Origin of the sequence: Brucella sp. TWI559, assembly GCF_039674265.1 — a bacterium.
Classification (GTDB): domain Bacteria; phylum Pseudomonadota; class Alphaproteobacteria; order Rhizobiales; family Rhizobiaceae; genus Brucella; species Brucella chromiisoli.
The window spans coordinates 1-44,466 of the sequence record NZ_JBDJNE010000019.1; the positions used below are offsets into that span (position 1 = coordinate 1).

The following is a 44,466-nucleotide window of genomic DNA, read 5'->3' on the forward strand; positions in this document are numbered from 1 at the left end:
ATAATCCGCAAAAAGGATAACTTTTCTTTCCACAGGCAAATCAACCCATTTTTACCAAACAGAAACAATTTAAAACATCCCAACTCTATACCAAATCAAAACAGCACTTAATGCAGCCCATCCCTTCGCACATATATAGAGAGAGGGAGATAAGTCGTGTTCTTCCACGTTTGATGGAAGCATGGAAACATCCCAGATTAGAAATCTATGGTCCGGCCTTTGATTTCCCAGTCGCCAAAGCGGGCGGGATCCTTGCCGCCGCGACCGCCAATTTCTCGTGGCAGCTTTTCGGCTTTTTCAGCGGCCCGGCGTTCTTCGGCTTCTTTCAGCGCACGCTGGGCTGCTGGCGGCAAATCGTCAAACTTGCGCGGTTCGGCATTATCGTTGCTGGCGGGTTCGTTGAATGTATCGGTCATCCGTTTGAAATCCGTTATTAGAGCCCATTATTGAAGATCGGGCGTTTGATACCCATCATATAGTTAAACCTGACGGGGAAGCAAAACCCCGATTGTGTAAACTGTTACTGAACCGGAGACCTACACGCATGAATATGACGAAAACTGCCATGCTGATTGCTCTCATGACAGTCATGTTCATGAGCATCGGCTATTTGCTGGGCGGCGGCGGCGGCATGATGATCGCACTGGTGATTGCTGTTGCCATGAACCTGTTTGGCTACTGGAATTCCGACAAGATGGTCCTGCGTATGTATAATGCGCAGGAAGTCGATGCGCGCTCAGCCCCAGACTATTACCGCATGGTCAGCGGCCTTGCAGCCAATGCGGGCCTGCCAATGCCAAAGGTGTATATCATCCATGAAGACCAGCCCAATGCCTTTGCGACGGGCCGAAATCCCGAAAATGCAGCTGTTGCAGCCACAACCGGCCTTCTCAATCGCCTGACACCGGAAGAAGTTGCAGGCGTGATGGCGCATGAGCTGGCGCATGTCCAGAACCGCGATACGCTGACCATGACAATCGTCGCCACGCTCGCGGGTGCAATCTCCATGCTCGGCAATTTTGCATTCTTCCTCGGCGGCAACCGCGAAAACGGCAATGGCATCATTGGCGTAGTCGGTACAATTCTTGCAATGATCGTGGCTCCTTTTGCGGCGATGATCGTGCAGATGGCGGTAAGCCGTACCCGCGAATATGCTGCCGACCGCAGAGGCGCCGAAATCTGCGGCAACCCGCTCTGGCTCTCATCCGCCCTTGGCAAGATCGCCCGTGGCGCTAAGTCAGTTGTTAATGAAGAAGCCGAACATAACCCGGCAACCGCCCATATGTTCATTATCAATCCGCTGAGCGGACGCGGTGCTGACAACCTTTTTTCGACACATCCAGACACGGATAACCGTATTCAGGCGCTGGAACAGATGGCGGCTGAAATGGGGATTCGCTCGACGGCAATGGCGCAGCGCAGCTCCCCCCCTTCCCAAAACAGTGGTCCATGGGGTAATGCAGGCGGAAACAACAGTGGCGGCTCCGGCTATCGGGGTCCTTGGTCATAAAAGCGCAACCCAAAAACCAGTTGCGCGTCAGATAAAGTAGAACAGCGTGAACGATAAAAAAGCTGCGCCAAAGCGTGGAAATAAAAAGCCGCAATCCCATAAGCATGCCGCAGACCGCGCTGAACAGTTGCGCCCCGGTCTTGCTGCACGTCTGACTGCGGCTCGCCTGCTTGGTGCGGTGATTGAAAAGAACACATCGCTCGACGGTCTGACCGACAACAGCCACGGTCATCCGCAATATCTGGCGCTTGAACCACGCGACCGCGCACTGGTTCGCGCTATTCTGGGCTCCGCGCTGCGCAATCGCGGCAGCATTGAACGTGCCATCAACAAGCGCCTCGACCGGCCTTTGCCGGAAAATGCGCATGCGCTCAAACACCTTCTGCATGTGGCCGTCGCACAGATTTTCTACCTCAACCTTCCGGATCATTCGGCCGTTGATCTGGCCGTTGAAGCGGCCAATGCCGATCCGCGCAATCGCAAATATGCAGGTCTTGTGAACGCACTTCTGCGCCGTCTGTCGCGCAACAAGGAACGCGCTCTCGCCCATACATTGCAGCCGGAAACCAACGTGCCGGAATGGTTTGCAAACAGTATTAAAGACGCTTATGGCGCGGAAAAAGCAGCAGCCATTCTCGCCATGCACGCTTATGAACCACCGATCGATTTCACCGTAAAAGGCGATCCGAAGGAATGGGCGGAAAAGCTCGGCGGCACAGCCCTGCCGAACGGCTCGGTACGCCTTGAGACTGTTGAGGGCAATCTCACCGAACTGCCCGGCTTTGCAGAGGGCGACTGGTGGGTACAGGATGCGGCGGCAAGCTTGCCAGCACGGCTGATGGGCGACATCAAGGGCAAACGCGTTGCCGATCTTTGCGCAGCGCCCGGCGGCAAGACCGCGCAGCTTGTGTTGCAGGGGGCGGATGTGACAGCGCTTGATATGTCAGAAAACCGGCTCAAGCGTCTTCAAGGCAATCTGGAGCGTCTTGGCTACAAGGCACGCACTGTCGCCACCAACCTGATGGATTACACGCCCGACGAATTGTTTGACGCAGTTCTTCTTGATGCACCCTGCTCATCCACCGGCACGGTGCGCCGCCACCCGGACGTGCCATGGACCAAAACACCGCAGGATATTGCAAAGCTTGCCACGCTTCAGGCAAAGCTGCTCGCCCATGCAGTAAATTTGGTGAAACCCGGCGGCACCATTGTCTTCTCCAATTGCTCGCTGCATCCAATAGAAGGCGAAGAGCTGGCCCGCAAGGCGCTCGAAAATCCAGCACTTGAAGCTTATCCGATCACGCTCGACGATTGTCCGGGTCTTGAAGGTCTGATCACGGATGAAGGCTTCCTGCGTTCGACCCCTGCCGATTTGGCCGCTGACACGTTTAATGGCAATTCAAATATGGCGGGCATGGATGGCTTTTTCGCTGCCCGCTTCAGACGCAAGGCCTGATCCGTTAGCTAAGGCTGATTAAAATCGGTGAATTTTCCATAACGGGCGCATTGCACCCGTTATGGTTAACACTCGATTCACCATTATCAACGATTCTAAGAATGCATGATTCCGAAATCGAGAAACCGGCATTTCGATTCATCATGCCATGAAAGGATGGACCTGCCTTATCGGGTCCGATGCGAATGAATTATAATACGGAGAACGAGAGGGTGGCAGTCGCGTTGAGCGAAACCCCGCATCTTTGGGGACTGGCCGTTGCACAGGCTTGGCGCAAGTTCAGCCGCCGTCTGCGCATGGGTCCGCTTTTTCGCTGGCGGTTCAGCGGCTTCACGCCGGACCGCATCCTCATTGCGCCACCGGATCTCCGCGTCGCTGACCCGCAACTGGCGCAAGAATTCTACCACGGTCGTTTTGCTCTGGCTGGTCGCCTCGTCGAAACCGGTGGCATGTCGCCTTTTGCCGTTGAGCCACCGACGCCGGAATGGGAAGCGGCCCTTCAGGGCTTTGGCTGGCTGCGCCATCTGAAAAGCGCCAACAGCGAGCTTGCGACCGCCAATGCGCGCGCACTCGTTGACGATTGGATGCGCCTTTATGGCAAGCGCATCGGTGGTCTTGCCTGGTCACCAGAAGTTACAGCACAGCGCATCATCGCATGGTTGCAACATTCCAACCTCATTCTTTCTGGCGCAGAATTGCCTGCCTATCGCAAATTCATGCGCTCGCTTGCCATGCAGGTGCGCTACCTGCGCACTGTCGCTTCCGCTATGGATGACGGCGAAGAACGCCTGCGTGCGCGTATTGCGCTGGCTTTTGCGGCACTCGCTTTGCCGGTTTCGCCGCCGACCGCGCGTGCAGCACGACGCAATCTCGAATATGAGCTGAAGCGCCAGATCCTGCCCGATGGTGGGCATATTTCGCGCAATCCGGTTACGATCCTTGAACTGCTGGCCGATCTTCTGCCACTGCGCCAGACCTATGCCAATGGCACCGAATCACCGCCAAAAGCATTGATCGAAGCTGTCGAGCGCATGCTGCCTGCGCTGCGTTTTTTCCGGCATCAGGATGGCAGTCTCGCGCTGTTCAACGGTGTTGGTCCAACTCTTTCCGAGCGGATTATTTCGGTGCTGCGTCACGACGAAACCGCAGGCGCGCCACTAACCCACGCACCCTATTCCGGCTATGAACGCCTGTCGATGGGGGCGACAACCATCATCGCCGATACGGGCCTTCCTCCGCCTGTAACGGCGTCGCGCGATGCCCATGCGGGTTGTCTTGCCTTTGAAATGTCCTCAGGCCGCCAGCGCTATATCGTCAATTCCGGTGTTGACCGCTACGGCCCGCCGGAATTTCGTCCATTGGGACGCTCAACGGCTGCGCATTCAACCGCAACCATCAACGATACATCGTCGTGCCGTTTCAGCCGCAATGCAGGCCTTTCCAACATGATTGGCACGCCGATCATCGCCGGTCCCACACGCGTGCAGCGCGACCGGATCGAAGACACGGGACGGCAAGGTTTTGTTGCAAATCATGATGGTTATGTCCGCCTTTTTGGCATCTTTCATGAGCGTCGCGTCGTGCTGTCGCATCAGGGCAGTGTCATACAAGGTGCGGACCGCTTTTATCGCGGCGATGCCAAGGCGTTGAAAGCCAACGGGCGTGATAATATTGCCGTGCGTTTTCACATCCACCCATCGGTGGACATCTCGCTTGATGAAAATGGCCTGATCAATTTGAGCGCTCCTCATGACGATACATGGGCGTTCTCCTGTTTCGAAGTGGCCCCGCAGCTTGAAGACAGCATCTTCTTTGCCGGGTTCCGTGGTCCTGTGACATCAAAGCAGATCGTGCTGTCTTTTCCGGCTTCTGATCTGCCGGAAGTAAACTGGCAATTCAGCCGCGTTGCCATTGGAAGCTACGCTTAACCTCAAAAGCTTGACCAGGACGCTTTTAAGGTATGATTCGCGTCTCGTCTGTGCTAACCCGCAAACCGTCCCACCCTTCCTGAACGCAAAACGCTTCAGCAACGAAGAGACCATTTCCTATGGCTGTCAGCTCCAAGCATATTCCCGCTCCCGATCTTCATCGGGTGCGCCGCGCCCTTCTTTCCGTTTCCGACAAGACCGGCCTCATCGATTTTGCCAAGGCACTTCATGCCCATGGCGTTGAAATCCTTTCGACCGGCGGCACCGCAAAGTCGATTGCCGCAGAAGGCATTCCTGTAAAAGACGTTTCGGAAGTCACCGGCTTCCCGGAAATCATGGATGGGCGCGTGAAGACGTTGCATCCATCGGTCCACGGCGGGCTGCTTGCTGTACGCAACGATCCTGAACATGTTGCAGCCATGGAAGCCCATGGCATTGGCGGCATTGATCTGGCCGTCATCAATCTCTACCCGTTTGAAGAAGTTCGCTTCAAGGGTGGCGATTATGACACCACGGTTGAAAATATCGACATTGGCGGCCCGGCCATGATCCGCGCTTCGGCAAAGAACCATGCTTATGTCGCAACCGTTGTCGATCCCGCTGACTATGAAGAGGTTGTCTCTGAGCTCGAAAAGAACAAAGGCTCGCTGCCGATTTCCTTCCGCAAAAAGCTTGCAGCCAAGGCGTTCTCGCGCACGGCCGCTTATGATGCAGCCATTTCCAACTGGTTTGCCGAAGCAATCAATGAGGAAACACCGACCTATCGTTCGATCGCAGGCAAGCTGCATTCTGTCATGCGTTATGGTGAAAACCCGCATCAGACGGCTGGCTTCTACCTGACCGGCGAACAGCGTCCGGGCGTTGCCACAGCAACGCAGCTTCAGGGCAAGCAACTTTCCTATAACAACATCAACGACACCGATGCAGCTTTCGAACTCGTAGCCGAGTTTGACCCGGCGCGCACCGCAGCCGTTGCCATCATCAAGCACGCCAATCCTTGCGGCGTTGCAGAAGCTGCCACCATCAAGGAAGCCTATCTCAAGGCCCTCGCCTGCGATCCGGTTTCGGCTTTTGGTGGCATTGTTGCGCTCAACAAGACACTTGATGAAGCCGCCGCTGAGGAAATCGTCAAAATCTTTACCGAAGTCATCATCGCACCGGACGCCACCGAAGGTGCACAGGCCATCGTTGCGGCCAAGAAGAACCTGCGTCTCTTGGTAACGGGCGGCCTGCCTGATCCACGTGCCAAAGGCATTGCAGCAAAAACCGTTGCAGGCGGCCTTCTGGTTCAGTCACGCGACAACGGCGTTGTTGATGATCTTGATCTGAAAGTGGTCACCAAACGTTCGCCAACGGAAGCCGAGCTCAACGATATGAAGTTCGCTTTCCGCGTCGGCAAACACGTGAAGTCGAATGCGATTGTTTACGTCAAGGACGGCGCAACGGTTGGCATCGGCGCAGGTCAGATGAGTCGTGTTGATTCGGCCCGCATCGCTGCCCGCAAGGCAGAAGACGCAGCTGAAGCAGCCGGTCTTGCCGAGCCGCTGACCAAGGGCTGTGTTGTTGCATCCGATGCGTTCTTCCCATTTGCTGATGGCCTGCTTTCGGCTGTTCAGGCAGGTGCAACGGCGGTTATCCAGCCGGGCGGCTCAATGCGTGATGATGAAGTCATTGCCGCAGCTGACGAGCACGGCATTGCAATGGTGATGACCGGTATGCGTCACTTCCGTCACTAGTGTGGCTTTGATCCCGAAATTCGTTCAGATGACTGCATTAGAGTGATACGAATTTCGGGTCCGACATATTAGAATAGTCCCATATCAAGGACAAAGCCGAGGAAGCGATCTTCCTCGGCTTTTTTACTGGCAATAATTTCAATTGCTTTCGTTTGACTTTCATATTAATTCGTTTTTTGTTGATGTCGAAATTTTGTGAAAGTCACGCTTGTTTCAGAATTATTGGGAATGCCTGAAACGCGTGACTGTATTAAGTTGATTTGTCATGCGGTGAGGCATGCGATTTTCGTCTCACAACATGACGCCCACATGGGAGGAGCATAAGCAATGACTCAGTTCATCGGTTCCATCGATCAGGGAACCACCAGTTCACGCTTCATTATTTTTGACCGCCACGGCGACATTATCGCCATGGATCAACGCGAACACGAACAAATTTATCCAAAGGCCGGCTGGGTTGAGCACAATGCCAATGAAATCTGGCGCAACACGCAGCATGTCATCGCTGAAACACTGAAAAAGGCCAAGCTCAAGGCTTCCGATATTGCGTCTGTTGGCATTACCAACCAGCGCGAAACAACGCTGCTGTGGGACAGGAAGACCGGCGCACCGCTTTACAACGCCATTGTCTGGATGGACACACGCACCGACCAACTGGTAGATCAGTTTGTAAAGGACGGTGGTGCGGACCGCCTGCGCGATAAAACCGGGCTGCCGATCTCAACCTATTTCTCTGGTCTCAAACTACGCTGGATCCTCGATAATGTACCCGGTGCACGCGAAAAAGCCGAAACGGGTGAGGCCCTGTTCGGCACGATGGACAGCTGGCTTGTCTGGAACCTTACCGGCGGCACACAGGGTGGAATTCACATCACCGATGTGACCAATGCTTCGCGCACCCAGCTCATGGACCTTGCAACGCTGAAATGGGACGAGGAGATTCTGAGCCTTTTCGATATTCCTGCGGCTTGCCTGCCAGAGATTCGCTCCTCCAGTGAAGTCTATGGCGAGATTACCCTACCCGCGCTTGGTGGCGCCAAGCTTGCAGGCATTCTGGGGGATCAGCAGGCAGCTCTTTTCGGTCAGGCTTGCCTTGAACCGGGTGAAGCCAAGAACACCTATGGCACCGGCTGCTTCATGCTCATGAATACCGGCGAAAAGCTGGTTCCATCCACCTATGGCCTGCTGACAACCGTTGCTTATCAGCTTGGTGATAAAAAGCCCGTCTATGCACTGGAAGGCTCCATCGCGATCACCGGCGCACTGGTGCAATGGCTGCGCGACAATCTTGGCATCATCAAAAACAGCGGTGATATCGAAACACTGGCACGCACGGTCGAAGATAATGGAGACGTCTATTTCGTCCCCGCCTTCTCAGGTCTTTACGCCCCGCATTGGGAAGATTCCGCGCGTGGTATTATCGCCGGGCTAACCCGCTTCGCAAACAAAGGCCACATCGCGCGTGCAGCACTCGAAGCAAGTGCCTATCAGGTGCGCGAAGTGCTTGAAGCCATGGTCAAGGATTCAGGCGTAGAAATTACAGAACTGCGTGCCGATGGCGGTATGACCGTCAATGAACTGCTGATGCAATTCCAGTCTGACATTCTTGATGTGCCGGTTGTGCGTCCGAAGATCATCGAAACCACAGCGCTTGGTGCGGCCTATGCAGCCGGTCTTGCTGTGGGATACTGGAAATCAACGAATGACATTATCGAGAACTGGCAGGTCGGCCAGCGCTGGCATCCGAAGATGACAACGAAGGAAAGAACACGCCTGTTCAATTCGTGGGAAAAGGCTGTCCAACGGTCCCTTAACTGGATTGATTAAGGCTCTGTTTCGGCCTGACTAAACAGTCCAGAACTTGAAAATACACAATCAATACAAACGGCCGATGAGCGCATCTGCGCATCGGATGGTTTCTTTTAACCTAAATTATTTTCTCGGAGCAGATAATGACTAGCGGTTTTATCGGGGAATTTCTTGGCACGATGATGCTCGTTCTGTTGGGTGATGGTGTGGTAGCCAACGTGCTTCTGGCCAATTCCAAAGGTCAGAATTCCGGTTGGATCGTCATCACCGCGGGCTGGGGCTTTGCCGTCTTGTGTGGTGTGATGGTTGCGGTTGCAGCAGGCAGTGCAGGCCATCTCAATCCGGCTGTGACCCTTGCTTTTTACGCAGCAGGCACATTTCCGGCTGCCGATGTTGCCCCATACATTGCAGCGCAAATGCTCGGCGCCTTTACCGGTGCCGTTCTCGTTTATCTTGCCTATCTGGCTCACTGGCGCCCAACAACCGATAAGGGATTAAAGCTCGGTGTTTTCTGCACAGGCCCGGCGATCCGCAACATTCCGGCCAACTTCATAACAGAAGTGATTGGCACATTTGTTCTGGTCTTTGTGGTCATTGCAATTGGCGCAAAGGCCGTTGGTGCAACGGGCGTTCTTGGACCTCTGATGGTCGGGCTGCTTGTCTGGGCGCTTGGTGTTTCACTGGGTGGACCTACCGGCTATGCAATCAATCCGGCACGCGATCTCGGACCACGTATCGCCCATGCATTGCTGCCTATTCCCGGCAAGGGCGGTTCAGACTGGGCTTATGCCTGGGTGCCGGTGGTAGCGCCAATTGTTGGCGGTTTGATTGCGATTGCCTGCGCCAAAGCAGCAGGCATGATGTAGAAAAAAGACTGGCGCAGCAAGAGCACTGCGCCAGTCACCTATATATAGCTTCCGCCGGATAAGGCGTTGCCTTCGTAAGCAAAAGACCGGCGGCGAACAAAACAACAAGCACCGACATGCCAAGCGCTGCCGACCCGCTGAGTGCCGTAACAGTCGCAACCAGAAACGGACCGATAAAGCTTGTTGCTCGACCAGCCAAAGCATAAATGCCAAAATAACGGCCTGATTCCTCCGGCTTAATGCTACGCGCGAACCATGATCGCGAAGACGCCTGAACGGGGCCAAAGGCTGCTCCGATCATCAGCCCGTAAATCAGATAAGCGTGTTCGGCAGGCGTGGCGAATAACCCTTTTGCATCCGTTGGTGCAAACATCAGGAAGCCAAACAAAGTGGATTGATGATCTGTCGATACGATTCCAAGCGAAGCAATCAGCAACAGCACAATAGATCCCAGCACCACGACCTTTGAGCCGAATCGCGTATCAAATTTACTGGCCAGCAGACAGCTGAAAATTGCCATCACATTGAGAATCATGCCGAACAAACCGATTTCAGTGATCGACCAGCCAAACAATACGGCCGCATAACCGGCGCCCAGTGCGAGCAAAGCATTGACGCCATCCTGGTAAATCATCCGTGCAATCAGGAAGCGGACAATTCCCGGACGCTTACGAACCTCCCTCAACGTCGCTTTAAGCTCGGACAGGCCTGAACGCAAAGCACGCCCGAGCGGCTCTCCTTTGGCAACGTCCGGTGTGAAGAAAAACATCGGGAGAATGAAAACCAGATACCAAAGCGCCGCAATCGGCCCGGCGATTCGCCCATCCTCCCCTTTAGCCGGATCAAGCCCGAACAGAGGATCAATACCGATGATCGTTTTTCCGGTCTCAGGCGATGCTGCAAGGCAAAACACAATGAAAATCAAAACAATCATGCCGCCCATATAGCCTAGCCCCCAGGCAATATTGGACACCCGGCCAATATCGTTGCGTGGAACCAGTCGAGGCATCATCGAATCATTGAAAACAATGGAAAACTCGGCCGCAATCATGGCCAGCGCAAAGGCCAGCAAAACCCAGTAGATATTGGCGCCTGGCACTGCAAACCAGAGCAGCGACAGACAAACAATCTGAATGATGGCAAAGAAGGCGATCCACGGCTTGCGTGCACCGGTCCTGTCGGAAACAGCGCCAAGAAAGGGAGACAGGATTGCAACGGCAAGCCCCGCTGCCGCAAAACCATAGCCCCATGCAATCTGACCAGCCTCCGGACTTTCGGCCATTCGCGAGATGAAATAAGGCCCAAAAATGAAAGTGGTAACGACTGTGAAAAATGGCTGAGCCGCCCAGTCGAAAAATATCCAGCCCCACACACCGCGGCGTGAAGAATAGCCGTCTGCTACCATTGCCTGTTCCGTCATATGTTACGCCTGCCACGCCCGTAAAGCATTGCGAAGGTACACTGCTAATAGACTCACCACAACAAAGCAAAAAAGGCGACCGAAGCCGCCCTTTTTAATTCTATTCGTAGTTTCACAATTATTGCGTCAGATCCGACATAAGCCCCGCAGCAACAGCCAGACGTGACACGGTCAGATCACCGCCTTCTGTCAGCGCAACCATGCGGCTTCTGATCTGGTCGATGCGTGCTGCATCTTCCGCAAACCATGCTGCCGCCGGATCTTTTTCCTTGCCGTGCTTTTTCAGTGCAGCAATCGTAATGCCACGCGCTGCCTGGGTGATCGTATCGCTTGCACGCGACAGTGCCAGACCGTCATAATAATCCGTAACCGGAATTGTGCGCGCGGCTTCTTCGATACGGCCAATGCGGAAGGCTTCCGATACGCCGAAATAGGTCTTGGCGGTTGCAACCAGATCGGCAGAAGCCAGATGTGCGATCAACGCGATGTCCGGCATGATGCCTGCAAGTTGCAGATTGGCCAGACGCTGAGCAAGCTTTTCAGGCGCACCCTTTTCAACAAAGGCTGCCTTGTCTGCCTGCACCGCATCGATCAGGTAATCCGGCATCAGACCATCAAAGCGTGGCTCAAGCGCCGCACGTGCTGTGGTGATGGTGTTCACCAGCTCTGTCAGGTTTGCACGCGTGGTGTCGTTGCGCAGAACCCAGGCGGTCGTTGCAAGCAACATCTCGCCAACCAGGTGATAGAACTGGTTCTGCACATCACCCGTCACCTTGTTATCGAGCGCATCGATCGCGTCATAGATCGCATTGATCTCAAAGCCATCGCGCACCGCCACATAAGCGCGGACAATATCGGCAGGCGACTTGCCCGTCGTATCGGCCAGACGGCTGATGAAGGTGATGCCGCCACGATTGATAATATCGTTCGCCAGCAAAGTAGCGACGATTTCGCGCTTCAGACGGTGATTGGAAATTTCCTCGGCATAGGTTTTCACCATACGCTTCGGGAAATAGCTAAACAGCAACTCTTCGAAGTACGGCTCATCAGGCAGTTTGCTTGCGACCAGATCATCCGACAGTGACAGCTTGGCATAAGCAAGCAGAACTGCAAGTTCCGGACGCGTCAGCGGCTGTCCCGACTTCTGGCGATCATTCAGCACCGCATCCGATGGCAGATACTCGACCTTGCGATCCAGCAGCTTGCGCGCTTCAAGCTCGGCCATGAAGCGAGCCTGATAAGGCAGCTCCGTGAGACCCTGACGTTCGCTCAATGAAAGTGCGAGTGGCTGCAGATAATTGTTGCGCAGCACCAGTTCAGACACGTCATCGGTCATGCTCACCAGCAGCTTGTTGCGTGCCGGACGCTTAAGCTTGCCCGAACGCATGGCAGCAGCCAGCGCAATCTTGATATTGACCTCAACGTCGGAGCAGTTGACGCCGGCCGAGTTGTCGATGGCATCGGTATTGCCGCGACCGCCGTTGAGCGCATATTCAATGCGTCCGCGTTGCGTGACACCAAGATTGGCACCCTCGCCGATCACCTTCGCCCGAACATCCGAACCCGTGATACGAATGGCATCATTGGCTCGATCACCAACCTGCGCATCCGTTTCGTTGCCTGCTCGAATATAGGTGCCGATACCCCCGAACCACAGAAGATCGACCTCCGCTTTCAGGATCGCCGTCATGATTTCCTGCGGCGAAGCGGTAGTTTTGCCAAGGCCAATGACCTTTGCAGCTTCAGCCGACAGCGTGATCGTCTTCTGGCTGCGGCTATAGACACCGCCACCTGACGAAATCTTCGAGCGATCATAATCCTGCCAGCTTGAACGCGGCAGTTCGAACAGACGCTTGCGCTCTGCAAAGCCGTCTGCCGGAACCGGGTTCGGATCGATGAAGATGTCACGATGATCGAAGGCTGCAACCAACCTGATCTGCTCCGACAAAAGCATACCGTTGCCGAATACATCGCCCGACATATCGCCCACACCGGCAACCGTGAACGGTTCGGTCTGGATATCCTTGTTGAACTCACGGAAATGCCGCTTCACGGCTTCCCATGCACCGCGCGCGGTGATGCCCATGCCCTTGTGGTCGTAACCGGCAGAGCCACCCGATGCGAAAGCATCATCGAGCCAGAAGTCATGTGCCTGGCTGATCGCATTGGCCGTATCGGAAAAAGTTGCAGTGCCCTTGTCGGCAGCGACAACGAAATAAGGATCGTCATTGTCGTGACGCACCACGTCCGCAGGCGGCACAACATCATTGTCATGAATATTGTCAGTGACCGACAGAAGCGTGGAGATGAAAACCTTGTAGGCATCACGACCGGCTTCAAACACAGCATTGCGATCGCCACCGACAGGCAAACGCTTCGGATAGAAGCCGCCTTTGGCACCAACCGGCACAATCACCGCATTCTTGACCTGCTGTGCCTTGACGAGGCCCAAAACTTCCGTGCGGTAATCCTGTGCGCGGTCCGACCAGCGCAGACCACCACGCGCAACAGCGCCGAAGCGCAAATGCACACCTTCCACTTCGGGGCCATAGACGAAAATTTCGCGATATGGGCGCGGATCGGGCAGACCTTCGACAAGCCGTGGATTGAGCTTGAACGCAAAGGTCACACGCGGCTTGCCTTCATCATTTGGCTGGTAAGCATTGGTGCGCAAGGTTGCTTCGATCAGATTGCGGAAGCGGCGCAAAATCTGATCATCATCCGCACTCGGCACACCGAGAAGCGCCGTTTCGATAGCATCAACCAGCTTCTTTTCAGCGGCGTCACGACGCTTGGCCGACGGGTTGAAGCGCAGATCGAACAGCGAATAAAGATCGCTGGCAATTTCCGGATAGCGGTTGAGTGCGGCTGCAATGAAACCTTGCGAATAGGCAATACCTGCCTGCTGCAGATAACGGCCATAAGAGCGCAGGATCATGATCTGACGTGCCGTGAGACGTGCAGTCTGCACCAGCGCGTTATAGCCATCATTGTCGGCAAGACCATCCCAGACCGTGCGGAACACATCTTCCAGCATCTCGCCATCATCAGACAGATCAACCGGAGCGCCATAGGCGTTTACGAGCTGCATGTCATGCACGTAAACTGCGGCACCGTCCTCACCCGCTTGCGGAAGGTCAAGGGTCTGCTCGCTGACCACGCGGAAACCCATATTTTCGAGAAGCGGCACACGCTGCGACAGCGCAACCGGCGCGCCATGATGATAAAGCTTGAGCGAAACCGCATCCGGACCATCGGTACGATAGCGATAGAAGTCCACAAAGAGCGGAGCTTCTGCATTAAGGCCTGCGATGCGCTCTGCATCGACAAGCGCTTCCGGAGCGGTGAAGATTTCGCGATAGGATTGCGGGAAGCTCGAAGCCAGAGCAATGGTCTTTGCATCCACGCTGTCCGCGCTTTCACGCACCGCGTCTTCCCAAGTACGAACGATCGAACGCACTTCTTCTTCCAGCGCATCACGATCCACATGCGGCGTGGAACGTTCATGACGGCGGATGACGAACTGAACGCGCGTCAGACCATTTTGCAAAAAGACCGGATGGAATTCAAAACTGTCGCCGCCATAAATCTCGACAAGATAATGGCCGATCTTCTCACGCACGACAGAATCGTAACGGTCACGCGGAATATAGACCAGCACGGTGGCAAAACGGCCAAAACGGTCCAGACGCGGGATCGCACGAACGCGTGGGCGCTCACCAAGTGCCAGAATCAGTTCGGCATTGGCCGTCAGGCTTTCCACATCGATCTGGAACAGCTCATCACGCGGATATTCTTCCAGCACATTGACAAGCGCCTTGCCGGAATGGTCTTCGCGGTTAAAGCCAAGATGCCGGATAACTGCATCTGCCTTTGATCGAATAAATGGAATGCTGGCAACGGAGCTGACATAAGCAACAGAGGTGAACAAACCAACGAGGCGAAGCTCGCCAATAGCCTCGCCCTTGTCACCAAAGATCTTTACACCGACATAATCAAGATACGATCTGCGATGCACCAGCGACAGCGAATTTGCTTTCGTGACGATCAATGGTTCACTGCTATCAAGGAAGTCGGTGATCTCGCGCGGCGTGGCCTTGTCGTCGTCGTCCTTACGCAGAACGCGGACTTCACTGTCATTGAGAATGCCAAGCGTCTCCTTGACCGGCACGAGCTCACGCTTGTCGCCCTTGCCCTTGAAGGTCAGTTCGCGCATTCCAAGGAAAATAAAACGATCATCACGCAGCCATTCAAGAAACGCGATTGCCTCCGGCATAGCCGGATCAAGGGTCAGTTCCTGAACGCGCTTATAATCGGCGATAGCGTCATCAAGACGCTTGAGCATTGGCTTCCAATCGCTGACAGCAGAACGAACCTGTCCGAGCACACGCTTGATAGCAGCGGTGAGATCAGTCTTGGCCTGCTTGTCGAGGGCTGGAAGATGAATCTGCACAAGGCTGACGCGCTCAACACCCTTGGCAGGTGCAAGCTGCGAAGCTTCGCCTAAAATTGTAAGGCTGTCCTTTTCCCGCTCAATGTCGAGAACCGGGTGAACAACCATGAAAATCTGGCTGACATGATCGTTCAGCTCACCCATAATCGAGTCGAGCAGGAACGGCATATTGTCGTTGACGATGGTAATAACGCTGACGGCGCGACCTTGGCGTTCGATGCTGTTATCGACGCTGATGATGCTTTTACCCTTGCGATAGGATTCGAGCGCTTCGTAGCCATACTGGGCAGACTTATCGAGCGCGGCGGCATCATAGGCCGCAAGATCTTCGGGCGGCGCCCATTCAAAGAGAAGCTGCGAAAAGGCATCAAGCGCCTTCGACTTTCCTCCCTTCTTCTCCTCCTTGCCTGCCTTGGAACCCTTAATTTTGCTCGACCGATCCTGCTTTGCAGTCACGTCGGATACTCCTGTCATGATGGCAATGCGCGCCAAACTAGCAGATTGAACATGCGTTTCGATGACAAATCGCTGAAAACAACCAAAAAAATCAGTGAACGCCAGAAAATTCGTATCTAATCCATTTAATTTGGAACAAAGCTTCGAAAACGCTTTAAGAAATTTCGAAATATGCCGCCCAGCTTTTCCATGGATGGACATGCCAGGTTTACGTAAACGTCATAAAAGCGCAATTCTGCCACAAATGAGCGGCGAATCCGAATCTGTCAGACAGACTTAAAGTTCGATCAAGTGATCATCCAACTCGTTGATCGTGTGCTCGCCCGCAGGGAAATGTTTTTCCAGCAACACCCCCGCCTGCCCAATCGCCAGTACAAAACCGTCTGCAACTTCCAAACGCGAGGCATGATGTATCAGTGTTGCAACGATGCCATTCCACTCTTCCTGCTCAACACGTGCATCAATACCGGCATCGGCAATCACTTCTGCATAATGTTCGGCCATGGAAACGAACAGCAAAATGCCGGTCCGGTGTTCCGTGATATGGACATTGCGCGCCAGAAATTGCTGTAACGCGTTCAAATGTGCGCGCTTATAGCGAATACGGCGCGGCACCAGTAAAATACGGATTGAGGGCACCAGCCAAAGCAAAAACATAGCCGTTGCAAAGGCCGCAAGCACCGCGAGGCCGAACATGGGAAGGCTGATGTCAAACCAGTACCAATGCGCAAGGAACGCCGCGACCACCGAAGCGATCAGAATGCCACAGGTCGCAACAAAACCGGCCGCGAAGAAATAATCATCACTGGTGCGGGCAAGAACTGCGTAGATTTCACCACTTGTATTGGTTTCAGCAGCACGGATCGCCTCGGCAATACGTTTGTGATCCTGATCACTGATAAGGTTTTTAGCGCGCACAAAATTCTCCCTTACCAGCTACCCGAAGCGCCACCGCCCCCGGACGATCCGCCACCGCCGGAAAACCCACCGCCACCACTGCCACCCGATGACCAGCCGCCACCGCCGCCAGAAAAGCCACCGCCGCCGGAACCGCCACGGGAATTAAAATCCACCACCATACCAAGCCAGCGATATTTTCCGGGGCCAATCTTGCGTCCAAAAACCGGTGTCAAGATCGCCATGCCGAAGCCGCCAAAGAAGATCAATACCCAGAATGTGATGAAAATAACGAACACCCAATCGACATCACCGGAGCCCGAACTCGTCTGAGCATTCCGTTTGGCGCGCGCTTCAAGCTCGGCAGCATCGCCAGACAAAACCGACAGAATACCATCCACCCCCTGCACGATGCCTTCTGAGTAATTACCGCTGCGGAATTCTGGGATGATTGTACCATTGATGATAACGCTCGAAAGCGCATCCGTCATCGTGCCTTCAAGCCCGTAACCAACCTCAATACGCACCTTGCGATCATTGGGGGCAACGACCAGCAGAATACCGTTATTTTCCTGTTTCTGCCCCAGCGCCCAGGCGCGGAACAAGCGATTGGAATAGCTCTCAATATCCTCGCCATTCAGGCTCGGAACAGTCACCACAACCACCTGATCGGAGGACTTTGCTTCAAAGTCTGCAAGCTTCTGCGTGAGTTGCTGCAACTGAGCGGGATCGATAATCCCCGCTGCATCCACCACGCGCCCCGTCAATGCCTGTGCCGGCTTTGTCGCATCCTGCGCATTCGCGCCAACGGCCACAAAACTCGCAAACAGGAAAAGCAGAACAGCCGCAAGCAACCGTGGCCCATTCAGGCCACGTAAGGCCGCCGCGCGAAAGGGAAGCAAAGCTGCCACGGGTTTCCCGATCAGTTGTTAAAGTTAACCTGAGGTGCGCTCTGGCTTGCAGCATCCGCGCTGAATGTCTGCATTGGCTTAGCATCACGATACCATATCCATGTCCAGATCATCGTCGGCATGGTGCGGATCGACGTATTATAAACGCGCACAGCCTCGATATAATCGCGGCGTGCCACAGCAATACGGTTTTCCGTACCCTCAAGCTGGGATTGAAGCGCCAGGAAGTTCTGGTTGGCCTTAAGGTCCGGATAGCGCTCCACGACGACCATCAGACGCGAAAGCGCACTGGTAAGGTTGGCCTGATTATCCTGAAATTGCTTGAACAATTCTGGATTGTTAAGTGTCTCCGGCGTGATCTGCACTTGCGTCGCCTTGGCACGTGCATCGATTACCGCCTGAAGCGTGTCCTTTTCATGGGCAGCATAGCCCTTCACAGTCTCAACCAGATTAGGCACCAGATCAGCCCGGCGCTGGTACTGGTTCTGCACTTCACTCCATGCAGCTTTCGCCTTTTCATCATTGGTTGGAATGGTGTTGAAACCACAGGCCGACAGCAGCGGCACAAGAGCGGCTAGCCCAAGGACAATAAACAAACGACGGAAAGACAAAGAACGGATAGCCATCACAGCCGACATGGTGTTCTCCTGAACAGGGCGCACAAACAGTGCCTGAAGACTTATTTTATATCGCATATGCAGCAGGTCGCAAATACAAACACTATATCAACAGGATAGAGAAAAATCGCTTTTCGTCCAGTTGTTTAATCCAATGTAAGAAGACAAACAAAAAAGCGACGGATTGCTCCGCCGCTTTTTATGTTCGCAAATAGCGAAAAATTATTCGCTTGCAGCTTCTTCAGCAGGAGCAGCAGCGGCGGCTGCAGCTTCAGCAGCTTTTGCAGCAGCTTCTTCTTCAGCCTGCTTGGCAAGAGCGAGACGTTCCTGAGCCTTCTTGCCTGGCAGACCCTTGGTCAGGTTGCTGCGTGCTTCACGCTTTGCAAGACCGGCCTGGTCGAGGAAGCGAAGAACGCGATCGGTTGGCTGTGCGCCCTGTGCAATCCAATGCTGGATACGGTCAGCGTCGAGCTTTACGCGTTCAGCGTCTTTTGCAAGCATTGGGTTCCATGCACCAACGGCTTCGATGAAGCGGCCATCACGCGGGCTGCGAGCATCCGCAACAACAACGTGGTAGTAAGGACGCTTCTTGGAGCCAGCGCGGGCGAGACGGATCTTAAGAGCCATTTTTTCTTTCCTTTAGACAATAATTCTGCCCTTGATGGGCGATAGGTTAAACCGTTTTAGGGTATTTAGTTTCCGCTGTGATTGGCAGCGGCATGCTCATGGTGCCGAATGACTTCCTTCACGATGAAGTTCAGGAATTTTTCGGCAAAATCTGGATCGAGATGGGCATCAACTGCGAGGCCGCGAAGGCGCTCGACCTGACGCTTCTCACGGGCCGGGTCAGCAGCAGCGAGGCCGCGCTCGGCTTTCAGGACACCCACAGCCTTGGTGCAGCGAAAGCGCTCCGCAAGCATGTGGATGAGCGCCGCATCGATATTATCGATGGATGCGCGTAATGCGAGAAGTTCAGCAGGTACAGTGTTCTGTTCGTCAGCCATCTTACTCACTTCTTCTTCGGCAAACCGGGCAGACCACCGCCAAGACCCGGAAGCTTAGGCCCACCTAAACCCGGCAGACCACCACCGGGAAGCCCCGGCAAACCGCCACCCTTGGTAAGACCGGCTGCTTCTGCCTGCTTGGCAAGCGCTTCAAGCTGCTTTGGGTCCATCTTGGAGAGATCAGGCATGCCGCCCATGCCGCCGCCCAGACCACCAAGGCCCATCTTGTTGGCAAGGCCGCCCATCATCTGCTTCATCATTCCGCCCTTGCCCTTACCCATAACTTTCATCATGTCGGCCATCTGGCGGTGCATCTTGAGAAGCTTGTTGATGTCGGCAGCACTGGTTCCGGAACCTTTGGCAATGCGCTGCTTGCGGCTGTGCTTGAGAAGGTCGGGATTGGCGCGCTCAGCCTTGGTCATCGAGCCGATAATGGCGAGCTGACGATCAAAGACCTTGTCGTCAAGACCGGCTGCCGCAGCCTTGTCCTTCATTCCGCCCATGCCGGGCATCATGCCCATAATGCTGCCCATACCACCGAGCTTTTTCATCTGGCCCAGCTGATCGGCAAGATCGTTGAGATCGAACTTGCCCGACTGCATCTTCTTGGCCATCGCAGCGGCTTTTTCCGCGTCGACGTTTTCAGCAGCTTTTTCAACGAGTGAAACGATGTCGCCCATGCCAAGAATACGGTCGGCAATACGCTTGGGATAGAACTCCTCAAGCGCATCCATCTTTTCACCGGTGGCGATCAGCTTGATCGGCTTGCCGGTGATGGCGCGCATCGAAAGGGCTGCACCGCCACGGCCATCGCCATCCATACGGGTGAGAACGATACCGGTAATGCCGACGCGCTCATCGAAGTTGCGTGCCAGATTAACGGCGTCCTGACCGGTGAGGCTGTCTGCCACAAGCAAAATTTCATGCGGATTGGCGGCTTTGCGGATATCCGCCATTTCCACCATCAGCGGCTCGTCAATATGCGTGCGACCAGCGGTATCAAGAATAACCACATCATGACCGCCGAGCTTTGCAGCCTGAACAGCGCGCTTAGCGATCTCAACCGGCGACTGGCCAGCGATGATTGGCAATGTATCGACAGAGGTCTGGATGCCAAGCTGACGAAGCTGTTCCTGTGCTGCCGGACGACGCGTATCAAGCGACGCCATCAACACCTTTTTGCGTTGACGCTCTGTCAGACGCTTGGAGAGCTTACCCGTGGTGGTCGTCTTACCCGAACCCTGAAGGCCGACCATCATAATGACGACAGGTGCCGGTGCATTCAGATCAACCGTGACACCTTCTGTGCCCAGCATTTCGATAAGCTCGTCATGAACGATCTTAACGACCATCTGGCCGGGCTTGATGCTTTTGAGAATTTCAGCACCAACCGCCTTCTCACGAACACGGTCGGTGAATGAACGAACCACTTCCAGCGAAACGTCGGCTTCAATCAGCGCACGCCGCACTTCGCGCAGCGCAGCCGTCACGTCGCTTTCAGAAAGAGCGCCGCGTCCAGTCAGGCCGTTCAAAATGGAGCCAAGACGCTCCTGAAGTGATTCAAACATTGTGTTTCCTTGTCCTTTGATCCAGGCAGTTCAAGAACCGACCAAAGCGATACAGCACCCGAGGGCGCATCGCGCTGTCGGATGTGGACCTCCGGGATCTCTTTATACCAAATGGGTCCCGGTCGGTGGCTCGCGTTCTGAAGATCGCGGATAGATTGGGTGAGGCTTTAGGGGCTTCAGCCCGTAATGTCAAGCAAAAGGCGGAAAACGGCAATGTGTAACCAACAAATTGCACCTCAAAGCAAGTGATTTGGTTCCAATTTACCAAAATTTGAAGAATACGTGAAAAAAGGACTATAAGCGCGCCGCCGTGCCATAAGCCTTACGCGTCATTGCGGCATGACATTCGGTGTAAAGAATGGCAAATTCGCGCCGAGGTAGAATCAACTCCAAAGGAGAAACGAATGGCATTGTTTGCCAAGGGCCGGATTTGGACGACAGCAGCAGTTTTTGCAGTGGGTATGATGGCTGGAACCAGCATCGTTGAAGCAGCCCAGTGCGGCAACAATGGTGCCGGCTACAATGCCTGGCTTCAGCAGACGATCAAGGAAGCGCAGTCACGCGGCCTTGGCAAGCGTTCGCTTGATGCTCTGGCCAAGACGAAATATGCGCAGGCAACCATCAATGCCGATCGCAATCAGAAGAGCTTCAAGCTTTCTTTTGATCAGTTTATGCAGAAGCGCGGTGCAAACACCATCATCCAGCGCGGCAGATCGATCAAAAAGCAGAATGCAGCTCTCTTCGCAGCCATTGAAAAGCGTTATGGCGTTCCTGCTGGCCCGTTGATCGCGATCTGGGGCATGGAAACCGGGTTCGGCGCCTATCTCGGCAAGCAGCACACGCTTTCCGCAGTTGCAACGCTTGCTTATGATTGCCGCCGCAGCGACTACTTCACCAACCAGCTTTATGCAGCGCTCAAGCTCATCGACAATCAGGATCTTGATCCGAATGCGGTCGGTGCCATGCATGGCGAAATCGGCCAGACCCAGTTCCTGCCGGTCAACGTGCTGAAATACGGCGTAGACGGTGATGGCAGCGGTCATATCGACATGGCGCGCTCGAAAGCTGACGCCCTTTATTCGACCGCCAACTTCCTCGTCGGTCATGGCTGGAAGCGCGGTGCCGGTTATCAGCCGGGCGAACCAAACTATGGTGCAATTCAAGGCTGGAATGCTGCACAGGTCTACCAGCGTGCCATTGCTGAAATGGGTAAGGCAATCGATAAATAATCATACCTATGGTGAAACAACGCGCTGTTTCGCCATAGTCTGAATAGAGAAAAGCCCCGATTTTCGGGGCTTTTTTTATGCTGCCGTTTCCGGTGCCTTTTCGAGCGAAACTTCTGGTCTTTTGAAGTCACCGGACTGCTGATCCATCACCCACAGCTCGCCGGTCGAAATATCGAACCATACGCCATAAAGGGTGAGCTTGCCCTTCTTCTCAAGAATATCGACACATGGAAATGTGCGCAGATTATTGAGCGAATAGCGGATCGAAATACGCTCAAGCGCTGTCTGACGCTCGCTCTGCGTCATCAGATCATTGCCATTGACCGTTTCCGCCGCAGGCGCAATCAAGCTCATCCATTTTCCGATAAAATCACTCGGTGAAAGTGGTGCGCTTTGCGTATCAAGGGCCGCCTTGATGCCGCCGCATCGGCCATGCCCCATGACAACGATGTTCTTCACCTTAAGGCTCTGGACTGCAAATTCGAGTGCAGCAGACGCCGCATGAAATTCACCATCCGGCTCGTAAGGCGGAATAAGATTGGCAACATTCCGAAGAACGAAAATTTCGCCCGGTGCCGTATTGAAAATTGTTTCTGGAGCGGCACGGGAATCGCAGCAGGCAATGACAAGGGTCTGTGGTGCCTGACCTTTTTCAGCGAGTTCTTTATAACGTGCCGTTTCAGACGCGAAATGCTCGCTCATAAAGGTCTGGTAACCGGCGAGGAGTGAATCTGGAATATCAGCCATGGCTTTCCATTATCCCTATCGAAAACACAGAGCAATCAAAATTTGAACCGTTCTATGCACGCAATCCCTTGGTCGGATGGACGAGCCGCCTCATCTGTACCATTGCCATAGGCGTTGCGAGACTGGAGGCATCCGCTTCAAGCATCAATTCATCAGCGCCGCGTTTTGCTGAACGGGCCATGATCTCAAACACCGCCGCCGTTGTGCTTTGCAGAGTTTTTTCTTCTGAAAAGCCCGCAAGCCTGCGCGCGAGAAACACCGCTGATGTCAGATCGCCCAGACCATTGGTCGGCCCATCGACGCATCGATGCTCCGCCATCAGCGCAAGGGTTGGCGTGAGCAGAATATTGCCGATACTGCCACTCATCAATGGAAAAGCCGATGTCACCAGCATGGTTGCTGGCCCCGTATCAAGGGCCGCTTCCATCAATGCTTTGTTGTCTTCAAGTTCAACACCCGTCAGCCATGACAACTCGAAGCGATTGGGCGTTGCAATATCGGCAAGGGGTATCAAGTGATCGCGAATACCGACGGCTGTCGCTTCCGGAACATAAAGCCCCTTCTGATCGCCAATGACCGGATCGCAAAGATAAAGCGCGTTGGGATTGCGCTCTTTGACCTTTTTTACCAGCCCCGCCACGGCTGCCGCCTGTTCGGGGTGGCCCAGATAGCCTGTGAGGATAGCCCCAACTTCGCCGAGCCACGGTGCGCGTTCAAGATCCTGCATCAGTGTTGCAAACTCTTGGGCAGGCGGCACGATACGCCCGGCAGGACCATGGCCGGGATGCCACGGCAACACGACTGTGGGCACGGCCCAGACGGGAAATCCGAGCGTTTCCAAAGCGAAAACGGCAGCGCGGTTTCCAACAGAACCGCGCACGACATGGCTTGAGATGACAAGAACGGTTGTCGCGTCCGAAGGCGCAGAAAGCGTCATGTTAAACCTGGCTTTGCATGAGGTAAGAAATGAGCCAGACGATAATCGCCAGCGTGATGATAAGGCCCAGCCCGCGCCCGACGCGGGTAGCCCAGAGTTCGATTTTGTCATCCTCCGGGGCATCATTGGCAGCAAGATGGCTTGCGGTACGGGCAAACCCGCGCCGAACAATACCTCCAGCGCCGGTTTGCTCGCGCTCCAGACGTTCAAGAATGCGCTGGGCCTCGTCCTGACGCTCGCGTCCCGGACTGCCACCCTCACCTATGCCCGCCTGCTGGCGCTCACCCATAATCTGCCTGCCCTCAAGAAAAGACTCGTATCGTGGACACACTATGCAACATCACGTCCTGATTGCCGTTCTGCAAGCAGAATATTGTCTGATCAATTCAGTTTTACGATCAGCTTACCAAAATTGCCGCCTTCCAGCATGGAAATGAAAGCTTTGGGCGCATTTTCAAGCCCGACCACGATGTCCTCACGGTAGCGCACCTGACCATCTGCAACCCACTTTGCCATGTCGCGCTGGAATGCTGGCCCTTGGTCGGCAAAATCCCGCACGATAAAGCCGCGAATTGTCATGCTTTTGGTGAGAATGTCACGCATGAGCAATGGCAGCCGGTCCGGCCCGTCAAAAGCGCCGTTCTGATTATATTGTGCAATCAGTCCACACACCGGAACACGTGCAAAGGGATTAAGTAGCGGCAGCACAGCATCAAAAACCTTACCGCCGACATTCTCGAAGTAAACATCAATGCCTTTCGGGCAAGCCAACGCCAGCTCCTGCGCAAAATTATCGGAACGATGATCAAGCGCTGCATCAAAGCCGAAATCATCAATCAGTGCTTTGCACTTGTCCGGCCCACCGGCGATACCGACTGCGCGCGCACCTTTGAGCTTGGCAATCTGGCCCACGGCAGAACCGACGGGTCCGGTCGCAGCTGCAACCACAACTGTTTCACCCTCTTTCGGCTGCCCGATCGTCAACAGGCCGGAATAAGCGGTGAAGCCTGGCATGCCCATAACACCGAGCGCCGTGGTGACAGGCACTTGCTTTGGATCGAGTTTACGCAATGTGGATGCCTCGGCAACCGCATAGCTCTGCCAACCGGAATAAGAGAGAACGAAATCGCCCGGAACAAAGCCTGCGCTTTTACTTTCCACCACTTCGCCAACGGTTCCACCTTCCATGACAGCACCGATCTCAACGGGCGCTGCATAGGATTTTGCCGCACTCATGCGCCCACGCATATAAGGATCAAGCGACAGATAGCGGATTTTGAGCAACACCTGACCTTCGCCCAACGCAGGAATCTCTGCCGTTTCAAGTCGAAAGTGTTCCGCAGTCGGCCGTCCTTCGGGACGCGATGCAAGGACAATACGATGGTTGGTTTTTGCACTCATAAATCTCACTCCTGATAATCGCTACAACTCTATGCCTTTAATTAGCGCGTAAAAGCGAAAAGTGGATGTCATGACACAAAGATTGCGCAACAAAAGAAAGCCCCGCCCATGAAGAAGTCATGGGCGGGGCTTTCTCACTTGAAAACAGAATGAGTTATTTCATCGTCGGGATGACAAACTCTGCACCATCCTTCACGCCGGAAGGCCAGCGAGAGGTAACTGTCTTGGTCTTGGTGTAGAAGCGGAATGCATCCGGGCCGTGCTGGTTGAGATCGCCGAAGCCCGAAGCCTTCCAGCCACCAAAGGTGTAGTAGGCAATCGGAACCGGAATCGGCACGTTGATGCCGACCATGCCGACCTGAACACGGCTGGCAAAATCACGCGCTGCATCACCGTCGCGGGTGAAGATGGCAACGCCATTGCCATATTCATGTTCATTTGGCAGAGCGAGCGCTTCTTCGTAGTTCTTGGCGCGAACAACCGAAAGAACCGGGCCAAAAATTTCTTCCTTATAAATGCGCATATCCGGCGTTACATGATCAAACAGACAGCCGCCCATATAGAAGCCATTCTCATAACCCTGCATCTTGAAGCCACGGCCATCAACGACGAGCTTTGCGCCTTCCTCAACGCCGAGATCGACATAGCCACGAATGCGCTCAAGTGCTGCCTTGGTAACAACCGGACCAAAATCGGCGGAATTGTCCGTTGATGGGCCAATTTTCAGCGCTTCAACGCGTGGAATCAGCTTTTCCATAAGACGGTTTGCAGTGTCTTCACCAACCGGAACCGCAACAGAGATCGCCATGCAGCGTTCGCCTGCTGAACCGTAACCGGCGCCAATCAGCGCATCGACCGTCTGATCGATATCGGCATCCGGCATGATCAGCATGTGGTTCTTGGCACCGCCAAAGCACTGAACGCGCTTGCCGTTTGAGCAGCCACGACCATAGATATATTGCGCAATCGGTGTCGAACCAACGAAACCGATGGCCTGAACATCCTTATCGTCGAGCAGCGCATCGACCGCATCCTTGTCGCCATTGACGACGTTGAAAATACCAGCCGGAAGGCCAGCTTCCATGAACAGTTCAGCCAGACGCATCGGCACACCCGGATCACGTTCCGATGGCTTGAGCACGAAAGCATTGCCGCAGGCAATCGCCGGGCCAGCTTTCCAGAGCGGGATCATGGCCGGGAAGTTGAACGGCGTGATACCGGCTACAACACCGAGCGGCTGTCGCATCGAATAGGTGTCGATGCCCGTGCCTGCATTGTCAGTGAATTCGCCTTTGAGCATGTGCGCGGAACCGAGGCAGACTTCCACCACTTCGAGACCGCGCTGAATGTCGCCCTTCGCGTCAGCAATCGTCTTGCCATGTTCGCGTGCCAGCAATTCAGCAAGGCTGTCATATTCTGCTTCAACAAGTTCGAGGAACTTGCGCAGAATGCGCACGCGGCGCTGCGGGTTGGTTGCAGCCCATGCTGGTTGCGCTGCCTTGGCATTTTCGACCGCCGCACGCACTTCATCTTTGGTGGCCAGCGCCACAGTACCCTGAACCGTGCCATCCAGCGGCTGATAAATATCAGCCGTGCGACCGCTTTTGCCAGCAACATGCTTGCCGCCGATGAAATGTCCTACAGTGCGCATGAAAACGCCTCCCTTGTGTTTATCCCTTGAGGCAGCAAAAGACCGCCTTCTTAAGGCCTATCCTGACTCTGCAAATTCATGATTGCAAGGCACTGAAAAGCGTATCCGTTGTGCATTTTTTATAGTACAAAATCATAGGGAGGCAAAATGCCATGAACTGGGATGATATTCGTATTTTTCTCGCCGTTGCACGCTCGGGGCAGATTCTGGGTGCGGCCAAAAGATTGGGCCTTAACCACACCACGGTTGCACGCCGTCTGACCGCTCTTGAAACCGCACTTTCAACGACCCTTCTGACACGCCGCACCAACGGCTCCACACTCACACAGGCAGGCGAAGAATTTCTCTTAGCAGCCGAACGCATGGAAGCAGAGATGCTTTCCGCCCGCGCGCAGGTTGGCAATGCCGATGTTGCCGTCTCCGGCACGGTGCGGATCGGCGCGCCGGATGGCTTTGGGGTCAATTTTCTTGCGCCCCGGCTTGCGCGCCTGACGCAGCAATATCCCGATCTCACCATTCAGCTGGTTCCAGTGCCGCGTTCGTTCTCGCTGTCGCGGCGTGAAGCCGATATCGCGATTACCGTTGAACGACCTGAGCAAGGCAGGCTGATTGCCCGCAGGCTGGTGGATTATACGCTTGGTCTTTATGCCCATCGCAGCTATCTCGAAGAGCATGGGACACCGCAAAGCACGGATGAATTGAGCGGTCACAGACTGATCGGTTATGTTGAAGACCTTGTGGTTAATCCATCACTTGCCTATGCATCGGAGATTTGCCGCGACTGGAAACCAGATTTTGAAGTGTCGAGCGCACTGGGTCAGGTGGAAGCCGTGCGGGCCGGTGCAGGTATCGGCATTCTTCATGCGTTCATCGCACGCGCCGATCCTGATCTCGTGCCGCTGTTTCCCGATCGCACCATCCGCCGCGCCTATTGGCTAACCTATCACGAATCCGCACGCACGCTTCGCCGCGTGACGGCAGTTTCCGCGTTGATTTCAGAACTGGTCGAAAACGAAAAATCGCTTTTTAGCTAACCTTCATATAGACAACCATGGCCCCGACAATCATCGCGGCGGGTACGAACAAGGCATCAAGACCAATAAAATAATGGCCGAGGCCACCGCCGACAGCACCAAGCATCAAGGCCAGCCAAACCGCGACATGCTGCAACCACCGCCACTTCGGTGTTTCACCGCGCAGCGAACAGGCAAGATCGGCAGCAGCATTAAAAAGCGTGCCCGTCACGTAAGTTACACCCAGACGGGCGGCGCCAATCGGTTGTACGGCCGCGTTTTGCGCGCCCATTGCGGCGGCAAGTAGCAGGACCGGCTGGATAAACATTGCGCCTTCGCGCCGCAAGACGCCAACCAACAATAAAATCGCTACCACACTGGCCATCACATAAAGACTACCCGCACGACCGTAAGCGCGAACGACAAGTGTTCCGAAGAAAGCGCCCAGGAAAAACAGGACAATCAGGATAGCGGGAAACCAGATCAGGACCTCGCCCTGCACGCCCGGCTGCCCGGCAATCGCAGTCCCAAGTTGCGTGGTGTTGCCACTCATGAACGATGCAAAGAAACCGCCCAGTTGCAGGAAGGCAATTGCATCAACGAAACCAGCGGATGCAGTCAGAGCCAAGCCAAGCGATAGCTTCGAATTCGGTGTCATTCTTCTTAAGCTTTGAAAGATGCTGGCCGGTCCTTAAAACCGGGCCATTATGATGATTGGTAGAGAGCGCAATCCGACCGCAGTAATCCGAGGTCGTCAGACGCGTTTGACGATCCGCAGGATTATCAGAAGGATGGCAGCGCCGATAAAGGCATTGACGATTGAGGCAACCACGCCGCCGCCAACCGAAAAGCCAAGACGCGGCAGCAGCCAACCCGCAAAAAAGGCGCCGATCACACCCACAATAATATTGCCGATAACACCAAAACCACCACCCTGCACGACCTTGCCTGCCAGCCAGCCGGCAATAAGACCAACGAACAGGAATACAAGAAGACTCATACCATCCATAAGAATTTCTCCCTCTGAGAACGCATCCACGACGCATTTGCGGTGAGTTGACTATGAGTCGGGCTTACTGGCAAGAGGCTTGCATTCTAAGGCGCGAGATGCTGGAAAGCGCTGACGACTTCTTCGTAAACCTTGCGCTTGAACGGCACGATCAATTCCGGCAGTTCCCGCATTGGCTTCCACGCCCATTCCTCAAACTCAGCCGTATGGCCACCGGGCGGCGGATTGATCGCGATTTCGCTCTCATCACCCTCAAAACGATAGGCAAACCATTTCTGGGTCTGTCCGCGATATTTGCCTTTCAGCGCATGCCCAACGAGACGCGCTGGCAGGTCGTAATTGATCCAGTTCGGCGCTTCTTCAAGCAGTGACACAGACTTCATGCCGGTTTCTTCATAAAGCTCACGCAGCGATGCCACAGCTGGGTCTTCGCCCTTGTCAATGCCGCCCTGCGGCATTTGCCAGAGCTGCGTTGCACCATCCATTTCGTCACCCGGAATGACAATGCGTCGCCCGGCCCAGACAAGACCCGCTTTATTGAGCACCATCAACCCAACACAGGGACGATATGGCAGGCTTTCAGGATCGACAGGGCCTTTGTGCTTCGACATGGTATCTCCGTATGCATGCGTTTAAATCAAGTGTTATGCGGCAATTCATAGCGTTTCAATGGCATTGAACTGCGACAAAAAGAAAACGCGGAAGCCTGAACTCCCGCGCTTTATTTCTCCTTCAAGCGTGACTGCTGATTAGTTCAGAACGCTCTTTTTCGGGTCTGGCGGGAAGGCTGCATTGGCAACTTCACCACGCAAAAGTTTCAGCGCGTCATTGAGCTGAACATCGTCCTTAGGCTCAAGCGGCACATAAGCAGCAGATCCCGAACCGGCATCATCTTCTTCATTGCCTTTGATATGGCCTTTCAGCTCGGATTCGCCGCGCACAACATCTTCGCCACGCATTTCAGGCGGCAGCGGCTGTTCAACCTTGATGTCCGGGGTAATACCCTTGCCCTGAATCGACTTGCCGGATGGTGTGTAATAGAGCGCGGTCGTCAAACGCAACGAGCCATTCTCACCAAGCGGAATGATGGTCTGCACAGAACCCTTACCAAAGGACTGCGTACCCAGCACGGTCGCACGGCGATGATCCTGCAACGCACCGGCAACGATTTCGGACGCACTAGCCGAGCCGCCATTGATCAAGACAATCAGTGGCTTGCCGTTTGTAAGATCACCTTTATGGGCATCAAAGCGCGTCACATCCTGCGGATCACGCCCACGGGTCGAAACGATCTCACCCTTGTCAAGGAAGGTGTCAGAAACAGCTACCGCCTGATCAAGTAGACCACCCGGATTAAGCCGCAAGTCAAGCACATAGCCCTTGAGCTTGTCAGCAGGCACCTTTTCCTGAATATCCTTGATCGCTTTCTTGAGATCATCCGACGTCTGTTCGGTAAAGGAAATCACACGCAGATAGCCGACATCGTTTTCGATACGCGAACGAACAGCCTTCACCTTGATCACCGCGCGATCAATCTTAAGCGTGATTGGCTTGTCCGCACCCTGACGGATCAGCGTGAGTTCAATCGGGGAACCGACCTCACCGCGCATCTTTTCAACAGCATCAGCGAGGCTGAGACCACGGACTTCCTGTCCATCGATCTTGCTGATCAGATCACCCGCAAGAACGCCGGCTTTGGAAGCAGGCGTATCATCAATGGGCGCGATGACCTTCACGAGGTCATTATCCATGGTGACTTCGATGCCAAGCCCGCCGAACTCGCCCTTGGTCTGCACGCGCATGTCCTGTGCGGCTTCCGGGTTGAGATAGGAAGAATGCGGATCAAGCGACGTCAACATGCCATTGATCGCGCTTTCCGTCAGCTTCTTGTCATCGGGGGGCGTCACATATTGCTGACGCACGCGCTCGAAAATATCACCGAAGAGAGCCAGGTCCTTATAGACATCGCTGTCTTTCCCCGCTGCCGCAAAGGCCGTGGAAGCAGGCGCGCCCTGAACCATCACCATGGCTGACGCCCCCAGAAGGGCTCCGGCGAACAGCAGCGACAGTTTACGTATCATTTTGTGTCCTTCCAGAAAGCCGCTCGGACCACCACGGGGCCGGATCAACGGGTTTTCCATCTTTTCGAAACTCAATGTAAAGCAATGGCGCGCCATTGCCCACTTCAATGGGTGCAACACTTGCGAGAAGTTTTTCACCCATCGCGCCGACCGGCTCCCCGGCAAGAACAAACTGACCTTGCGCCACGTCGATTCGGCCCATGCCTGCCATCACGATATGATAGCCATTGCCAGCATCAAGGATCAAGAGTTGCCCATAAGATCTGAATGTACCCGCATATAATACTACGCCATCGGAAGGTGACGTAATCGTGGCAGCAGGCAAAGTTTCGACAATCTGCCCCATCATGTTGCCGCCGACACCATCCTTGTCACCAAAATGGCGGATCAACTTGCCAGAAGCAGGCAAAATCAACCTTCCACGCAAGGATGCAAAGTCAAGCTGCGCCTCCAGACGGCCAACATCAGGCGTTGTTTCTCCGGCCTTTTCACGGGCCTTCGCCAGACGCTCGGCCTCGGCCTTGCGGGCTGCATCGGCTGCATCACGCACGCCAGCCATCTGCTTATCCAGTCCGTCGATCAACTCCTTGAGGCTGCCCGCTTTTGCGGCAAGTTCTTCCGAACGCTTGCGCTGCGCATCCATTTCCTGCTCGGATTGGGCCTGCAATTTCTTTTTTTCTTCAAGAAGAAGTGATTGCCGCTTCTGTTCTTCGGCCTGCGCAGTGCGCGTGGTTTTCAATTTTTCCTGCTCCTGCTGGATAGAAGCAGTCACGCGCTGCATGTCTTTGAGATCACCCGCAAGTTCCTCCACCTGCCCACGCATTTCCGGCACCACCGCGCCAAGCAAAACAGCACTGCGCACCGATGCCAAAGCATCATCGGGCCGCACGAGGATAGCAGGCGGCGGATTCAGGCCCATGCGCTGCAATGCGGCCAAAACCTCAGACAGAACGTTACGCCGCGCCCGCAACGAGATGCGAATTCCGTCTTCCTGCTCCCGCAGCGCAACCAGTTTATCAGCACTATCAGCAATATCCTGCTGCAATTTCTTGTCCGTCTTGGCAGACTGGATCAATGCCGCCGTTATCGTTACCTGATCTTTTTTGAGGTTTGCAACTTCGCCTTCAAGCTGCTTGAGCTTATCGCCCGTAACCGACAATTCGGTGGTAAGCTGCTCATATTCACTCGCCGCCTTCTCACGCTGCTCTTGCAGCGCTTCCTGTGCGAAAACCTGCGGCATGCCTGCCATAAGAGCAGTCGCAACAAAGCCCACCCGCATGAGTGCAGGCAGCAAAGGCATTTTTGAAAGGCGACAAGAACTCATGATCTGCTATATCAGGAAAAAAGAAGGCCAAAACTAGCCGCAGAGCATTAAGGAATTGTTAGCTATAAGCAATCCGTAAAAATTTCGCCTCGGCCATTGGTCCTATTCGTCATTTCTGGTGAAACTGCGCGCAATTACGGCGCAAGATCAGGGTAACTCTGCACATATTGTTGCATTTCACGCCGATAGCGCCAGACGGCGCGGGCGCGGTGTTTCCAAAGATCGCGGCGTGGCCGCTTCCATGGCTTTTCCGGACCATGGAAATGAACAATGATATCCGGCACAGATTTACTTTCCTCGACATCGCCACCAAGCCGGGCAATGTGGCGCCGCTGCCTGGCAGCCCGGCTCCATGAAGAATTATAAGCCGGGTTGAGCAGATGTACGCGATCCCGAAAAACATTGTTGAGATGGTCCTGATCGCCCAATGGACACGCGGACGCACGAACAAGATCTTGCATTGCCTGATGTAGTTCCGGCTCTGCCCGAATGGCATCCGTATCAAGCAGCAGAACGCCGGAATTGAAATAGCGCGATATATCGCTTTGCTGCATCAATTCCTGTAACTCACGCACACGCGGCAAACATTTTTCGCGCACCTTGAGGCTACGTGAAGACCATTTCGCCACAACACAATCGCGCACCGCGCCAATCGGGCAGCCTTTGAGATCAAGGCCGAAAAGTGGGGCGACATCACCCACCACCTGCGTGTCGCCATCAATATAAAGAACGCGCCCTGAAATTCGGGCCGGAATATGCAAACGCCCCATAGATGCCGCCGAAATATAAGCCGTTGGGCCCTTTGCGCCCTCAAGATCAGCGCTCGTCAGAGAAAGGCTATTCAACGTAACTGACGGATTGGTGGAAGCGACCCGATGCACAGCTTCCCAATCCTGCTCACTTAGTCCATCACCCCAGAAATGGATGATGCTGGGGACAGACAAGTGACGCAGAACGCCCCACATCGCCACAAGTGTTGGTTTGAGAAACCCGTGATCGGTCACAAAGACGATCTGCGGCAGCGTTTTATTCGTCGATGAAAGCGACATGTAATTCTTCAGATGATGCACGAGGCAGTTACGAAACCCGACCCGTCGCATTAGCTATTAGAAGAACGTGAAATAATTAGGACCGATGATAGGGATGACCCGCAAGAATCGTCGCCGCGCGATATAATTGTTCAGCAACCAGAATGCGGGCTATCTGATGCGGCCAAGTCAGTTCACCGAGCGCCAGAACCAGATCGGCACGCGAACGCAAAGCGGGATCGTGTCCATCCGGGCCACCAATGGCGACAATCAGCTGACGCTTACCAGCATCACGCATACGGCCAATGCGTTCAGCAAAAGCTTCCGAGCCAAGCGCCTTGCCGCGCTCATCAAGCAGGATAAGAGCAGCACCATTATCCAGTGCTTCATGGATACGCTGTGCTTCTTCGGCCTTGCGCAGTTCAGCCGTTTGTCCGCGACTTTCGGGAATTTCGCTCACACCGGCGAATTCGAGCCCAAGCGGTGGGCCCGCCTTGGAAAAACGGTCAAAATAACGCTCGACCAACTCCCGCTCGGGGCCGGCTTTCATCCGGCCCACGGCCATCACACTCACACGCATCGCGTCCTCTTACGACTTAGAGCGCATCTGGATCTCATAAAAACAGAGAGCAACGCTCTAACTCTTTCTTTTAACGCGCATCTTTATCCGAAAACCGTTTCACACTTTTCAGGATGCGCTCCAATCAGTGCACCGTTCCCGATGCGCGCTGATCTTCGAAATCGTCGTTGATCCAGATTTTTTCCAGATTGTAGAAATCACGGATTTCCGGGCGGAAAATATGGACGACAATATCACCAGTATCGATGAGAACCCAATCCCCACCTTCGAGTCCTTCGACCCGCATATCTTTGCAGCCCATTTCGCGAAGCGCCTGCAAAAGATGGTCAGCGACAGCCGTCACATGACGATGCGAACGACCAGACGCGACGATCATAAAATCGCCGATCGAAGATCTTCCGCGAATGTCGATGGGAATAATAGATTCTGCTTTGGAGTTTTCGAGACTGGCCAAAGCCGCGTCGAAGGTCTGGGACACGAAAGCTGTTTCGTTCATCCCGACCGCTGAAGGCGCGTGGTGAGCCTTCTTCTCAATTGCTGTTCTCAGTGTAGTTCCTTTCTGTCAAGAACAACGCAGTACGGCAGTTATAAGCACCGCACATGCCTAAGATAGGCAGAGTCCTTGCATTCTTTCAAGCTTTTTGGGGTGATAAGCCCATTCACTTTTTCAGTTTTTGTTTGCGGAGCGCCGTCGACGAAAGCGATGATCGCGGTCCGTGAATAAAGGTCCATGCCGGTGGCGAGCGCCGCGCCAGAATTGGCGCGTAATGTTCATCCAACCGGCTGCGGGAAAAGGTCTGCGCCATCCGCGATGACAGATAGGCCAAGGTCGAACCCGGTCGGTCAATAACTGCGATCGGAAACGTCTGCGCAATCTCACGCCAGCGCTGCCAGCGATGAAACGATGCGAGATTGTCTGCGCCCATAACCCAGACGAAATGCACGCCGGGATTGGCCTTGGCAATCAGCGCCAGAGTGTCGGCTGTGTAGCGCACGTTAAACGCTGCTTCCAGTGCCGTCACCTTGATGCGCGGATCGCTGGCCACATGCTCGCTCAGCTCCAACCGTTCAGAAAGCGGTGCAAGTTCGCGCTTATCCTTCAGCGGATTGCCGGGCGTCACCATCCACCAGAGCTGATCAAGCTTTAGCCGTCGAATAGCGATTTCAGCGACTAGCGCATGGCCACCATGTGGTGGGTTGAACGAGCCGCCAAACAGGCCGACCGTCATGCCCTTTTCGACATGTGGCATACGCAAATAACGCGCATCGACGCCCGGATAACGCGTTTTTAATGCGGGAAGCCCGAAGCCAAAACGCATCAGCCTCTGACCTGTCCGTTTCCACGAACATGATATTTGAAGGAAGTCAGCTGCTCGACCCCAACCGGACCACGCGCGTGCATCTTGCCCGTTGCGATACCAATTTCAGCGCCCATGCCGAACTCACCACCATCTGCAAACTGCGTCGAGGCATTGTGCAGAAGAATGGCAGAGTCGATCTCGTTGAAGAAGCGCATAACGACATCCGCATCCTCAGCCACAACCGCTTCGGTGTGGTGCGAGGAGTAACGGTTGATATGCTCAATCGCGCCCGAAACACCATCGACCAGCGCCACCGAAATAATCGCATCGAGATATTCGGTCGACCAGTCTTCTTCGCTGGCAGGCTTGGCACTTGTATACAGTGCTCGCACTTCGTCGCTGCCGCGAATTTCACAACCCTTGGCAGCCAGATCTTCAAGAACCGGCACCAGATGCGTTTGAGCCACTCCGCGATCCACAAGCAAGGTTTCGGTTGCACCGCAAATGCCGGTGCGGCGCATCTTGGCATTCACCGCAATCGCACGCGCCATGTCGAGATCAGCCGACTTGTCGATATATAGATGACAGATGCCTTCAAGATGCGCGAAAACCGGCACGCGCGCTTCCGATTGCACCCGCGCCACGAGGCTTTTGCCGCCGCGAGGGACAATCACGTCAATCGCGCCATTCAGACCTTTGAGCATTTCGCCAACCGCCGCACGGTCTGTAACCGGCACGATCTGGATAGCATCGGCAGGCAATTGCGCTGCCTCCAGTCCCGCAACCAGCGCCTTGTGGATGGCTGCCGACGAATGCGCGGAGTCTGATCCGCCGCGCAAAATGACCGCATTGCCAGCCTTAAGGCATAGCGCGCCAGCATCTGCCGTCACATTGGGACGGCTTTCATAAATCACACCGATGACGCCCAATGGTGTACGAACGCGCTCGATATGCAGACCATTCGGACGATCCCATTCGGCAATCACTTCACCGACTGGGTCATTCAATTCAGCAATAGCGCGAATGCCGTCGGCAATCGCCTGAATACGACCGTCATCCAGTGTCAGCCGATCAACAAACGAAGCCGCCATGCCGCTTTCGGCGGCACTGGCAAGATCAAGCTTGTTGGCTCTCAGAATGGCATCTTTGCTTGCAAGAATGCTATCTGCGGCAGCTAGCAGAGCTTTGTTTTTCTGTTGAGGCGAAGCGATGGATAGCGGAGCCGCTGCCTGTCTGGCTTTACGACCAACCTCTGCCATGATGGCTGCGATGTCAGTTCCGGCATCCACTTTGTTCAACATCCTCTTCCCCTTACGCTTCTTCAGTCTCGGTGGTGGTCATACCCCGTACCACCAGATCATTGCGATGGATCATGGCGCTGCGCGCATCATAGCCAAGAATGGCACTGATCTCATCGCTTTTGTGGCCTGCAATCTTGCGCGCATCATCCGCATCATAAGCAATCAGGCCGCGCGCAATTTCCCGGCCTTCTTCATTGAAAACCGCAACCGTATCGCCACGTTCAAACTGGCCTTCAATCTCTCTCACGCCGGCAGGCAAAAGCGACTTGCCGGATTTCAGCGCTTTGGCTGCACCAGGATCAACTTTCAAACGACCAGCAGGCTCAAGATTGCCGGAAATCCAGGTCTTCCAAGCATTCACCGGCGCACGCGCTGGCTCAAACAATGTCGCCCGCTCACCATGATCAATAGCCGAAAGCGGCCCCATCCGTGTACCGGAGGTGATAATCATCGCGGTGCCTGCCGCATTGGCAATCTTGCCGGCGTCAAGCTTGGTCTTCATGCCACCGCGCGAAAGCTCGGAAGCAGCAGCACCTGCCATCGCCTCAATCTGGGGTGTGATTGTTGTAACGAGCGGAAGAAACTGTGCATTCGGGTCCTTATGCGGCGGTGCCGTATAAAGCCCATCAATATCCGAGAGCAGGATCAGAAGATCAGCCCCCATCATGGTGGCAACACGGGCTGCAAGACGATCATTATCGCCATAACGGATTTCGGTTGTCGCAACCGTATCATTCTCATTGATGATCGGCACAGCGCCAAGCTTCAGAAGCGTTTCAATCGTTGCGCGCGCGTTGAGATAACGGCGACGCTCTTCTGTATCCGAAAGCGTCACCAGAATCTGCCCCGACTTGATGTCATGGCCACCAAGCACATCGGCATAGGCTTTTGCGAGCGCAATTTGCCCAGCGGCGGCGGCGGCCTGACTTTCTTCCAGCTTGAGCGATTTTTTCGGCAAACCAAGAACAGTACGTCCAAGTGCTATAGCACCGGACGAAACCACCAGAACTTCGACGCCCGCATGATGAAGCGCCGCAATGTCCTGACCCAGGCTCTCAAGCCAGTTTTGCTTGAGCCCGGTCGCGCGGTCCACCAGAAGGGCGGAACCGATTTTGATAACGATGCGGCGGTAGTTTTTGAGTTGTTTGAGCATGTCTTCAGTTCCTGCGCCGCATCTTCAACTGTTATTCTTCTTCAGCCGCACCGGCTTCAACTGCACGACTTTTATCGATGACGGCAGCCAGCTGGCGCAGCGCATCGTTCAAGCCTTCATGGCTAACGGCCGAAAGCAACAGCGGATCGCGGCCACACGCCTTCTTGAGCGCCTTCACCTTTTGCTTGCGTGCATCCGGATCAAGCGTATCGATCTGCGACAGCGCCACGATTTCAGGTTTCTCGGCAAGACCATGCTCATAGGCCTCCAGTTCACCGCGAATAACCTGATAAGCCTTCGCCACATCGTCTTCCTGCGCAGACACCAAATGCAGAAGCACGCGGGTACGCTCGACGTGACCGAGGAAGCGGTCGCCAAGGCCGATGCCTTCGCTTGCACCTTCAATCAGACCCGGAATATCCGCAATCACAAACTCGCGTGCATCGACGCGCGCAACACCGAGATTGGGGTGCAACGTGGTAAAAGGATAATCGGCAATCTTAGGTTTTGCAGCCGTCACACTTGCGAGGAATGTCGATTTACCCGCATTCGGCAGGCCTACCAGACCCGCATCAGCAATCAGCTTGAGCCGCAACCGAATAGTACGCTCGATACCTTCCTGCCCCGGATTGGCACGACGTGGCGCGCGATTGGTCGAAGTCGTGAAATGCAGATTGCCAAAGCCGCCATTGCCGCCCTTGGCCAAACGATAACGCTGACCAATTTCGGTGATGTCGCAGATCAGCGTTTCATCATCTTCTTCAAAAATCTGCGTGCCGACCGGCACTTTGAGGACGACATCATCGCCTTTGCCGCCGGTCATATTGCGGCCCATGCCATGCATGCCAGTCTTGGCCCGGAAATGCTGCTGATAACGGTAGTCAATCAGCGTATTGAGGCCATTGACGGCTTCCACCCAGACGTCGCCACCGCGTCCGCCATCGCCGCCATCAGGACCGCCGAATTCAAGAAACTTCTCGCGGCGGAACGACACGGCCCCCGCCCCACCATTGCCGGAGCGGATATAGATCTTGGCCTGATCGAGAAATTTCATTGAACCCTACCTCTTGCGACGCAATAGAAACTTGATTGGATGCGTCTTAAACCTTGGGACTGCGCACAATCTCGCGCAATCCGATTTGCAATTACAGCAAAACCTGTGCCCTGCAAACAGCAGAAGCATAAGGTTTTCAGCCTAAATTCAGTTTCCATGCGGAATCACTGAAATCGATATAGAGCAATTCCTGATCCAGATATTGCCCTTTGACATAAAGCGACTTTGGCTCAACACCATAGGATTTGAAACCGAGGCCATAATAGATACGCTTTGCAGGCTCATTGGTCGCCACGACTTTCGCATCCAATATCACAACATGCCGGGCCGCGTGTTCGATAATCTGCCCAACAAGTGCTCTGCCAAGTCGCAAGCCCCGCGCTTCCGGCGCGACATAGACGCTGACCAGCGTACCACGGTGACGCTCGGATCGACGTTCATGGCGATGTAAACCAGCGATACCCATCAGGTTTTCACCATCAAAGGCACCGAAAATGACATTGCCGTTCACCTGCTCCAAGCGGCGCGCAAACACGCTGTCGGAATAGGCGTTTTCTTCTTCAAAGGTCGACCCGAAAGCCTGCGGCGCCAGCTGCAATGCAGACAGGCGTATCGCGCGGAACCGGTGCAGGTCCCCCTTATCCAATGCGCGAACAACAACCCTTTCACGGGTTACAGCATAAATATCGTTCATTATATTCCCCGATGTTTATCGGCCCTGCTCTTTTCAGCAGGGCCGTCTCTTTTGATTATACCTGCCAGCTTCTCAGGCCGATCCAGGTCCGCCGATCAAGAACATAGCGCTCGACAGGGACATTTCCCGAAGCGAGCGAATCCGCCATGCCCATGCTGCTGAACTGAAAACCACACTTATGGATCACGCGACGCGAACCGACATTGCTTGCGTGGCATGAGACATGCAGCCGCTCAATTGGCGTGGCCCGAAAGGCAAGATCGATCAATGCGTGGGCAGCTTCCGTGGCAAAACCATGCCCCCAATAAGGCTCGCCCAGCCAATAGCCAATCTCCAGACCTTCGCCATGGCTGTGCGGATGGATGCCACAACACCCCATAAAGATTCCGGTTTCAGCTTGGGTAATCGCGTAAATGCAATTGCCCATCTCGCCTTTTCGGACGCGCTCTACAAAATCGACGGCATTTTCGCGGCTGTATGGATGAGGCATACGGGCGAGCATAGCAGAGACGCGGGCGTTATTGGCAAGATAGGAAATTGCATCCACGTCTTCGGTATGTGGCGGGCGGAGAACCAGCCTGTCCGTGACGAGGACGGGGCAATCTAAACCGGGCGAGAGATCAGCATAACTGGCCTCCCGCTCGCTACAGCTCTCGTAATATTCTTCTTCTAAAACGTCGACGACCATTTGTCTGTCCTCCAGATGCAAAAAGGGAAGATGGTGGTCCCATCTTCCCTTCGATCTTTTGGCTGGTCGCCATATATACCGGGTCCAATGGGACGCCGGTATTTATGAGTGCCCGGCTTACTCTGCTGCTTCCGCGATCGGGTTTACCGATACGTAGGTGCGACCGTTGGCTTTCGTGCGGAAAGCAACGGAACCGTTGGTGGTAGCAAAAATAGTGTGGTCTTTACCGAGGCCAACATTGGCGCCCGGATGCCACTTCGTGCCGCGTTGGCGCACGATGATGTTGCCAGAAACGACAGCTTCGCCGCCGAACTTCTTCACGCCAAGGCGCTTCGACTCTGAATCGCGACCGTTACGCGACGAACCACCAGCTTTTTTGTGTGCCATTGGATTTCTCCTTTAATCTCTTCTACTTACTCAGCCGACTCGGCCTTGGCTGCAGCCTTCTTAGGCGCTGCCTTCTTTGGCTTTGCGGCTTCGCCTTCAGCGGCGTCTGCCTTAGGAGCCTTCTTCTCAGCGGCCTTCTTCGATGGCTTTGCGCCGTCGGTGAGGATCTCCGAGATACGGATCGTCGTCTGTTCCTGACGATGACCGCGGGTGCGCTTCGAATTCTGACGGCGACGCTTCTTGAACGCGATAACCTTGCGTGCACGGCCCTGCTCAACGACTTCAGCCGTTACCAGAGCGCCTGCAACAACTGGCGCACCAACGGTCGAACCGACCATCAAAACTTCTGCGAATTCTACGATGTCGCCAGCTTCGCCAGCAACTTTTTCAATCTTGATAACGTCATTTGCGGCAACGCGATACTGCTTGCCACCGGTCTTAATGACTGCGAACATTTGTTGTCCTTTCGGTTGTTCGGTCCGGCTCTCATTTCCACGACATTTGCGCCGAAGTGATGGGCCGTCTTTTTATCAGTCGGTTGGTGAGTGGGCATTGTGCCCTTGATAACGACTCCGGAAACCCGAAATTTCGCAATCAAAACAATAGGCGCGGATTACCCCACGCCTAAGGTCAGGTGCTTATAGGTTGGAAGCTGCAGGAAAGTCAAGATTTTTCACAACAGAATGCAAATTAGGTCTTGTCTAATTGCATTTGGCTCGTTATTGAGCCGCTACACACTTAGCATTCGCTTTAGATGCTTATCAACGGCGCAGTTTTTATAGATTGCTTTACCGTGGTGCACAATGCGGAGAGGTGGCTGAGTGGTCGAAAGTACCGCACTCGAAATGCGGCGTGGGGGTAACTCCACCGTGGGTTCGAATCCCACCCTCTCCGCCATTTTATTACGTTAAATCATATAGTTACAAAGAATTCGACTAGCTCGTAGGGATATACCTGCACGGGCCAGCCGTTGCCTCCAATCAAGGGCCACGCTCAAGGCACGTCCTCTCACATTCAACTCGCATTGCTTGAACTCTTGGATCTCGCTGTGCGCTACCTCGAGGTGGCTTTTCTTAAGCAATCTGTATAAATTTCCAGCTTCAGCTATTTGGGGGCATTCAGATGCATGATCGTGACGTTGTAATTTCCGGCAGCTTTAATACGCGTGACTTGGGCGGATACCGCACAAAGCATGGTGATCTGGCCTAGCGAAAGACTTTTCGGTCTGGAAACATGGCTCATGTGGATCAGTTGGGATTTAATATGTTCTTAAATTCGTGGATTACAAATTTAGTTTTATATTGAATTATCGCATAATTTCTCATACCTGATATTCTGATCGAGGGTGGGGGAATTATATGAGTGGCGTCAAGTTTAACGTTGATAGTTACTGGTAGCAGTATGAAGTTGTAGTTAGCTCATTTGACGAGCTACAAAAACAAATAGCAAAACTGACGCAAATTCATACAAAACAAAGTCGGAATTTAGTTTGGCGGGGTCAAACTAATGCGGCCTGGGGACTTATGAGTAAACTGTATCGTTCATTTCTCAATTCCAACCCCCACCGCCTGACCGAAAATAGTTTTACTAAGCTAGAGCAACAAATATTGGGCTCCTTGAGAGACTGGGGATTACACTCTCAAAAACTGACCGGACGTCTATCAATACTGTCTCAGATTGCCATGCTTCAGCATTTCCAATCCCCCACTAGATTCATTGATGTCAGTTTCAATTCTCTTGTAGCCGCTTTTTTTGCTACAGAACAAGATGATGATAATGACGAAAATGATGCACGATTGTTTGCCATAGATACTACTGGTCACCTAATAAACACAGAAAAGAATCTACGTGAATGGGAGGATAGCTTAGATACGCCTTGGAGTGATAGTTATATACGGAATGAATACTACAACCATCAACATCCACTTGGTTTAATTAGCAATATAGATAATGATCCTGCTCATTTAGATAATTTTGTTCGCAACTGGCGACACGAATGGACAAGCCATTATTATGTTTGGAAACCACCTGCACTCGATTCACGAATAGCAGCACAAAATGGAGGTTTCTTATTTGGTGGATTAATTGGAAGCGAATCTAGAGAGGGCTTTCTAAATAAGAAAAATTCTGAACAAACTGGAAAATTTCAAGTTCAATCGAAAGCTTCAATTAATGAAACTGATTTTAAAGGAAAACGCTATTTAACTGTAGCGGAAGCAAGACAAGTTACCTGTGTTGCGATCCAGCCTCAGATGTTCGAGACGAACAATATCCGATCAAACCGTAAAAGCGCTCTATACACGATTCGAATTTCAGCCAAAGCAAAGCCAGATATTCGCCAACACCTCGAAAAAATGTATGGCTTTGCCCACGCAACAATTTATCCGGATTTTTCAGGATTCGCTGTTCACGGAGCTGGCAAAATATTGCGTGACCTTGCCAAACAGGAAAAGTGATTACATCCTCGATTGTTGCTTGGCTCCCCTTCCGGGGCGTCCTACGCGTGATCTTCAATATTCATTGGAGATCACATGGCAACTATTCGAAAACTCAGGGGGCGCTGGCAAGCACAGGTTCGCAGACGCGGTATGAAGCCACGCTGCAAATCGTTCGACAGCAAAACCGAAGCCGAAAAGTGGGCACGCGATCTGGAAAATCAGGTCGACAAGTTCGGCGCTGCACCAGATACTCGCATACTTGAAAGCACTACGCTTGGCGCGCTTATGAAGCGATACGCCGAAGAGGTATCGCCAGCAAAACGCGGCGCTACTCAGGAAATACAGCGCCTCGGCGTGCTTCAGCGTCATGATCTCGCTTACCGGACGCTGGTCGGGCTGTCTCAGCAGGACATTGCTTCGTTCAGGGACGAGCGCCTGAAGACCGTCAAACCCGCTACAGCCGTTCGTGAGCTTGCTATCCTCAGTCACGTCCTTGATGTCGCCATGCGTGACTGGGGCTACCCCCTCGCCCAGAACGTAGTGAAGATGATCCGGCGACCGACAATCAACAATGCAAGATCTCGTCGCCTGAGCGCGTCCGAGGAGCAGCGCCTTCTCGAAGCTTGTGATGAGGGTAAAATCGAATGCTTCCGCACGCTGGTCATTCTGGCAATCGAGACCGGGATGCGCCGTGGAGAAATTCTTGGCCTCAAGTGGACTGACATTTCGCATAACCGCCGGATAATCTCACTGGCAATGACCAAGAACGGAACAAGCCGCGAGGTTCCATTGTCAAAGCGAGCTTATGAAGCACTAATGACATTGAAGCACAGCGACGGCGTAGATCAATCTATGCCGTTCGGGATGACTATCTCAGCGTTTGACCAAACGTGGAAGCGCGTGATTAAGCGTAGTGGTATCGCTGACCTGAAGTTCCACGACCTACGCCACGAAGCCGTCAGCCGGTTCTTCGAGCTTGGTCTGAACATTATGGAAGTCAGCACCATATCCGGTCACAAAGAGCTGTCGATGCTGAAGCGCTACACGCACTTGAACGCCGACAGCCTCGTTTCGCGCTTGGGGTGATGCCTCTTCGGTGTCACCGACTTGCGCGAACTTTACATTTTGCCTTGCGGGACGCTGATTGTGTCAAGTTCCGACGCTGGACAACGCCGAAGATACATATCTTTGGTTGTATTTTGACAGGATTCAAGACCGCAATCGTTGCGGAAACCTGACGAAACTTGCGCTAACTTTACGTTAACTTGACAAAAATCAGGGATTTCAGCTTTTTCAGCCGAACTGTCAACTTTCCGAAACCCGCATGGGTTGTATCTTTACGCTTGCAATCCCATTCAGGTAGATTGATCTACGTTACCACCCGATACTGCGTGTCCACCGGAAGCGGACGCACCCACCGAGCAAGACGGACCCCTTGCGGACCAACGCCGAAAACATTTCCGCAACGTCCTCGGCACATGACCAACGCATAACAATTCTCAGCACGACGGCATGAGATAATTGGAGCGCGGCGTCATCGTCGAACTGAGAAAATTGGTTGTTCTGGTGATCGTTCGCCAACACCGGACGATGTTTCGGAACGCGCCGTCCTTTTGTTCGCAGCCGTCCGGCGGTCTGGAGCCTCCTGTCCTGTCATGCCAGCTATCACCAGTTGAGCGGACAACCGCACAGCCGTGAGAGCGAAGTCCTACGGCGTAGACTCATAAACTGATGCACCAGATGCGGACAGCGATGAGTTTGACAGCAGCCAGGAAATTGGCCGGGTTTTTGTCGTAACGTGTTGCAATGCCGCGATAGT

General features: G+C 54.0%; 40 protein-coding genes, 1 tRNA gene and 1 pseudogene. 11 read left to right on the forward strand and 31 right to left on the reverse strand.

Features of this window, described 5'->3' with window-relative positions; all coding sequences use genetic code 11:
* Positions 1-197: 197 nt before the first annotated feature.
* On the reverse strand, positions 198-416 hold the full coding sequence (locus tag ABE530_RS17005) for a DUF1674 domain-containing protein (RefSeq protein WP_265985205.1): 219 nt from the start codon (positions 414-416) through the stop codon (positions 198-200).
* A 128-nt stretch (positions 417-544) separates the two neighbouring features.
* Between ABE530_RS17005 and htpX the strand changes: the two genes are divergently transcribed.
* The 6 genes from htpX (at position 545) to ABE530_RS17035 (ending at position 9,305) form a co-directional block, all read left to right on the forward strand.
* Positions 545-1,510, forward strand: coding sequence for a zinc metalloprotease HtpX (htpX, locus tag ABE530_RS17010; protein ID WP_265985204.1), 966 nt, complete (start codon positions 545-547; stop codon positions 1,508-1,510).
* A gap of 46 nt (positions 1,511-1,556) precedes the next feature.
* Positions 1,557-2,966: an RsmB/NOP family class I SAM-dependent RNA methyltransferase gene (locus tag ABE530_RS17015; protein WP_499695317.1), complete on the forward strand. Its 1,410-nt coding sequence runs from the start codon at positions 1,557-1,559 to the stop codon at positions 2,964-2,966.
* A 185-nt stretch (positions 2,967-3,151) separates the two neighbouring features.
* On the forward strand, positions 3,152-4,894 hold the full coding sequence (locus ABE530_RS17020) for a heparinase II/III family protein (RefSeq protein WP_265985201.1): 1,743 nt from the start codon (positions 3,152-3,154) through the stop codon (positions 4,892-4,894).
* 119 nt (positions 4,895-5,013) lie between these two features.
* Positions 5,014-6,630: a bifunctional phosphoribosylaminoimidazolecarboxamide formyltransferase/IMP cyclohydrolase gene (purH, locus tag ABE530_RS17025; RefSeq protein WP_265985200.1), complete on the forward strand. Its 1,617-nt coding sequence runs from the start codon at positions 5,014-5,016 to the stop codon at positions 6,628-6,630.
* Between the two features lie 327 nt (positions 6,631-6,957).
* Positions 6,958-8,457, forward strand: coding sequence for a glycerol kinase GlpK (gene glpK, locus ABE530_RS17030; RefSeq protein ID WP_499695318.1), 1,500 nt, complete (start codon positions 6,958-6,960; stop codon positions 8,455-8,457).
* Between the two features lie 125 nt (positions 8,458-8,582).
* Entirely contained in the window at positions 8,583-9,305 is a 723-nt protein-coding gene (locus tag ABE530_RS17035) for an MIP/aquaporin family protein (protein WP_499695319.1), read from the forward strand.
* A 34-nt stretch (positions 9,306-9,339) separates the two neighbouring features.
* Here ABE530_RS17035 and ABE530_RS17040 read toward each other — a convergent pair whose 3' ends face one another.
* From ABE530_RS17040 to ffh, 8 genes are all read right to left on the reverse strand, one after another.
* Positions 9,340-10,725, reverse strand: a complete 1,386-nt coding sequence (locus ABE530_RS17040) for an MFS transporter (RefSeq protein WP_499695320.1) — start codon at positions 10,723-10,725, stop codon at positions 9,340-9,342.
* A 118-nt stretch (positions 10,726-10,843) separates the two neighbouring features.
* Entirely contained in the window at positions 10,844-15,634 is a 4,791-nt protein-coding gene (locus ABE530_RS17045; RefSeq protein WP_499695335.1) for an NAD-glutamate dehydrogenase, read from the reverse strand.
* Between the two features lie 276 nt (positions 15,635-15,910).
* Complete coding sequence (locus ABE530_RS17050; protein ID WP_499695321.1) at positions 15,911-16,552, reverse strand: TPM domain-containing protein; 642 nt, start codon at positions 16,550-16,552, stop codon at positions 15,911-15,913.
* Positions 16,553-16,563: 11 nt separating this feature from the next.
* A complete protein-coding gene (locus tag ABE530_RS17055) occupies positions 16,564-17,370 on the reverse strand; it encodes a TPM domain-containing protein (RefSeq protein WP_499695336.1) in 807 nt (268 codons plus the stop codon).
* A gap of 83 nt (positions 17,371-17,453) precedes the next feature.
* Positions 17,454-18,080 carry a LemA family protein gene (locus tag ABE530_RS17060; RefSeq protein WP_499695322.1) on the reverse strand — a complete coding sequence of 209 codons (627 nt, stop codon included), beginning with the start codon at positions 18,078-18,080 and terminating at the stop codon, positions 17,454-17,456.
* Positions 18,081-18,281: 201 nt separating this feature from the next.
* Positions 18,282-18,686 carry a 30S ribosomal protein S16 gene (gene rpsP / locus ABE530_RS17065; protein WP_265985193.1) on the reverse strand — a complete coding sequence of 135 codons (405 nt, stop codon included), beginning with the start codon at positions 18,684-18,686 and terminating at the stop codon, positions 18,282-18,284.
* Between the two features lie 65 nt (positions 18,687-18,751).
* Complete coding sequence (locus ABE530_RS17070; RefSeq protein ID WP_007876888.1) at positions 18,752-19,063, reverse strand: chorismate mutase; 312 nt, start codon at positions 19,061-19,063, stop codon at positions 18,752-18,754.
* A gap of 5 nt (positions 19,064-19,068) precedes the next feature.
* The gene (gene ffh / locus ABE530_RS17075; RefSeq protein ID WP_499695323.1) at positions 19,069-20,631 is read right to left on the reverse strand and encodes a signal recognition particle protein; all 1,563 of its coding nucleotides are present in this window, start codon (positions 20,629-20,631) and stop codon (positions 19,069-19,071) included.
* A 404-nt stretch (positions 20,632-21,035) separates the two neighbouring features.
* Between ffh and ABE530_RS17080 the strand changes: the two genes are divergently transcribed.
* On the forward strand, positions 21,036-21,860 hold the full coding sequence (locus ABE530_RS17080; protein ID WP_499695324.1) for a lytic murein transglycosylase: 825 nt from the start codon (positions 21,036-21,038) through the stop codon (positions 21,858-21,860).
* Positions 21,861-21,935: 75 nt separating this feature from the next.
* On the opposite strand, the gene ABE530_RS17085 is transcribed toward ABE530_RS17080, so the two are convergent.
* The 5 genes from ABE530_RS17085 to ABE530_RS17105 form a co-directional block, all read right to left on the reverse strand.
* Complete coding sequence (locus tag ABE530_RS17085; protein ID WP_265985190.1) at positions 21,936-22,607, reverse strand: carbonic anhydrase; 672 nt, start codon at positions 22,605-22,607, stop codon at positions 21,936-21,938.
* Between the two features lie 52 nt (positions 22,608-22,659).
* A complete protein-coding gene (pdxY, locus tag ABE530_RS17090; RefSeq protein ID WP_499695325.1) occupies positions 22,660-23,544 on the reverse strand; it encodes a pyridoxal kinase PdxY in 885 nt (294 codons plus the stop codon).
* A gap of 1 nt (position 23,545) precedes the next feature.
* On the reverse strand, positions 23,546-23,833 hold the full coding sequence (locus ABE530_RS17095; protein ID WP_265985188.1) for a hypothetical protein: 288 nt from the start codon (positions 23,831-23,833) through the stop codon (positions 23,546-23,548).
* A gap of 92 nt (positions 23,834-23,925) precedes the next feature.
* Positions 23,926-24,945 (reverse strand): NADPH-dependent curcumin/dihydrocurcumin reductase, encoded by a 1,020-nt coding sequence (curA, locus tag ABE530_RS17100; RefSeq protein ID WP_499695326.1) that lies wholly within the window; start codon positions 24,943-24,945, stop codon positions 23,926-23,928.
* 154 nt (positions 24,946-25,099) lie between these two features.
* Positions 25,100-26,596 carry a CoA-acylating methylmalonate-semialdehyde dehydrogenase gene (locus tag ABE530_RS17105; protein WP_265985185.1) on the reverse strand — a complete coding sequence of 499 codons (1,497 nt, stop codon included), beginning with the start codon at positions 26,594-26,596 and terminating at the stop codon, positions 25,100-25,102.
* A 152-nt stretch (positions 26,597-26,748) separates the two neighbouring features.
* Here ABE530_RS17105 and ABE530_RS17110 point away from each other — a divergent pair, with 152 nt between their 5' ends.
* Entirely contained in the window at positions 26,749-27,630 is an 882-nt protein-coding gene (locus tag ABE530_RS17110) for a LysR family transcriptional regulator (protein ID WP_499695327.1), read from the forward strand.
* On the opposite strand, the gene ABE530_RS17115 is transcribed toward ABE530_RS17110, so the two are convergent.
* The 16 genes from ABE530_RS17115 to rplU all read right to left on the reverse strand — a co-directional run bounded on the left by ABE530_RS17115 (position 27,623) and on the right by rplU (position 40,664).
* Positions 27,623-28,267, reverse strand: coding sequence for a YoaK family protein (locus ABE530_RS17115; protein ID WP_265985183.1), 645 nt, complete (start codon positions 28,265-28,267; stop codon positions 27,623-27,625). The two genes, ABE530_RS17110 and ABE530_RS17115, sit on opposite strands and share 8 nt — an antisense overlap.
* A gap of 96 nt (positions 28,268-28,363) precedes the next feature.
* Positions 28,364-28,618, reverse strand: a complete 255-nt coding sequence (locus tag ABE530_RS17120) for a GlsB/YeaQ/YmgE family stress response membrane protein (protein ID WP_265985182.1) — start codon at positions 28,616-28,618, stop codon at positions 28,364-28,366.
* 86 nt (positions 28,619-28,704) lie between these two features.
* Entirely contained in the window at positions 28,705-29,229 is a 525-nt protein-coding gene (locus tag ABE530_RS17125; protein WP_265985181.1) for an RNA pyrophosphohydrolase, read from the reverse strand.
* Positions 29,230-29,367: 138 nt separating this feature from the next.
* Positions 29,368-30,699 carry a S41 family peptidase gene (locus ABE530_RS17130; protein WP_265985180.1) on the reverse strand — a complete coding sequence of 444 codons (1,332 nt, stop codon included), beginning with the start codon at positions 30,697-30,699 and terminating at the stop codon, positions 29,368-29,370.
* Entirely contained in the window at positions 30,689-31,978 is a 1,290-nt protein-coding gene (locus tag ABE530_RS17135) for a murein hydrolase activator EnvC family protein (RefSeq protein WP_265985224.1), read from the reverse strand. The genes ABE530_RS17130 and ABE530_RS17135 overlap by 11 nt, the downstream gene beginning before the upstream one ends.
* A gap of 179 nt (positions 31,979-32,157) precedes the next feature.
* A complete protein-coding gene (locus tag ABE530_RS17140; RefSeq protein ID WP_265985179.1) occupies positions 32,158-33,072 on the reverse strand; it encodes a glycosyltransferase family 8 protein in 915 nt (304 codons plus the stop codon).
* A gap of 76 nt (positions 33,073-33,148) precedes the next feature.
* Positions 33,149-33,631, reverse strand: a complete 483-nt coding sequence (gene rlmH / locus ABE530_RS17145) for a 23S rRNA (pseudouridine(1915)-N(3))-methyltransferase RlmH (protein WP_499695328.1) — start codon at positions 33,629-33,631, stop codon at positions 33,149-33,151.
* Positions 33,632-33,755: 124 nt separating this feature from the next.
* Positions 33,756-34,127 carry a ribosome silencing factor gene (gene rsfS / locus ABE530_RS17150; protein WP_265985176.1) on the reverse strand — a complete coding sequence of 124 codons (372 nt, stop codon included), beginning with the start codon at positions 34,125-34,127 and terminating at the stop codon, positions 33,756-33,758.
* Between the two features lie 163 nt (positions 34,128-34,290).
* Entirely contained in the window at positions 34,291-34,950 is a 660-nt protein-coding gene (locus tag ABE530_RS17155) for a nicotinate-nucleotide adenylyltransferase (protein WP_499695329.1), read from the reverse strand.
* Positions 34,950-36,233: a glutamate-5-semialdehyde dehydrogenase gene (locus ABE530_RS17160; protein WP_499695330.1), complete on the reverse strand. Its 1,284-nt coding sequence runs from the start codon at positions 36,231-36,233 to the stop codon at positions 34,950-34,952. Before ABE530_RS17160 ends, ABE530_RS17155 begins: the two co-directional genes overlap by 1 nt.
* A 10-nt stretch (positions 36,234-36,243) precedes the next feature.
* On the reverse strand, positions 36,244-37,386 hold the full coding sequence (gene proB / locus ABE530_RS17165) for a glutamate 5-kinase (RefSeq protein ID WP_499695331.1): 1,143 nt from the start codon (positions 37,384-37,386) through the stop codon (positions 36,244-36,246).
* 31 nt (positions 37,387-37,417) lie between these two features.
* Positions 37,418-38,440, reverse strand: a complete 1,023-nt coding sequence (gene obgE, locus ABE530_RS17170) for a GTPase ObgE (protein ID WP_499695332.1) — start codon at positions 38,438-38,440, stop codon at positions 37,418-37,420.
* A 136-nt stretch (positions 38,441-38,576) separates the two neighbouring features.
* A complete protein-coding gene (locus ABE530_RS17175; protein WP_265985169.1) occupies positions 38,577-39,134 on the reverse strand; it encodes a GNAT family N-acetyltransferase in 558 nt (185 codons plus the stop codon).
* Positions 39,135-39,189: 55 nt separating this feature from the next.
* Positions 39,190-39,822, reverse strand: coding sequence for a GNAT family N-acetyltransferase (locus tag ABE530_RS17180; protein WP_499695333.1), 633 nt, complete (start codon positions 39,820-39,822; stop codon positions 39,190-39,192).
* A gap of 117 nt (positions 39,823-39,939) precedes the next feature.
* On the reverse strand, positions 39,940-40,209 hold the full coding sequence (gene rpmA, locus ABE530_RS17185) for a 50S ribosomal protein L27 (RefSeq protein WP_007876947.1): 270 nt from the start codon (positions 40,207-40,209) through the stop codon (positions 39,940-39,942).
* A 26-nt stretch (positions 40,210-40,235) separates the two neighbouring features.
* Positions 40,236-40,664 (reverse strand): 50S ribosomal protein L21, encoded by a 429-nt coding sequence (gene rplU / locus ABE530_RS17190; protein ID WP_265985166.1) that lies wholly within the window; start codon positions 40,662-40,664, stop codon positions 40,236-40,238.
* 352 nt (positions 40,665-41,016) lie between these two features.
* Between rplU and ABE530_RS17195 the strand changes: the two genes are divergently transcribed.
* The 3 genes from ABE530_RS17195 (at position 41,017) to ABE530_RS17205 (ending at position 43,733) form a co-directional block, all read left to right on the forward strand.
* Positions 41,017-41,106 (forward strand) — tRNA-Ser (locus tag ABE530_RS17195).
* Positions 41,107-41,669: 563 nt separating this feature from the next.
* Positions 41,670-42,665: an FRG domain-containing protein gene (locus ABE530_RS17200; RefSeq protein ID WP_499695337.1), complete on the forward strand. Its 996-nt coding sequence runs from the start codon at positions 41,670-41,672 to the stop codon at positions 42,663-42,665.
* 75 nt (positions 42,666-42,740) lie between these two features.
* Positions 42,741-43,733 carry a site-specific integrase gene (locus ABE530_RS17205; protein ID WP_499695334.1) on the forward strand — a complete coding sequence of 331 codons (993 nt, stop codon included), beginning with the start codon at positions 42,741-42,743 and terminating at the stop codon, positions 43,731-43,733.
* A 635-nt stretch (positions 43,734-44,368) separates the two neighbouring features.
* Here ABE530_RS17205 and ABE530_RS17210 read toward each other — a convergent pair.
* Positions 44,369-44,466 (reverse strand): annotated as a pseudogene (locus ABE530_RS17210) (IS5/IS1182 family transposase); the annotation flags it as partial.

Coding starts and splice junctions, on each gene's coding strand:
- ABE530_RS17005 (WP_265985205.1), bottom strand. CDS start 416: ATGACCGATACATTCAACGAACCCGCCAGCAACGATAATGCCGAACCG.
- htpX (WP_265985204.1), top strand. CDS start 545: ATGAATATGACGAAAACTGCCATGCTGATTGCTCTCATGACAGTCATG.
- ABE530_RS17020 (WP_265985201.1), top strand. CDS start 3,152: ATGAATTATAATACGGAGAACGAGAGGGTGGCAGTCGCGTTGAGCGAA.
- purH (WP_265985200.1), top strand. CDS start 5,014: ATGGCTGTCAGCTCCAAGCATATTCCCGCTCCCGATCTTCATCGGGTG.
- glpK (WP_499695318.1), top strand. CDS start 6,958: ATGACTCAGTTCATCGGTTCCATCGATCAGGGAACCACCAGTTCACGC.
- ABE530_RS17035 (WP_499695319.1), top strand. CDS start 8,583: ATGACTAGCGGTTTTATCGGGGAATTTCTTGGCACGATGATGCTCGTT.
- ABE530_RS17040 (WP_499695320.1), bottom strand. CDS start 10,725: ATGACGGAACAGGCAATGGTAGCAGACGGCTATTCTTCACGCCGCGGT.
- ABE530_RS17060 (WP_499695322.1), bottom strand. CDS start 18,080: ATGTCGGCTGTGATGGCTATCCGTTCTTTGTCTTTCCGTCGTTTGTTT.
- rpsP (WP_265985193.1), bottom strand. CDS start 18,686: ATGGCTCTTAAGATCCGTCTCGCCCGCGCTGGCTCCAAGAAGCGTCCT.
- ABE530_RS17070 (WP_007876888.1), bottom strand. CDS start 19,063: ATGGCTGACGAACAGAACACTGTACCTGCTGAACTTCTCGCATTACGC.
- ffh (WP_499695323.1), bottom strand. CDS start 20,631: ATGTTTGAATCACTTCAGGAGCGTCTTGGCTCCATTTTGAACGGCCTG.
- ABE530_RS17080 (WP_499695324.1), top strand. CDS start 21,036: ATGGCATTGTTTGCCAAGGGCCGGATTTGGACGACAGCAGCAGTTTTT.
- ABE530_RS17085 (WP_265985190.1), bottom strand. CDS start 22,607: ATGGCTGATATTCCAGATTCACTCCTCGCCGGTTACCAGACCTTTATG.
- pdxY (WP_499695325.1), bottom strand. CDS start 23,544: ATGACGCTTTCTGCGCCTTCGGACGCGACAACCGTTCTTGTCATCTCA.
- ABE530_RS17095 (WP_265985188.1), bottom strand. CDS start 23,833: ATGGGTGAGCGCCAGCAGGCGGGCATAGGTGAGGGTGGCAGTCCGGGA.
- curA (WP_499695326.1), bottom strand. CDS start 24,945: ATGAGTGCAAAAACCAACCATCGTATTGTCCTTGCATCGCGTCCCGAA.
- ABE530_RS17105 (WP_265985185.1), bottom strand. CDS start 26,596: ATGCGCACTGTAGGACATTTCATCGGCGGCAAGCATGTTGCTGGCAAA.
- ABE530_RS17110 (WP_499695327.1), top strand. CDS start 26,749: ATGAACTGGGATGATATTCGTATTTTTCTCGCCGTTGCACGCTCGGGG.
- ABE530_RS17115 (WP_265985183.1), bottom strand. CDS start 28,267: ATGACACCGAATTCGAAGCTATCGCTTGGCTTGGCTCTGACTGCATCC.
- ABE530_RS17120 (WP_265985182.1), bottom strand. CDS start 28,618: ATGGATGGTATGAGTCTTCTTGTATTCCTGTTCGTTGGTCTTATTGCC.
- ABE530_RS17125 (WP_265985181.1), bottom strand. CDS start 29,229: ATGTCGAAGCACAAAGGCCCTGTCGATCCTGAAAGCCTGCCATATCGT.
- ABE530_RS17130 (WP_265985180.1), bottom strand. CDS start 30,699: ATGATACGTAAACTGTCGCTGCTGTTCGCCGGAGCCCTTCTGGGGGCG.
- ABE530_RS17135 (WP_265985224.1), bottom strand. CDS start 31,978: ATGCGGGTGGGCTTTGTTGCGACTGCTCTTATGGCAGGCATGCCGCAG.
- ABE530_RS17140 (WP_265985179.1), bottom strand. CDS start 33,072: ATGTCGCTTTCATCGACGAATAAAACGCTGCCGCAGATCGTCTTTGTG.
- rlmH (WP_499695328.1), bottom strand. CDS start 33,631: ATGCGTGTGAGTGTGATGGCCGTGGGCCGGATGAAAGCCGGCCCCGAG.
- rsfS (WP_265985176.1), bottom strand. CDS start 34,127: ATGAACGAAACAGCTTTCGTGTCCCAGACCTTCGACGCGGCTTTGGCC.
- ABE530_RS17155 (WP_499695329.1), bottom strand. CDS start 34,950: ATGCGTTTTGGCTTCGGGCTTCCCGCATTAAAAACGCGTTATCCGGGC.
- ABE530_RS17160 (WP_499695330.1), bottom strand. CDS start 36,233: ATGTTGAACAAAGTGGATGCCGGAACTGACATCGCAGCCATCATGGCA.
- proB (WP_499695331.1), bottom strand. CDS start 37,386: ATGCTCAAACAACTCAAAAACTACCGCCGCATCGTTATCAAAATCGGT.
- obgE (WP_499695332.1), bottom strand. CDS start 38,440: ATGAAATTTCTCGATCAGGCCAAGATCTATATCCGCTCCGGCAATGGT.
- ABE530_RS17175 (WP_265985169.1), bottom strand. CDS start 39,134: ATGAACGATATTTATGCTGTAACCCGTGAAAGGGTTGTTGTTCGCGCA.
- ABE530_RS17180 (WP_499695333.1), bottom strand. CDS start 39,822: ATGGTCGTCGACGTTTTAGAAGAAGAATATTACGAGAGCTGTAGCGAG.
- rpmA (WP_007876947.1), bottom strand. CDS start 40,209: ATGGCACACAAAAAAGCTGGTGGTTCGTCGCGTAACGGTCGCGATTCA.
- rplU (WP_265985166.1), bottom strand. CDS start 40,664: ATGTTCGCAGTCATTAAGACCGGTGGCAAGCAGTATCGCGTTGCCGCA.
- ABE530_RS17205 (WP_499695334.1), top strand. CDS start 42,741: ATGGCAACTATTCGAAAACTCAGGGGGCGCTGGCAAGCACAGGTTCGC.